General features: G+C 42.1%; 59 protein-coding genes, 1 other RNA gene and 3 pseudogenes (1 of these 63 running past the window's edge). 23 read left to right on the top strand and 40 right to left on the bottom strand.

From position 1 onward, the window contains the following. Together RYK49_RS07935 and RYK49_RS07930 are read right to left on the bottom strand one after the other, a co-directional pair. A protein-coding gene (locus RYK49_RS07935; protein ID WP_223337736.1) for an Abi family protein crosses the window boundary here: on the bottom strand, positions 1-873 show its 5' portion. Its footprint begins 24 nt before the window's first position; only the first 873 of its 897 coding nucleotides appear in the window; it begins with the start codon at positions 871-873; its stop codon lies off the left edge, out of view. Between the two features lie 283 nt (positions 874-1,156). Then, complete coding sequence (locus RYK49_RS07930; RefSeq protein WP_125330786.1) at positions 1,157-1,606, bottom strand: helix-turn-helix domain-containing protein; 450 nt, start codon at positions 1,604-1,606, stop codon at positions 1,157-1,159. Positions 1,607-1,759: 153 nt separating this feature from the next. Between RYK49_RS07930 and RYK49_RS07925 the strand changes: the two genes are divergently transcribed. From RYK49_RS07925 to RYK49_RS07855, 15 genes and pseudogenes are all read left to right on the top strand, one after another. Next, entirely contained in the window at positions 1,760-1,945 is a 186-nt protein-coding gene (locus RYK49_RS07925) for a hypothetical protein (protein WP_314830817.1), read from the top strand. Between the two features lie 255 nt (positions 1,946-2,200). After that, entirely contained in the window at positions 2,201-2,608 is a 408-nt protein-coding gene (locus RYK49_RS07920) for a DUF1492 domain-containing protein (protein ID WP_314830818.1), read from the top strand. Positions 2,609-2,847: 239 nt separating this feature from the next. After that, positions 2,848-3,108 (top strand): hypothetical protein, encoded by a 261-nt coding sequence (locus RYK49_RS07915; RefSeq protein WP_314830819.1) that lies wholly within the window; start codon positions 2,848-2,850, stop codon positions 3,106-3,108. Between the two features lie 23 nt (positions 3,109-3,131). Then, the gene (locus RYK49_RS07910) at positions 3,132-3,266 is read left to right on the top strand and encodes a hypothetical protein (protein WP_255297061.1); all 135 of its coding nucleotides are present in this window, start codon (positions 3,132-3,134) and stop codon (positions 3,264-3,266) included. 26 nt (positions 3,267-3,292) lie between these two features. Then, entirely contained in the window at positions 3,293-3,589 is a 297-nt protein-coding gene (locus tag RYK49_RS07905; protein WP_314830820.1) for a hypothetical protein, read from the top strand. Then, positions 3,579-3,821: a hypothetical protein gene (locus RYK49_RS07900; protein WP_314830821.1), complete on the top strand. Its 243-nt coding sequence runs from the start codon at positions 3,579-3,581 to the stop codon at positions 3,819-3,821. Before RYK49_RS07905 ends, RYK49_RS07900 begins: the two co-directional genes overlap by 11 nt. 10 nt (positions 3,822-3,831) lie before the next feature. Beyond that, on the top strand, positions 3,832-4,050 hold the full coding sequence (locus RYK49_RS07895) for a hypothetical protein (RefSeq protein WP_314830822.1): 219 nt from the start codon (positions 3,832-3,834) through the stop codon (positions 4,048-4,050). 1 nt (position 4,051) lies between these two features. Continuing rightward, complete coding sequence (locus RYK49_RS07890) at positions 4,052-4,342, top strand: hypothetical protein (protein ID WP_314830823.1); 291 nt, start codon at positions 4,052-4,054, stop codon at positions 4,340-4,342. Next, positions 4,339-4,854, top strand: a complete 516-nt coding sequence (locus RYK49_RS07885; protein ID WP_314830824.1) for a hypothetical protein — start codon at positions 4,339-4,341, stop codon at positions 4,852-4,854. Before RYK49_RS07890 ends, RYK49_RS07885 begins: the two co-directional genes overlap by 4 nt. After that, entirely contained in the window at positions 4,851-6,494 is a 1,644-nt protein-coding gene (locus tag RYK49_RS07880; protein WP_314830825.1) for a phage/plasmid primase, P4 family, read from the top strand. Before RYK49_RS07885 ends, RYK49_RS07880 begins: the two co-directional genes overlap by 4 nt. Positions 6,495-7,152: 658 nt before the next feature. Then, positions 7,153-7,698 carry a hypothetical protein gene (locus RYK49_RS07875; protein ID WP_314830826.1) on the top strand — a complete coding sequence of 182 codons (546 nt, stop codon included), beginning with the start codon at positions 7,153-7,155 and terminating at the stop codon, positions 7,696-7,698. A gap of 12 nt (positions 7,699-7,710) precedes the next feature. Then, a complete protein-coding gene (locus RYK49_RS07870) occupies positions 7,711-8,040 on the top strand; it encodes a hypothetical protein (protein WP_314830827.1) in 330 nt (109 codons plus the stop codon). A 125-nt stretch (positions 8,041-8,165) separates the two neighbouring features. Beyond that, positions 8,166-9,429, top strand: a pseudogene (locus tag RYK49_RS07865) (hypothetical protein). Between the two features lie 919 nt (positions 9,430-10,348). Beyond that, positions 10,349-10,540 carry a hypothetical protein gene (locus RYK49_RS07860; RefSeq protein ID WP_314830828.1) on the top strand — a complete coding sequence of 64 codons (192 nt, stop codon included), beginning with the start codon at positions 10,349-10,351 and terminating at the stop codon, positions 10,538-10,540. A 215-nt stretch (positions 10,541-10,755) separates the two neighbouring features. Continuing rightward, complete coding sequence (locus RYK49_RS07855; RefSeq protein WP_314830829.1) at positions 10,756-11,100, top strand: hypothetical protein; 345 nt, start codon at positions 10,756-10,758, stop codon at positions 11,098-11,100. A gap of 462 nt (positions 11,101-11,562) precedes the next feature. Here RYK49_RS07855 and RYK49_RS07850 read toward each other — a convergent pair whose 3' ends face one another. The 6 genes and pseudogenes from RYK49_RS07850 to RYK49_RS07835 all read right to left on the bottom strand — a co-directional run bounded on the left by RYK49_RS07850 (position 11,563) and on the right by RYK49_RS07835 (position 16,626). Continuing rightward, complete coding sequence (locus RYK49_RS07850) at positions 11,563-12,012, bottom strand: 8-oxo-dGTP diphosphatase (RefSeq protein WP_314830830.1); 450 nt, start codon at positions 12,010-12,012, stop codon at positions 11,563-11,565. A gap of 265 nt (positions 12,013-12,277) precedes the next feature. Next, positions 12,278-12,967, bottom strand: coding sequence for a gamma-glutamyl-gamma-aminobutyrate hydrolase family protein (locus tag RYK49_RS07845; protein ID WP_002893948.1), 690 nt, complete (start codon positions 12,965-12,967; stop codon positions 12,278-12,280). A 181-nt stretch (positions 12,968-13,148) separates the two neighbouring features. Beyond that, the gene (locus tag RYK49_RS11370; RefSeq protein ID WP_399555401.1) at positions 13,149-13,937 is read right to left on the bottom strand and encodes an ABC transporter ATP-binding protein; all 789 of its coding nucleotides are present in this window, start codon (positions 13,935-13,937) and stop codon (positions 13,149-13,151) included. A 135-nt stretch (positions 13,938-14,072) separates the two neighbouring features. After that, positions 14,073-14,804 (bottom strand): annotated as a pseudogene (locus tag RYK49_RS11365) (ABC transporter ATP-binding protein); the annotation flags it as partial. Further along, positions 14,780-14,918, bottom strand: a pseudogene (locus tag RYK49_RS11360) (ABC transporter ATP-binding protein); the annotation flags it as partial. The pseudogenes RYK49_RS11360 and RYK49_RS11365, both read right to left, overlap by 25 nt. A gap of 1 nt (position 14,919) precedes the next feature. Continuing rightward, positions 14,920-16,626, bottom strand: coding sequence for an ABC transporter ATP-binding protein (locus RYK49_RS07835; RefSeq protein WP_314831313.1), 1,707 nt, complete (start codon positions 16,624-16,626; stop codon positions 14,920-14,922). 160 nt (positions 16,627-16,786) lie between these two features. Here RYK49_RS07835 and RYK49_RS07830 point away from each other — a divergent pair, with 160 nt between their 5' ends. Together RYK49_RS07830 and galU are read left to right on the top strand one after the other, a co-directional pair. Beyond that, on the top strand, positions 16,787-17,809 hold the full coding sequence (locus tag RYK49_RS07830) for an NAD(P)H-dependent glycerol-3-phosphate dehydrogenase (RefSeq protein ID WP_314831314.1): 1,023 nt from the start codon (positions 16,787-16,789) through the stop codon (positions 17,807-17,809). Positions 17,810-17,824: 15 nt separating this feature from the next. Then, on the top strand, positions 17,825-18,730 hold the full coding sequence (galU, locus tag RYK49_RS07825; protein ID WP_314831315.1) for a UTP--glucose-1-phosphate uridylyltransferase GalU: 906 nt from the start codon (positions 17,825-17,827) through the stop codon (positions 18,728-18,730). Between the two features lie 96 nt (positions 18,731-18,826). On the opposite strand, the gene RYK49_RS07820 is transcribed toward galU, so the two are convergent. The 21 genes from RYK49_RS07820 to RYK49_RS07720 form a co-directional block, all read right to left on the bottom strand. Further along, positions 18,827-19,510 (bottom strand): rhomboid family intramembrane serine protease, encoded by a 684-nt coding sequence (locus RYK49_RS07820; RefSeq protein WP_314831316.1) that lies wholly within the window; start codon positions 19,508-19,510, stop codon positions 18,827-18,829. Next, positions 19,494-20,030 (bottom strand): 5-formyltetrahydrofolate cyclo-ligase, encoded by a 537-nt coding sequence (locus tag RYK49_RS07815; RefSeq protein WP_314831317.1) that lies wholly within the window; start codon positions 20,028-20,030, stop codon positions 19,494-19,496. Before RYK49_RS07815 ends, RYK49_RS07820 begins: the two co-directional genes overlap by 17 nt. A 20-nt stretch (positions 20,031-20,050) precedes the next feature. Next, a complete protein-coding gene (locus tag RYK49_RS07810; protein WP_314831318.1) occupies positions 20,051-21,184 on the bottom strand; it encodes an N-acetyldiaminopimelate deacetylase in 1,134 nt (377 codons plus the stop codon). 77 nt (positions 21,185-21,261) lie between these two features. After that, a complete protein-coding gene (gene dapD / locus RYK49_RS07805; RefSeq protein ID WP_314865391.1) occupies positions 21,262-21,960 on the bottom strand; it encodes a 2,3,4,5-tetrahydropyridine-2,6-dicarboxylate N-acetyltransferase in 699 nt (232 codons plus the stop codon). 453 nt (positions 21,961-22,413) lie between these two features. Further along, the gene (locus RYK49_RS07800; RefSeq protein ID WP_004185210.1) at positions 22,414-23,310 is read right to left on the bottom strand and encodes a hypothetical protein; all 897 of its coding nucleotides are present in this window, start codon (positions 23,308-23,310) and stop codon (positions 22,414-22,416) included. Between the two features lie 226 nt (positions 23,311-23,536). Beyond that, a complete protein-coding gene (locus RYK49_RS07795) occupies positions 23,537-24,427 on the bottom strand; it encodes a hypothetical protein (protein WP_061592449.1) in 891 nt (296 codons plus the stop codon). 72 nt (positions 24,428-24,499) lie between these two features. Continuing rightward, complete coding sequence (locus RYK49_RS07790; RefSeq protein WP_002920372.1) at positions 24,500-25,483, bottom strand: hypothetical protein; 984 nt, start codon at positions 25,481-25,483, stop codon at positions 24,500-24,502. 72 nt (positions 25,484-25,555) lie between these two features. Next, positions 25,556-26,854, bottom strand: a complete 1,299-nt coding sequence (locus RYK49_RS07785; protein WP_061592448.1) for a hypothetical protein — start codon at positions 26,852-26,854, stop codon at positions 25,556-25,558. Positions 26,855-27,363: 509 nt separating this feature from the next. Next, positions 27,364-28,377: a hypothetical protein gene (locus RYK49_RS07780; RefSeq protein WP_002902111.1), complete on the bottom strand. Its 1,014-nt coding sequence runs from the start codon at positions 28,375-28,377 to the stop codon at positions 27,364-27,366. A gap of 30 nt (positions 28,378-28,407) precedes the next feature. Next, the gene (locus tag RYK49_RS07775; RefSeq protein WP_314865381.1) at positions 28,408-29,343 is read right to left on the bottom strand and encodes a hypothetical protein; all 936 of its coding nucleotides are present in this window, start codon (positions 29,341-29,343) and stop codon (positions 28,408-28,410) included. Positions 29,344-29,422: 79 nt separating this feature from the next. Beyond that, positions 29,423-30,280, bottom strand: a complete 858-nt coding sequence (locus tag RYK49_RS07770; protein WP_314865379.1) for a hypothetical protein — start codon at positions 30,278-30,280, stop codon at positions 29,423-29,425. A 323-nt stretch (positions 30,281-30,603) separates the two neighbouring features. Then, positions 30,604-30,984: a PTS glucitol/sorbitol transporter subunit IIA gene (locus RYK49_RS07765; RefSeq protein ID WP_002902105.1), complete on the bottom strand. Its 381-nt coding sequence runs from the start codon at positions 30,982-30,984 to the stop codon at positions 30,604-30,606. A 98-nt stretch (positions 30,985-31,082) separates the two neighbouring features. Then, a complete protein-coding gene (locus RYK49_RS07760; protein ID WP_009660130.1) occupies positions 31,083-32,063 on the bottom strand; it encodes a PTS glucitol/sorbitol transporter subunit IIB in 981 nt (326 codons plus the stop codon). Positions 32,064-32,079: 16 nt separating this feature from the next. Further along, a complete protein-coding gene (locus RYK49_RS07755; protein WP_002902103.1) occupies positions 32,080-32,622 on the bottom strand; it encodes a PTS glucitol/sorbitol transporter subunit IIC in 543 nt (180 codons plus the stop codon). Beyond that, complete coding sequence (locus RYK49_RS07750; RefSeq protein WP_002902102.1) at positions 32,619-33,116, bottom strand: transcriptional regulator GutM; 498 nt, start codon at positions 33,114-33,116, stop codon at positions 32,619-32,621. The genes RYK49_RS07755 and RYK49_RS07750 overlap by 4 nt, the downstream gene beginning before the upstream one ends. Continuing rightward, complete coding sequence (locus RYK49_RS07745) at positions 33,116-34,942, bottom strand: PTS sugar transporter subunit IIA (RefSeq protein WP_002902101.1); 1,827 nt, start codon at positions 34,940-34,942, stop codon at positions 33,116-33,118. Before RYK49_RS07745 ends, RYK49_RS07750 begins: the two co-directional genes overlap by 1 nt. Positions 34,943-35,004: 62 nt before the next feature. Beyond that, positions 35,005-35,805, bottom strand: a complete 801-nt coding sequence (locus RYK49_RS07740) for an SDR family oxidoreductase (RefSeq protein ID WP_002902100.1) — start codon at positions 35,803-35,805, stop codon at positions 35,005-35,007. A 184-nt stretch (positions 35,806-35,989) separates the two neighbouring features. Then, on the bottom strand, positions 35,990-37,339 hold the full coding sequence (locus RYK49_RS07735) for a glucose-6-phosphate isomerase (protein WP_002902099.1): 1,350 nt from the start codon (positions 37,337-37,339) through the stop codon (positions 35,990-35,992). Between the two features lie 298 nt (positions 37,340-37,637). Then, positions 37,638-37,736: signal recognition particle sRNA small type (gene ffs, locus RYK49_RS07730), an RNA gene on the bottom strand. 28 nt (positions 37,737-37,764) lie between these two features. Continuing rightward, complete coding sequence (gene tadA, locus RYK49_RS07725; RefSeq protein WP_002902098.1) at positions 37,765-38,235, bottom strand: tRNA adenosine(34) deaminase TadA; 471 nt, start codon at positions 38,233-38,235, stop codon at positions 37,765-37,767. A gap of 244 nt (positions 38,236-38,479) precedes the next feature. Beyond that, the gene (locus RYK49_RS07720; protein WP_002899212.1) at positions 38,480-39,772 is read right to left on the bottom strand and encodes an adenylosuccinate synthase; all 1,293 of its coding nucleotides are present in this window, start codon (positions 39,770-39,772) and stop codon (positions 38,480-38,482) included. 297 nt (positions 39,773-40,069) lie between these two features. On the opposite strand from RYK49_RS07720, the gene gshAB reads away from it, so the two are divergent. The 3 genes from gshAB to RYK49_RS07705 all read left to right on the top strand — a co-directional run bounded on the left by gshAB (position 40,070) and on the right by RYK49_RS07705 (position 44,684). Further along, positions 40,070-42,322: a bifunctional glutamate--cysteine ligase GshA/glutathione synthetase GshB gene (gene gshAB, locus RYK49_RS07715; RefSeq protein ID WP_002902097.1), complete on the top strand. Its 2,253-nt coding sequence runs from the start codon at positions 40,070-40,072 to the stop codon at positions 42,320-42,322. Between the two features lie 235 nt (positions 42,323-42,557). Further along, positions 42,558-43,403, top strand: a complete 846-nt coding sequence (locus RYK49_RS07710; protein WP_002902095.1) for a hypothetical protein — start codon at positions 42,558-42,560, stop codon at positions 43,401-43,403. A 24-nt stretch (positions 43,404-43,427) separates the two neighbouring features. Beyond that, entirely contained in the window at positions 43,428-44,684 is a 1,257-nt protein-coding gene (locus tag RYK49_RS07705; RefSeq protein ID WP_002902094.1) for a toxic anion resistance protein, read from the top strand. Positions 44,685-44,760: 76 nt separating this feature from the next. On the opposite strand, the gene RYK49_RS07700 is transcribed toward RYK49_RS07705, so the two are convergent. Then, a complete protein-coding gene (locus RYK49_RS07700; protein ID WP_314831004.1) occupies positions 44,761-45,579 on the bottom strand; it encodes an ADP-ribosylglycohydrolase family protein in 819 nt (272 codons plus the stop codon). 111 nt (positions 45,580-45,690) lie between these two features. Between RYK49_RS07700 and hslO the strand changes: the two genes are divergently transcribed. Together hslO and dusB are read left to right on the top strand one after the other, a co-directional pair. Next, complete coding sequence (hslO, locus tag RYK49_RS07695) at positions 45,691-46,563, top strand: Hsp33 family molecular chaperone HslO (protein ID WP_314831005.1); 873 nt, start codon at positions 45,691-45,693, stop codon at positions 46,561-46,563. Continuing rightward, positions 46,550-47,527, top strand: a complete 978-nt coding sequence (dusB, locus tag RYK49_RS07690; RefSeq protein ID WP_314831006.1) for a tRNA dihydrouridine synthase DusB — start codon at positions 46,550-46,552, stop codon at positions 47,525-47,527. The genes hslO and dusB overlap by 14 nt, the downstream gene beginning before the upstream one ends. A gap of 40 nt (positions 47,528-47,567) precedes the next feature. On the opposite strand, the gene RYK49_RS07685 is transcribed toward dusB, so the two are convergent. The 9 genes from RYK49_RS07685 to RYK49_RS07645 all read right to left on the bottom strand — a co-directional run bounded on the left by RYK49_RS07685 (position 47,568) and on the right by RYK49_RS07645 (position 56,032). Then, positions 47,568-48,242 (bottom strand): DUF6287 domain-containing protein, encoded by a 675-nt coding sequence (locus tag RYK49_RS07685; protein WP_314831007.1) that lies wholly within the window; start codon positions 48,240-48,242, stop codon positions 47,568-47,570. A 234-nt stretch (positions 48,243-48,476) separates the two neighbouring features. Further along, positions 48,477-49,265 carry an NUDIX hydrolase gene (locus RYK49_RS07680; RefSeq protein ID WP_125382641.1) on the bottom strand — a complete coding sequence of 263 codons (789 nt, stop codon included), beginning with the start codon at positions 49,263-49,265 and terminating at the stop codon, positions 48,477-48,479. A 54-nt stretch (positions 49,266-49,319) separates the two neighbouring features. Then, the gene (pnuC, locus tag RYK49_RS07675; protein WP_314831008.1) at positions 49,320-50,135 is read right to left on the bottom strand and encodes a nicotinamide riboside transporter PnuC; all 816 of its coding nucleotides are present in this window, start codon (positions 50,133-50,135) and stop codon (positions 49,320-49,322) included. 21 nt (positions 50,136-50,156) lie between these two features. Continuing rightward, complete coding sequence (locus RYK49_RS07670) at positions 50,157-51,215, bottom strand: AAA family ATPase (RefSeq protein ID WP_268690447.1); 1,059 nt, start codon at positions 51,213-51,215, stop codon at positions 50,157-50,159. A gap of 185 nt (positions 51,216-51,400) precedes the next feature. After that, positions 51,401-51,802: a DUF4430 domain-containing protein gene (locus RYK49_RS07665; RefSeq protein WP_002911498.1), complete on the bottom strand. Its 402-nt coding sequence runs from the start codon at positions 51,800-51,802 to the stop codon at positions 51,401-51,403. Beyond that, a complete protein-coding gene (locus RYK49_RS07660) occupies positions 51,786-52,271 on the bottom strand; it encodes an ECF transporter S component (RefSeq protein WP_164549532.1) in 486 nt (161 codons plus the stop codon). The genes RYK49_RS07665 and RYK49_RS07660 overlap by 17 nt, the downstream gene beginning before the upstream one ends. 41 nt (positions 52,272-52,312) lie before the next feature. Beyond that, positions 52,313-53,056 carry a DUF4272 domain-containing protein gene (locus RYK49_RS07655; RefSeq protein WP_314831009.1) on the bottom strand — a complete coding sequence of 248 codons (744 nt, stop codon included), beginning with the start codon at positions 53,054-53,056 and terminating at the stop codon, positions 52,313-52,315. Positions 53,057-53,137: 81 nt separating this feature from the next. After that, positions 53,138-55,567, bottom strand: a complete 2,430-nt coding sequence (locus RYK49_RS07650) for an ATP-dependent Clp protease ATP-binding subunit (RefSeq protein WP_314831010.1) — start codon at positions 55,565-55,567, stop codon at positions 53,138-53,140. Beyond that, a complete protein-coding gene (locus RYK49_RS07645) occupies positions 55,568-56,032 on the bottom strand; it encodes a CtsR family transcriptional regulator (protein ID WP_223324112.1) in 465 nt (154 codons plus the stop codon). Positions 56,033-56,178: 146 nt separating this feature from the next. Here RYK49_RS07645 and RYK49_RS07640 point away from each other — a divergent pair, with 146 nt between their 5' ends. Next, positions 56,179-56,667, top strand: a complete 489-nt coding sequence (locus RYK49_RS07640; protein ID WP_185756130.1) for a hypothetical protein — start codon at positions 56,179-56,181, stop codon at positions 56,665-56,667. Positions 56,668-56,770: 103 nt separating this feature from the next. Here the strand turns inward: RYK49_RS07640 and tsf are convergent. After that, the coding region (gene tsf, locus RYK49_RS07635) for a translation elongation factor Ts (protein WP_314865373.1) at positions 56,771-57,671 on the bottom strand (901 nt) is incomplete at its 5' end.

Below are 57,671 nucleotides of genomic sequence, written 5' to 3'. Positions count from 1 at the left end.
AATTTTGCAAAGGATTTGATAAATTTTTTTCAGATCCTCGTTTTCTTCGTAGTATTTCATATATCTCTTTGAACGCTTAGCAAGTTCTATAGCCTCTAGTCGTCTATGTCGCTTTAATTTATCGCCGCAATACTCTCGATGAAGGATAATAAGAGAAAAAATGTCATGTAATTTTCTATATCTTAAATCTGATCTGTCCAATCCAAATGATTCACCAAGCGAGAGGATAACAGCTGATGGTTGTTTAAGCTTCTGATTAAGCATATCAACAAGTAAAACATTACTATGAGCGCAAGCGTTCCTAATATGACGAGCATATGAACTGAACTGCTTAGCCTTTTTTAATCGTTTGTTGCTAGGGTATTTCTTGCAATACATTTCGATAAAATAACATATGTTCCCAAAATCCATTACCTCAACAAGTACCCAAATAGGTATATCTTGATGATGCTTCAAATAAATGTTTTTCAGATAAGCATTTTTAGATAAGGCGTTTATAGTGTTGTTATAACCTTGAGGATTATATACAGCATAATCTTTCACAATATCATAGCCATCAATACGAGGGTTTTTTGTCACAATGTCCATAATAGCTGTTTTTATACTGTGTTCGATATCAAGGCATATTCCAAGAAGTAAATATCTCAATCTCATATCAATCACAGCAATATCAGCAAGTGTTGAAAACTCAATATTATATTTACCATCAATTTTAGGAAATAGTTTCCGATAGCTAGATACTTTATAGTAATAATTCTTTTCTTGAAGAAATTCAATTGCTTGCTCTGTATCCCATTCATTAAATCCTATCCCAATATCTGACATTTTAGATAGTAACTGGGGATAAGTTAAAAGTTCTTTTCTTTTAGTCATTTATTTCCTTTCATGAGTCTTTAAAAAATCAGAGAAGCTTTTTGAGGGCTTTTGGAGAATATTTGAGTAATATCGCTATTAACTACATTACAGTATTTACTCTCTTTTTAGACAAGATATTTAAAGAATGGTCAAACCCAAAAAAGACACCTCCTTGGAGATGCCTTCCGCAGTCAGGGCCCGTAGGTTTTCCTGATAGCTATTTCTTAAGTACCCCCATTCTATGATATTGTTTACCTTTTGTCAACGATTTTACTTGACTAAGAACTTTGATTGAGCTGAACTATTTTTCGCTATGTAGCAAGGAAACCGCATCACCTTCGGCAAATTTTTTGGCAATTTCTCTAAGTAAATCCCGCCGTTCATCATCGCAAAAAGAATAATTTATTATTAATTCAACTAAAAGTGGATCAAGTTTTTTTCTTAATTCTTCATAGGTCCAAAAATCTAGATCAGTTTTTACCAGTTGCATATAATCGAATTCTTTCCAAGAGGAAAACTCTCTAGGTGTAGGTATGCTATTCTCAAAAGGAGTTTCTGATTGTTCGCTATACCCTAACAAATAACCAACTGACACTTCAAAGAAATCTGCAAGTTGAAAGGCCTTCTCTGGTTTAATATTGCTTTCTCCATTTTCCCAGCGTTGAATAGTTCGATATGGAATTTTAGTTTCAGTTGCCAATTCTTGCTGCGTTAAATTTTTGGATTTTCGTAATTCTTTCAGTTTGTTCATCTTATTACCTCGAATAAATTATATCATCACGCACCACAATATGGCAAGTTTTTTTAAAAAAATGATATTTATCTATTGACACACGTCATAATATGGTGTATTATTGAATCATAAAACGCCAGAAGTGGCGTGTGGAAAGGAGAGTCAAATCTATTGCTTATTACCTCAACACAAGCAAAGGCTATTCGCCGAAAGCAAGCTGATAAGAAACTGACTTCGAAGCAAGCAGGCGAAGAAATTGGCGTGACGCAAGTAACCTATCGGAAAATCCGAGACGGGGGCGTTGTCAAGCCAAGCGTCTACCAAAAAGCCATGGAATGGCTAGCAGAAGATTATTAGAAAGGAGATTACATCACTAATACAATTAGGCTGAATAGGTCTAGAAGCAACAAAAAAAGGCTTAATGCAGGAACCAACTGACAAGCCTTTCACTCTAAGATATTCAAACACTTACTAGCAGGCAAGCCGTAAGGGTTTTAAGAATACTTTTTATACTTAGATTATACCAAAAAGGGATATCAAATGCAACCGCTCAGAGAGGCGACTCTATAAACTGCCGATAAAGACTAAGAGAAAGAGATAAGGATAATAAACATGACTAAAACACCATTTACACAAGGAGACCTAGCCCAGCTTTGGCAAGACGAAGGTCAGATCACTATGGACATTCTTAGAAAGCGACTGCCAGACTGGACAGATAGACAGATAAAAGTTCGCTTGAACAACTGGAAAGCTCGTAAAGCTATAGCTTTCACCATGAAGAACAAGGAAATCGTCAGCTTTGAGCTTTTGAGAAACAAGAAGCAGGAAGAAGAACAGACATCAGGCGGCCGTAAGCTAAAGTTAGAAGATTATTACAAGCAGGTGATGGCTACTCGCGAGATTATCGAAAAGAAAACCGCTAGTGACACCAACCGCCTCAAAGCTATCCAGCTACAGCAGCAAGCACTGAACGAAATTCCTGATCATATCTATAAAGAGCTCGCAGAAATTTTGGGATGAGGGCAAAGCAAATGATTCAAGAAATTGACATGACGCCAGGGCAAGCAATCATCTTTGTCTCACTACTGCTATTCCTAATCTGGAAGCTATGGCATCTAAACAGCTCTCAGAGCTCACTAGAGCGCCTTAGAGTGACAGAAAGCTCTCAGACGGAAGAAAGCACCGCCAACAAACTAACCCCCGAATATGGGGCATATATCCAACTTGCAGGACGCAAGTACAACTAAAGGAGAAAAAACATGAAACTACAAACATTTTCAGATAAAGCAACAAAACGGACTTTCACTTACTACTTTTTAGATCATGATGCTGCACAAGCAGGTGGCCATGCTCTAATGGGCTACATGATTGGAAACTATGCCCAGCCAGTGATTGAACTGACATACAAAAACAACGGACAGCTTACTGCTGTATATGTCGAGGACAATGACCTAATTGACGTATTTAATCGAATTTGCGACAGCTTCCAGGACTTCCAAATGATAAGCACTAGCGATTAGAAATATCTAGGAGAGGGAAGAATATGGAAATTTCAATCTTTGACCACAACAAACTAAATCGTAATGCTTTTTACGTTAAAGAGCTAGATGTGCTTTTTGTAGCAGATACAGTAAACGAAGAAGAAAAGCAAACCCTTATCCGACAACTCGGAAAATAAGCACTAAGGAAGCGAGGAACAAGAAAATGGCCAAAAAAACAGAACAAACTAAAACTGTACAACTTACTGTCGAAGAGCTGCAGAACTTAGGCTGCCGACTGTCTAATATCCTAAAGACAATTAAAATGGATCAAGTGGCTCAAGCTGGGGTGTCTCTTGCAAAAGACCGAGATTTATTCACCTTTACACACCTAGCAACTAACTATCTAAGCTCTTCCTATGAGGTATTTGAAACGATTATAGCCGAGCTTGATGATATAGCTAGTCAGCTTTTGGAGTGCGACGATGCTGAGGAGCTGGAGGCTTTCAAAAATGGCCGATAAATTTGAACCAAGCAATAATATTGTCAATTTCTCTGAGTATATGCAGGAGTTGGAAGACCAGGAGATAAGTCTAACAAACTTTCAGAATGATGGATCATTCAATAGCATGGTTTGTGAGTTCGCTATTGGAATAAGTAACCATATAGGCAGAATAATTGGGATTTTGGAAGAACAACAGAAAACCATTCGCAGCATGGCCAAGGAAATTGAAAATCTAAAAAGAAAAAAGTGAGGCACGAACATTGATTAAGTCTAAAGATATTAAAGCAATAAAAGAAAGCCTTAAAGCTATTGAAACTTGCCAGAACGAGCCAACAAGAGCAGACCAGCAACTCATGGCAAATATATTGTGCCAAACACTGGATCTATTGGAGCAGCAAGATAAAAAAATATTGCTTATGAACAAAACTCTAGGGAAAATTGCCGGCAAGGTCATGGCAAATCAGAGGAGGTGGCCTTGATATGGCACTATTCAGCGCAGAAACTGAAAAGGAATTAAAGACAGAGGCTCTATCTCTGGTTGCTGGCTTCTTGGAATCCTATGCACGTCCAAAGGCTAAACACCTGGGCTTAATGTCTGCTGTGGAAGTCCGAAACGAATTAGGAATTAAGGCTAACACTTTGAAACGTTGGGAATCGGAGGGGGGTCTGAGGCGCTACCAGCCGCCTCTCGAAGATACTCGTAAGGTATTTTACAAAATAAAAGATATTTTGATTTTCCTGGGAGTGGATGATAACGGAGGAAGAGCATGAATACAATTATGGAATTAACTTTTACTCCTCAGACTATGAAACTGTTTAGCTTCTTGAAAGAAAACCCTACTACTGTCTATAAAAAAGGGAATCACTATAAATTCCTCTATTTTGAGCCACTGGATGTTTATATTTCAGAATTCACTTATAAAGGCATCAAATTTAGAAAGCTAGAAAGCAATAATCTGAAACTGGCCGGATGGCAGTTAGTAAGAGATATGCCAATATCTCTAGCCAAGCCAGAACTAATAACCGTCTTAAAAGACCTTGAAAAAGTCAGAATCAAAGAAAACCGGCAGGGAACCGGGATAAAACTGACTGGCTGGATACTAGAAACTTTGACGCTAGGCCTTTACACCAAGCAAGAAACAGCCTTATTCGTCCGCTTACTATATGTCAACGGTTATAGTTGTGAAGATATAGCAGGGTTATTCTCCGCTATTGTGAAGCGCCCAGCCCTTGCCAGATATTTTATTAAAGAATTAAGCAATTTAGAAAGGGGTGTAACTTGACAGAAAAAGAAATCATACAGTCGATTATCGAGGATGACAGAGGGATAGAGCAGCGTAAATCAACGGAAATGGACAACCAGGAACGAGGGCAGCCCCAAGAATTACAAGAAGACTGTTATTTTAAGACTTTCAAGGGTGTTAGGAAGCTTTTAAAAGATGATCTCCAAAGTTTGTATGAACAGACTTATCAGAAAGCCTTGGCAACAGCCCCAGAAACTGCAGAAGAAACTGCAGAAGAAAAGGCTAGGAAAGCCGCCGCAAGGAAAATGCCTCGGAGCGCATTACAAATTGCTGAATTTCTACGCCAGCGGCTGCACTTTGTCAGATTAAAGAATGACATGGAGGGGCAACGGGAACCGTTGTATTATTACAATCCTGATAGGGGCTTCTACGAGACAAACGAGGAATTTATAAAAGATTTGATTTTCGTTGTCAATCCAGAGCTGACGGAACGCAAAGCCCTTGATGTTATCTATAAGCTATCCAGAGCAGCTATCAGCAGAAAAGCTGATAATCGTTATACTGCATTGGGAAATCTGCTTTACAATGCTAAAACCGGCGAAACAGAGCCATTTAGCCCTCAAAAGCTTGTAATTAGGAAGATTGACTGTAATTATATTGCAGATGCAAAAGAACCTAATATAAAAGGCTGGAAAGTAACTGAATGGCTGAAAAATCTGTTCGGAGGAGACGATGAACTGTATAGGATGGCACTGCAGATCATCAAAGCCAGCGTTACAGGCGAGAGCTTGAAAAATGTTTTTTGGCTACTAGGCAAAGGGGGAACTGGTAAAGGAACCTTTCAAGAGCTGATAAAAAATCTTGTAGGCGCTCAAAATGTGGCAAACCTAAAAATAAACGAGGTGAATAAAAGCCGGTTTGAGACCTCTGTACTGGTAGGCAAGACAGTTGTAATAGGTGATGATGTCCAAGTTCGAGTGAAAATCAAAGATGTATCGACATTCTTTAGTTTAACCACTGGAGATCCTATCAAAATTGAAGAAAAAGGGAAAACACCCTACTCTGTCAATTTAAAAATGACCATCATCCAGTCATCCAATGGTCTGCCTATCATAAACGGTGATTCTGATGCTATTGGTCGACGATTCCGAATTTTGCCATTTAAAGGCGGTTTTGCTGGAAAGTTAAACCCAGCCATCAAAGATGACTATATCTGCCGTAGAGAGGTACTAGAGTATTTACTTTGCCTAGCTTTAAACACTAAGACAGATTTAAAGTTAAATCCTCAAGCGTCTCAAAAAGCAGTTTACGACTTTCAAGAAGAGGTGAATGAGGTGGTATCCTTTACTCGCAATTTCTTTAAGAAAAGCTTAGTATCTTCCTTTCTCCCTAACTCCTTTGTCTGGTGGGTTTGGCTGAGCTTTAAAGAGTATTATCAGATAGAAAATGATCTGACTCCCAATGCTTTGCATAGAGAGATTAAAAACAATCTTCCAGATGGTTTTAAACCTAGCAAAGCCAACATTCCAGCTGGTCAAATGTTGCCAAGAGGATTTTCACCTAAGGAAGACCTCCCTCACTATGCAGCTAAAAACTACAGCACAGATAGAATGCAAGGCAAGGGAATAGAAAAGAGAGGGCAAGAAAAGGGTTATTTGAAAAAACAGGGAATTGGATGACGGATGATGCCGGCAAGATGTCGGATAGGTGAAAAGCAAAAATCCTTTATTATCATATATTGAGTACCCTTTTGATGATTGATGACGGATATTTTTAAGAAAAATAGAAAAAATAAAAAAGAAAGGAATAAAAAAAGAAAATAAAAAAGAAATTAAAAAAAACCGTATCACCGTCATCATCCGTCATCAACCCTTGGTAATACTGGATTTTCAAAAATGAAAACCGGCATCAAAACCGGCATCAATTTAGAGAAAAACCATCATCAATTAGAAAAAAACTTAAAACTACATCATATATTAGCAATTTTCTAGCTCAGAGGAATTAGAAATACAGTAAGCAGCTCATGGTCTAGGATTTTCATAAACTAGCATGGCACGGTTGGAAATACATTGAATTTTAGCAATAAAAATCTATTGTATTTAACATATTGAGGATTTGTAAATTCATTTTTAGAAAAACAGGTCAATGCCTTGATAAGACTAAGGTTAAGCGAGGCTAGTTGAATCTAACAGAATGTAAGATATGTTAAATTCAAGCAGGAGAAAAGGAGGTGATAATGTTAGAAAAACCTCGGATAAGAAATGAGACAAAACTATAAAATGATTGAAGAATAGAACTAATGAAGTAGATTGCTAGCAAAGCAAAGGAGATAAAGAAATGACTGAAACACTAAATCAAATCAAAGCTGAATTGACAGCGATTGTTACAAACAAAAACCAAGAATGTGATAGATTGCGCCAGCAAATAGCGTCGCTATCTAAAGACATAAAGGAAAAGGAAGCAGAGAAGAAAGAAGCAGAAAGCAAAACTGACTATAAAATCTTGTCTGAAAAAGTAGGGGAACTGTGGAACTTAGAGCAGACTCAGAAGCTTCTGAATGATAAACTCAAGAAATTGGAGTCTACTCAGGGAATCACATCCGAAGAATGCAAAGAATATCAGGATAGGATTCATGCCGCAGCGAGAGAAGAGAGTGAGAAGCTGATTGAAAAGGCTAAACCGCTGTACAATTCATTACATGAACTATCAGCAAAATCAGGAGAAATTTATAATCAGTTTGATGAACTGACAAGACTCCTGACCTATGACGTTATGAACACTCCATCTATCCCCTCCCTGCCTCTTGATAGCTATCGCGGCAGATCCATTGCAGGGATAAAAGATGTACTTGATTTCGTTCAATTTGAAGAACTGAAGAAATAAGGAGGCAGCAATATGACAGAAACAGAACAGAACAATCCTTATTCTTGGTATGAAAAGATGGTTGAGGGAGCAACCCAGGAACAAGAAGAGCGACGCAAGAAAGCAGAGGAAGGCTTAGAAGCGATAAGACGAAAGTCTCAAGCTCAATATGATTCAACACAAGAACTCTGGATGAAATCACTGAACAAGATGAAAGAGGAGCGAGAAGCTGCAGGCTATCAAGCAGCAGAACTTGAAGCAAAACAACAGCTAGAAGCTTCTAAAAAAGCTCACGGTGTAAAGACAGATGATGAAAAGGCGCTGGATGATGCAATAAGAAAAATGATAAAAGAACTAAAATAATTATTTTTAAAATTTTCTTTTTAAAATCTGGTATGGGGGGTATCCCCCTCCCCTTTGGAGTTTGAGAGCTTCACGCCGTCACTGTACAAATTTTCTCGCGCGAAATGAAAGGATATGAAAACAAAATGGATTTAAAAGGGATACCTTATCTAAGAAATAAGCTGGCAAATGTCAGGGATAGGGTTGACATGAGATATAAGCAGTATGCGATGCAATATCGTGAGAGAATGATTAGCATCACGATACCAGCTAATATTCGTGAACAGTATAGAGCAGTTCTTGGTTGGGCAGCTAAGGGTGTGGATAGCCTTGCAGATCGTCTGGTATTCCGTGAATTTGAAAACGATGATTTCCAGGTTAATGAGATTTTTCAGGCAAACAATCCTGATGTCTTTTTTGACTCAGTTATCTTATCAGCCTTAATTGGCTCTTGTGCTTTCGTCTATATCTCTAAAGGTGAAGATGATACACCTAGACTACAAGTAATCGAGGCCAGCAATGCTACTGGTGTGATAGATCCTATCACTGGCTTACTAACGGAAGGATATGCAGTATTAAAAAGGGATGAATATGGGGTGCCCGTTTTAGAGGCTTTTCACACCGACAGAAACCTGGTATTTATTGAAACAAGGAAAAGATTTTATGATTCCAAATCCTGCAGGTACTCCGTTACTAGTTCCAATTATTCATAGACCAGACGCTGTGCGTCCTTTTGGACGGTCAAGAATAACAAGGGCTTGTATGTCATATCAGAGGTATGCCAAACGGACACTTGAGCGAGCCGATGTGACAGCTGAGTTCTACTCATTTCCTCAAAAGTATGTCTTGGGATTGAGTCAAGACGCTGAGCCGATGGATACTTGGAAAGCAACTGTTTCTAGCATGCTGCAGTTCACCAAGGATGACGACGGGGAGAAGCCTACAGTTGGTCAGTTCACTACATCGAACATGTCACCGTTTACCGAACAGCTTCGCTTAGCAGCAGCCGGTTTTGCTGGTGAAATGGGGCTGACACTAGATGACCTTGGCTTTGTATCAGACAATCCATCCTCGGCAGAAGCTATCAGGGCAAGTCATGAGAATCTGCGACTTGCTGGACGCAAGGCACAACGCTCTCTTGGATCTGGTTTGCTGAATGTGGCGTATGTAGCAGCTTGCTTGCGTGATGAATGGAAATACTTGCGCAGTCAGTTTGTCAATACAATCGCAAAATGGGAACCTCTCTTTGAGGCAGACGCTAACACCTTGACCATGATTGGTGATGGAGCTATCAAGCTCAATCAAGCAATACCAGGATATCTTGATGCTGATATCATCCGAGATTTGACAGGTATCAAGGGTTCTGATAAGCCTGCGAATGCTCAAGAGTCAGGTCAGGGTAAAGGTTAAAGATACTGTCCTATATTTGCTTGATAACTCAGCGCCAGAACAGCCTCTACCTCTTCAGGAAGAATGGCGATCAGATTCTCTCTGAGGCTCTGATAGGCTCTTTAGCAGCTTCTAATTTGTCAGATGGCAAATGTATTGCAATATAGCTAAGAAGTTGTTAGAGGGCTTTTTAGGCAGTGATTATGACAAAGCAATCGTGTACTCATAGTTTATCTAAAATATTCTGAATGATGAATCTAAAAACAAGACCTCTGTTCATAGTTCGATTTTAAATCGATATAAGTTAGACGGTCTTGTAAATCAGCTAGACAGCAGAATCTTGATTTAAGGGTATAGCAGGAACTTATAATTATCCAGATTCCTAATTGAAGTATATAAGAGGCACAGTAATTCCAGGTGTCCTGTTGACTACCATTCAGGAAGTGGGCGCAGGCAGATTGTCTTTTCTAAAAAATGGAGTGCGGAGAAACAAGATGCAGCTGAAGAAAGAAAGTTAATCAACCTGACAGAAAGCAAGGAATCTTATCAGAGCATAAAAAAAGAATTGACTATAGTGCCGACCGTGAAAACGGACAAGGGGCACGAAACCAATCCTCATTATTTAGAGTATACAACATTTTTGCTTGAAAAGAAAGGGAAAAGAGAGGAAATTCTGCTTGTTTGAACTTTGGGGCAGTTAACCTAAGAAAATAATTCTATATCTGATTTAGATATCAAAAACACTCCTATATCTGTGGCGAAATTTCAAGATTTGGAGTATAATGCCATTGAGAAATATGAGCGATTGATTGACAAGGCCTATATTCTGAAAATTGCAGTCTAAGTTCTGGTTAGACAAAGTTAATATTGAAAAAGAATCGCTATAAGTAAGACCGGAGCACATATAATCCCGACATATTATGAAAAAGTGAGGAAAAAAATGAATTTATTACAATATAATAATAAAAAAGTTTTCCTGACGGATGTGGAAGGGAAGGTATGGAGCGGAATGGCTCATTATTGCGATGCCGAAAGTTACGACGAAGATGAAGATATGTTGGATATCAAAGTAGGTAACGAATATATTGAATTTTCAGAGTCTGAAATTTATTCTGTGGAAATTTTGAATTAGCATGCCGGCAGTTGCCGAAATGCTTTTTATATTATCAGAAAGGACGAGAGATGTGAACATATCTATTGTAAAACGAAGTAATCAATTAGTCGACATAGTTCAAAAAAGGAAGTAACCATCATTCCGACCACACAGTGGACAAGGGGAACAAGATTACTTCCTTCATTAACTTAAGTATACAACATTTTTACTTAAAAGGGAAAGGATTAAGATACATGGTTTTTGATGAAATAGAAACAGCACGAAGAGCCTATTATTTTCTAAAGAGTTACAAATCGCTGCATACACTAGCAGGACGAAAAAACGAGCATGGAGCATTCAAGGATAAGGCAGTGGAGTTGGTCGCAGAGATTGAAGCTTACAGAGATAATCTGGACGAGGTAAAGCGTGAGATATTCGCTAATTTGTTTACAAAAAAGCCAAAAGAGACCAAAAAGCTTTGCGATTTATACAAAGTGCTTTGCGTTGATAAAATAGAGTATAGGCGTCTTAAAACTGAAATCTTGCTAGACTTTGCTAAAAGCTATCGGATGGGCGCTTTATTGGTGTATAAGACATGATTTTTATATCCTTGTTACTCTATCTCGAACTACAAAAAGGAACTGACTTAGGCGCCGACCTCAAAGAGGCCATAGGGTGCCAAACCAGCTCCTTCTCTCATTTTAATATACAACATTTTTTGTTAAAAATCAAAGTATGGTATAATGACATCAAGCAACTAAAAAAGCACGTTTGACCGTGCTAGTTTCTTGCCTGCTGAACTCATAATTTTCACGCCCTTTTTTAGGGCTTTTTTTGTTCACCTTTTTGTGGACTAAGAGAGGGCATCAAATACCTTGTATGATATATAATTTCTTCTAAAACCTTATACAATCAAGGGTTAATAGCTTAAAAAGTGCTGTAAGAATAACTAGAAGAATATTCCGCGAATTTTCATGTATTTCTCTTTTCTATTTTTGCTGTCCCTATTATACTAAATTCGCAAAGAACAAGCAAAAAAACCGCCAATTGGGCGGTTCTCCCTAGTATAGATTTCTGATGATCTCTCCATCATCCAGATAGGTAAACTGCTCCGTCAAGTCTGATGTGAAAACTTGATACATTTCTTTAAAGCTCAAGGCCAGCGAGTGGTGATCAAGATCCTCGCGTTTAATCCAGAACACTTCTCCTTCGTCGGACGAGACCAGCTCTCCTTCAAAATGATTGGTTTTGTAAAGAAAAACGACGTAACGTTCATCCTTTTCGGTATAAAACTGCTTGACACCGCATAACCTAGGCTCATAGATGGTCAGACCTGTTTCCTCCTTGATTTCCCGTATTACTGATTTGACAAAGGATTCATGATTTTCAACATGGCCGCCTGGAAAGCAAAGGCCAGTCCAATCATCATTTACTTTATTTTGTAGTAAAATGCGGTCCTCATCATAAACCATACACATATTTGTTAAAATAACTCGCTCCGCTCTTGACATCTCTGCTCCTCCATCTACCGACCGATTCGCTCGGCCTACTTGTGACTCATTATAACATAAAAGACATCAAATTGATGAAAATCTAAATTTTTCAGCCTTTTCAACAAAAAAACCGCCAATTGGGCGGTTCTTATAGGGAGATTATTATGAAAAAGAAAAGTTTTAGGATTTCTAAACAAAGTTAGGAGGTCTTTGTTTATGGTCTTAGTATAGAACACTTATCTTAAATTTTCCTAAAAGTAACTTAAAAAAATAAAATAATTTTTTACAGCTCTTGCAAGAGGTACTGAAACAGCTCCAAATTGCCCTTTTCTTCGTTTATTAAAAACTCCGGATGCCATTGAAGGCCTATGATACGATGATTGTCAACCGATTCAATCGCTTCGATGGTATTGTCTCTTGGATCAAAAGCTGTCGCGCGGAAATTAGGTGCCAAGTCCTTGATACTTTGGCGGTGAACCGAATTAATCTGGCTAGCCTGACCAAACAAACGCTCCACAACGCTATCTTTCTCCGTGCGAATGGAGTGCGAAGTCCCAAATGGCAAGCCCTGCCAGTGATTTTCGATATGCTGATTGAGAGTTCCGCCAAAAGCAACATTTACCAACTGCAGACCGCGGCAGATGGCCATGACTGGCTTGTTTTGGCGCAGGGCTTCTTTCAAGAGTGCCAACTCAAACTCATCGCGAACAATATTGTAGTCGTCACTGTCAATGGTCTTTTCTTCCCCATAAAACTGAGGATGAACATTTTGCCCGCCTGACAAAATCAGCTTGTCAATCGTTTCTACATAATCCTGAACTAAACTTTTATCCCCAACGGGAATCACCATCGGCAGGCCACCAACCATTCGTACGCCGTCCACAAACTTGCGTGAGACAGAGGTGTGAATATTCTTTCCAGCTTCATCTACTGGACAAAGATTGGCTGAAATTCCAACAATTGTTCTACACATACCGTGATTCCCCCTTATTTTGATATAGTATATCTTACCACTCCTCTGCGAAGCCGTCCAATAGATTTTTTTAAAGCTGGTTATAAAAAATCTTTATCAAAGACTCTGCATGTCTATCAAATAAAAAACTCTCGAATGCACTATAAGCACAAACGAGAGTTTAGAAAAATATCTCGGTTTTCTACTCAAACACAAACTGGTTATGATAGAGTTCTGAATAGAAACCGCCGAGTTTGAGGAGCTGGTGATGATCGCCCTGTTCAATGACCTCTCCATCTTTGAGGACAATAATCTGGTCAGCATTGAGGATTGTCTTGAGGCGATGGGCAATGACAAAGCTAGTTCGACCAGCTACAATAGCTTCCATAGCCTGCTGAATCTTGCTCTCTGTTACCGTATCGACATTAGACGTCGCCTCGTCCAAAATCAAGACTTGCGGGTCCGTCAGCAAAGTTCTAGCAATGGAAATCAGCTGTTTCTGCCCAGTTGAGAAAATATTCTGGTCATCATCTACCAGAGTATCATATTTGTCTGGCAGACTTTCGATATAGTCATGGATATGGGTCGCACGCGCAGCCGTTTCTACCATTTCCTGACTGGCATCCGGCACACCGAAGCGGATATTGTCCCGAATCGTACCGCTAAAGAGCACCGAATCCTGCAAGACAATCCCCACATGGCTCCGTAAGCTATCCAGCTCATAGTCCCGAATGTCGCGACCGTCAAACTCAATGCTGCCATTATCCACATCATAAAAGCGATTGAGCAGGTTCATAATGGTCGTCTTACCTGATCCAGTCGGGCCAACAACAGCCGTCATCTTGCCCTTAGGGGCTAAGATAGACACGTCTTTGAGGATAGGCTTACCTTCCACATAAGAAAAGTCCACATGCTTGATCTCCACGGAGTCTGTGAGCTCTGTGAAAGCAGGCGCATTCTCTGGCCGGACTTCCTCCGGCGCATCAAACATCTCCTGAATCCGGTCAGCCCCTGTAAAGGCCAACTGCAAACTGCCCCAGCTGGCTGCAATCTGGATGATAGGCTGATAATACTGCTGGGAAAACTGAGTAAAGGTGGTAATCAGGCCAACTGCAACGGCCGTTTCGACATTGGGATCGCTAAGCAAGACAGCCGAACCAACAAAAATAACAATAGCCGTATTAATCAAATTCATCCCGTTCATGATGGGGAAGAGAAGGCCTGAAAAGGTTCGGCCTTTAAAGGTCGCTGAGCGTACTCGGTCATTCTGCTCAATAAAACCTTTGATGACCTCCTCCTGCATCCCCTGAACGATAACGGCCTTCTGACCGGAAATAGTCTCGTCCATATAAGCATTAAGGCGGCCGACTTCTTTTTGCTGAAGATTGGTGTATTTCCGAGCCAGCCTGACAATGACCACTAGGAGAAGAAAAGCAACCGGTGTGCTGGCTACCGTTATCCAGGCCAATCTAGCATTTTGGACAAACATGATAATCACTAGGCCCAGATAGAGCAAGGCATTGCTCATAACCTGGATCATGCTCTCATTTAGAGCCTGCAGGATATTGTCCAAGTCACTTGTAAAGCGCGACAGAATATCTCCATCCTGATGGCGGTCAAAGAAAGCAACGGTCATCTTGGATAGCTTGCCAAATAAGCCCTTACGCATCTCATTGGTCGAATGGGCAATAACTCGGGTCATCAAAAGCATGTAAATCAAGCTGGAAACAGACAGGCAAACAAAGGACACCAATACACTGCCCATGACGCTGCCAAAAGTCGACAGAATTTGATCAGTCTCACCCTTCTCAGCAAAAGCCCGTCCCAACTCAACCAAATGCTGAACAGCCTGACCGACATAAACCGGAAAAAGGACCTGAAAAACAGTCGCTGTTACCATCATCAAAAGGACAATGACAAAGGATAATTTATAACGCTTAAAATATTGCCAGAAAAATGCAATCGTCCGCATCTTAGTCCTCCTTTCCTTTCTGAGTTTCATAAATTTCGCGGTAGACATCGTTAGTGGCGACCAATTCCGCATGCGTGCCTTGGCCAATTAGCCGTCCTTGATCCAAGACCAGAATCTTATCTGCATGAACAACGGAGCTAATCTTTTGAGCAATGATAATCGTCGTCGTTCCTTGCAGCTCTTTATTCAAGGCTTCTTGAACCAGCTTTTCTGACTTGGCATCCAAGGCTGAGGTCGAATCATCTAAAATCAAAATATTCGGATTGTTGACAACACCTCTGGCAATGGACATCCGCTGCTTCTGACCGCCAGAGAAGTTGCTGCCACGCTCCTCCACTGCACTGTCAAAACTCTCTTCCATACGGCTGATAAATTCACTGGCTTGGGCAATGCGAGCCGCCCGCTCCATCTCAGGCAGTGAAGCGTTGAGCTTGCCCTGACGGAGATTGTCCGCAATAGTCCCGCTAAATAGAATCGCCCGCTGCAGAACGATAGAAACATTTTTTCGAAGAGTTCCCTGACTAAGCTCTCGCAGATCCCGACCGCCAATCTTGACAGAACCTTCCTGCGGGTCAAAAAGACGGGGAATCAGCTGAGCCAAGGTAGATTTACCAGCACCTGTCGCACCGACAACACCAATCATTTGCCCCGGCTCAACCTCAAAGCTGATATCCTTTAGCATTGGCTCATCATCATTGGGATAGGAAAAAGTCACATGCTCAAAGCTGAGGCTGCCTTCTAGTTCTTCATCAGGTGAGTCTGGGAAAGCCATAGCTGGCTCCGTCGCCAATACTTCCTTGATCCGACGGATAGAAATGATCCCCCTCGTCACGCCATTTCCCAAGAAGCCAACCATAATGATGGTGAAAATAATCTGGCTAAGATAACCGATAAAAGAAGCTATAGAGCTAACCAGTCCTGGCTCCGCCTGAATCATGCCAGATAAAGTCCAGATAGCCAAGTAAACAGAGCTGTAGCCGACCAACATCATCATTGGCTCAATGATTGAAAATGCATAGCCAATATAGAGATTCTCTGATAAAAGTTCATCAGACACCTGACTGAACTTATGAAACTGGTCTTCCTCCCGAACGAAGGACTTGACCACTCGCACACCACGAAGATTTTCCTTGGCAATGGCATTGATTTTATCCAAAAGAGTTTGGAATTTCTTAAAACGAGGGCCCATCATCCCCATCATGACAGCCGTTAGGCCAGCTATGAGCACAATCAGCAAGAAAATAATCCACCAGAGAGAGGGCATGGTCACAATGGCCAGGATGACTGAACCGATAAAAAGGATGGGCAGTCGAAGGAGGATCTGAAAGAGCATCATGGTTACGTTTTGAATCTGATTGATGTCATTCGTCATCCGCACGACTAGATTTCCAGCGTTGAATTCCTCGATATTGGCATAAGAAAAGGTCTGAATCTTGCGGAAAGTCTCCTCACGGAGATCTGATGAGACAGCCTGGGCAATGTAAGCCGCCAAGGTCACATTAATCCCTCCTGCCACCAGCCCGACAAAACCGATGCCAATCAGCCAACCGCCCATACTGTAGATGGTCTGGCTATTTTGCTCCTGCAGAGCATTTAAGATGTGTTTTAAAAACCAGGGCAGTAAAAGAGAGCTGGCAATCATCAGCGAGGTCATCAAAAACGAGCTCAGGGCATACCATTTATACCGTAATAGACTTTTAAAAAACATGCTTCCTCCTACTTTTTTCATATTTGACTTAGTTTCCTTACTATATCACAGATAAAAACAATGTCAAGCAAGAAATTTCTTATATTATATGGTAAAATGAGATATAGAACTCTAAAACTGATTTAAATTCAGACTCGGAATTTCATCATAAGGAGAAGATATGGATAAACAACGAGTTGCTGTGATTGGTCCTGGTTCTTGGGGAACGGCCTTATCACAAGTGCTAAATGACAACGGACACGAGGTTCGTATTTGGGGAAATATCGCTGAGCAAATCAACGAAATCAACGACGAACACACCAATAAACGCTATTTCAAAGATATTGTACTGGACGAAAAGATCAAGGCTTATCATGACCTAGAAGAGGCTTTAAAAGATGCGGATGCCGTGCTTTTTGTCGTGCCGACCAAGGTAACCCGTCTGGTAGCCAAACAAGTAGCTCAAGCTCTGAACCACAAGGTAAAAATCATGCACGCCTCCAAGGGACTGGAGCCCAATACCCACGAACGGATTTCAACTATCCTAGAAGAAGAAATCCCTGCAGAGCTACGCAGCGAGATTGTCGTCGTCTCAGGTCCCAGTCATGCTGAGGAAACCATTGTACGCGATATTACCTTAATTACCGCTGCTTCTAAGGATCTGAAAGCAGCTAAGTATGTACAGGAGCTCTTCAGCAATCACTACTTCCGCCTCTATACTAATACCGACGTTATCGGAGTGGAGACTGCCGGCGCTCTGAAAAACATCATCGCAGTCGGAGCTGGTGCTCTCCATGGACTAGGTTATGGTGACAATGCCAAGGCTGCCATCATTACACGCGGTCTGGCTGAAATCACGCGTCTAGGTGTCAAGTTAGGAGCCAATCCTCTGACCTACAGCGGCTTATCTGGTGTCGGCGACTTGATTGTCACAGGGACCTCTGTCCACTCCCGCAACTGGCGGGCCGGCAATGCTCTAGGTCGCGGCGAGAAATTAGCTGATATTGAAGCCAATATGGGCATGGTTATTGAAGGAATTTCTACCACTAAGGCCGCCTATGAACTGGCCCAAGAGCTGGATGTTTATATGCCGATCACACAGGCGATTTACAAGGTTATTTATCAAAATTGTAATATCAAAGATGCCATTTATGAAATCATGAACAATGAATTCAAGGCAGAGAACGAATGGACTTCGTTCTAATAGAAAGGAATAATTATGTCAAAAGTTAAGAAAGCCGTCATCCCTGCAGCTGGCCTAGGAACCCGCTTCCTGCCAGCTACCAAAGCACTGGCCAAAGAAATGTTGCCAATCGTTGACAAGCCAACCATCCAGTTTATCGTTGAGGAAGCTCTCAAATCTGGAATTGAAGATATTCTAGTTGTCACTGGTAAGTCAAAACGCTCAATCGAAGACCACTTTGACTCCAACTTCGAATTGGAATACAATCTCAAAGAAAAAGGCAAGAACGACTTGCTCAAATTGGTCGATGAAACCACTGGTATCGGTCTGCACTTCATCCGTCAGAGCCATCCACGCGGTCTGGGAGATGCTGTCCTTCAGGCTAAGGCTTTCGTAGGAAACGAGCCTTTCGTTGTCATGCTGGGCGATGATCTTATGGACATCACCAATGATAAGGCTGTGCCGCTGACCAAGCAATTGATTGATGACTATGAAGCTACCCATGCTTCTACCATCGCTGTCATGCAGGTCCCTCATGATGAAGTTTCCTCTTATGGTGTGATTGCCCCTCAAGGCGAAGGTGTCAAAGGTCTCTACAGCGTGGAAACCTTCGTCGAAAAGCCAAAACCGGAAGATGCACCGAGTGATTTAGCTATTATCGGCCGCTACCTGCTGACACCGGAAATTTTTGAAATCTTGGAAAAGCAAGCACCAGGTGCTGGAAATGAGATTCAGCTGACCGATGCGATTGATACTCTTAACAAGACGCAGCGCGTGTTCGCTCGCGAATTCAAGGGTGATCGCTATGATGTCGGTGACAAGTTCGGCTTTATGAAGACTTCAATCGACTACGCCCTCAAGCATCCGCAGGTCAAAGACTCCTTGAAGCAGTATATCATTGACTTAGGTCATAAACTAGAGAAAAAACAGAGTAAAAAATAATTGATTCAAATAGCTAGAGAAAAATGAAATTTTAACTAAAAAAGAGGTTGACAAACCTCTTTTTTGATATTTCATCAGTTATTTTCTAAAGACTCATTAAATCAAGGAATGATGAAAACCTAGAAAAATAAGAAGGGCAGCCAAGGCTAGATAGCCAAACAAGACCAGCCAGCGCTGAGCAGTTTTAAAGGCATTGCTTGAACCTTTGACAGGAAGAATGACCGCGCAAAGTATGCCACCAATCAAACCTCCCAAATGCCCAGCCAGGCTGATGCCAGGCATGAAGCTAAAGATGATATTGACCACAATCAAGGTCATATAAGACTGCCCCAGCTGCTGAATATAGCTGTCGCGAACGACATAGTGCAGGGTCACGATAGAGGCAAAAAGGCCAAACAAGGCTGTAGAGGCCCCTGCTGACAGAGTATCCGGACTGAAAAAGAAAACAAAGATATTTCCCATCAGGCCAGACATCATATAGAGCAGAAAGAAATTTCGCGATCCAAAAATATCTTCTGCCTGCCGTCCAATAAAATAAAGAGTAACAGCATTTACCACAAAGTGCTCCAAGCCAATATGCACAAAGATAGCAGAAAAGAGACGCCATATCTGAGCAGGATACATGATAATGGTTGGAGAAAAAACTGCTCCAAATTCAAAGACAGTTTGTGCTTCAGCATAAGAAAAACCACGTAAAATAAGCATACCCACAAAGACAAGTGTTGTCAAAATTAGCAAAATACTGGTCACAGGATATTTTTTATCATAGATGTAGTTCATAAGTCAACACTTCCTTTACTGCTATATCGTGATAATCGGGCTCAAAATCAGACTGTTGAAAACTATAGATGCTGCTGATAGACGCCCCAGCAAAATCAGCCAGATAGCGGTCATAATAGCCACCGCCGTAACCAATCCGAAAGCCTTGAGAATTGAAGACTACGCCTGGCACATGAATCAAATCAATTTCTGTCTTGTCCACAGCCTCTTCGCTCGTCGGCTCCATAAGGCCGAAAGAGCTCTTTTGCAGATGTCTTTCATCATAATCCACAAATATCATCCGACCCTGGCCATAGGTTTTGGGCACTAAAACCCTCTTGCCATCCAACTGAGCCTGCTTAATAAAGGATGCAGTAGAGACTTCATGCGGCATTGAAAGATAAGTAGCCATAACCTGAGCTTCTTGATAAGCTGCTGAACTAAGCAAGCGCTGGGTCAGCCAGCTATCTGCCTGCTCTTTTTCTTTTCCTGACAGTTTCTTCATCTGGTTCAGTACAGTTTGTCTTAGCTCTTTTTTCATGCAGCTCGTCCACCTTTTTCTTATCTTTCGTTGATTTTATAATCTAGGAATTTCCCAATCTTTTCAATAGCAAAGGGCAGTGCGGCCTCATCCGGTGTCATCTTGGGATGATGGAGGGCATAGGGACTGTCCACTCCCAGCCAGAACATGACGCCCTTGACCTTACTGAGCAGATAACCGAAATCCTCACCTGTCATAGCCGGCGCAATATCAATCAACTGCACTCCTTCTTCCTTCTGGAAAAAGTCCATCAATTCGTCTGCCAGACCAGGATGATTTTCCACAGGTAGGTAACCACCTTGTTTAAGCTCCAAGTCCAATTCCAGACCGAAACTTTGGGCTAGGCCCTCTGCTATTTCCCGTAAGCGCTTCTGAGTCAAGAGGTTCATCTCCTGAGTCAAGGTCCGAATGGTGCCATGCAAAAAGGCCCTTTCTGCGATGACATTGTTGGTCGTGCCAGCATGGAGAGAACCAAAGGTCACAACTGCTCCCTCGATGGGATCGACATTGCGACTGACAATGGTCTGCACCTGGGTGATAAAGTAGCTAGCCGCCACCAAAGCATCATTGGCTTCATGAGGAAAAGCCGCATGACCGCCCTTTCCCTTAAAAGTTAACTTGACTTCACAGGTACCAGCAAAGAGGGTTCCTCTGTTAGTGGCAATATCGCCGACCTTGAGGTCCGGTCGCACATGGAGACCGTAAAATTCATCTGGCAGCCAGTCGCCAAAAGCACCGTCTTCATACATGAGCATACCGCCAGCTTCATTTTCCTCTGCAGGCTGAAAGAGAAAGAGCAGATTGTGGGTAGGCTGAGCGCTCACAGCTTGTTCCAGCAGGCCTAGGGCAACCGTCATGTGCATATCGTGTCCGCAGGCATGCATCCGGCCTTCATGGGTACTGGCAAAGTCCAGTCCTGTATCCTCCACAATCGGAAGACCATCAATATCTGTCCGCCAGCCAATCGTCTTATCCGGTGAACTTCCCTTGATAAAGACCAAAATACCCGTCCGCCAAGTTCGGATTTCCACAAAGTCTAGACCTGCTGTCAGTCCATCAATGACCTGCATCAAGTAAGCATGGGTCTTGTATTCTTCCAGACCGATTTCTGGTATCTGGTGCAAATCACGGCGAATTTTCAGATAATCAAGCATTGTTTCTTTCCTTTAAAATCTTGTCAGACCAGTCAAAGTGTTGGGCCACACCCAATCAATTCAAATTTATGCTATTTTTAAAGAGTACGCAGAGCATCTTCCAGAGCTGTCTTCTGCTGGGTCTTCTCGTCAATGGTCTTGATAACTCGTGCCGGAACGCCAGCAACCACTACGTTTTCCGGAACATCCTGGGTCACAATCGCACCAGCTGCAACAACGGAACCACTGCCAATTTGTACACCTTCAATCACAACCGCATTGGCACCAATCAGCACATTGTCTCCAACCCGAACTGGCTCTGCGCTAGCTGGCTCAATGACTCCCGCCAGAACCGCACCGGCACCAATATGACTGTTTTTGCCAACAATTGCTCGGCCGCCCAGAATAGCACCCATATCAATCATGGTCCCGGCACCAATTTCTGCACCGATATTGATGACTGCCCCCATCATGATGACAGTATTGTCGCCAATTTCAACTTGGTCGCGAATAATAGCGCCCGGCTCAATGCGGGCATTGATGTCGCGCTTGTCCAAAAGCGGCACCGCAGAGTTGCGGGCATCCTGCTCTACGACATAGGTCTTATTTTCCTCTAAGTTCGCTAGGAGCGGCTTAATTTCTTCCCAGTCTCCAAAAAGAACATTGCCTAACTTCACAACAGACCAAGGGATGGATCCGTGCAATTCTCCATCAAAGGTCACCTTGACCGGAGTTTTTTTCTTGGCATCAGCGATAAATTTGATAATTTCTTGAGCGTTCATTTTAGTAGCAGACATAGCTTTACCTCTTTGTTCTTTCTATTTCTTCATTTAGAGAAAGATACACTCTCTCCTAGCCATCCAATATTTATCTATTATAACACAATTCAGAAGTTTAGTTTGAACTTTCTTAGAACGATATTATTCCCTATTCAGAGGATTGAATATTTTTTAAATGAAGTTTCCTATCTTTATCCTCCGCACAGTCCAAATGACAGTAGGTTCTATCTAACATAGACTCAGATTAATACTCCTTGATTCCTACTTTATAATAAGTATTTGGAAGCTCCAATGTTTTAGGGACTCCCTAGATACCCGATTGTGATAAGGCCCATTGCGATTGGTTCCATCTATTCCTTAGACTTTTACTTCCCCAATGCCTTTCTGATACTCTCATCAGGATTTTTTTAGTTCTATTTTCACCAGCCTCTTGATTTTTAAAGAAGATTCTGGCGTTTCTGGTCTATCTTCTCAGACAGTGCTAGTCAGCAAACTTTTTAGACGGTAAAGCCCATTCACTTCGTCAAAATACAAAGAAACAGTCATATTGTCTGTGGTTGAGTAACTTAGACTAATTGAATCAACTTGCCCCTTAACTGATTTAGAAGCATAAATAGTTTTAGGCATCCCCAGTTCTGCTATGGCCTGTTTTACTTCCACTCCTTCTTGCTTATCTTGAGGGATAAGAGTTCGGTAATCATCGACCGATTTCGTAACTGGCCCCCAAGCATTACGGAATAGTCTAACGTATACTAATGAGAGCTCTGTTCTACCCTCAACATCCCTAAACCTTAAGGTAATATCTCCTTTCTCTCCTATTAATTTATATGTCAGTTCAACTAATTGGCTGCCTTTCACGCTATTATCGATGCTACCGGAACTAGCTTTTCCATACTTCTCGACAACATCCTGTGGAAGCACATTAGGTTCTTTCATCGTTTTTACCATCTGTAGTATATCTTCTATTTGGAAGTCTATTTGTCGATTCTCTTCTATAAGGTCAGAATAATCTTCAGTCAGCTTCTTTATGTTATCTTCTGATTCATTCTGAACTGTACTAGTAGACTGCACTGATGACTGGTTTCGTACTTGCTTGGACCTTGGCCACATATATGATACAAGTATTGCAAAACAAGTAATTAGCACTAGACCTGTAGAAACTACTAACAAAGAGGCGTATCGAGACTGACCTAAACTTGATATAAGTTTAGGTTTTCGACTACCTGCCAACTTTTTTTGCTGTTTTTCTTTAGCTGTAGCCTCAAAAACTTCCCCCTGAGGACTGCTATCAGAGAACACACTAGTTGCTTGCTTGTTGAATCCTGGCTTCTTTGACCACTCCCGTTGAACTTTCCGCCCTCTTCCCATGCTCTTCTCCTTAAATAAACCAAATTCCTTTTTTCTAGCAATTATTTTTTCAAAACAAAGAATACCATCTGCCTACTTTTTCAAAATCTGACAAATACTATCCATTCAATTAAAATGAACCTTGGTCGCGCAATAGAGAATAGCTTCAGTTTTCCCCAATAATGAATACTCATAAGCGTCTCCGATTATTGCCTACCGATACTTTTCGCTCTCAAGGTATCTAACATCAGGTGATATGTTTTTCGTAAAGAAGATAGTCACCGGCCTGAGAAACGGTGAACCAGAGACTTACATATTTCCCATCCTCCAACTTATATAAAACATTCAGCTTTTGACCACTCTCGCCACCGGAATCAATTTCTATGTATTTTGATAAACCAAATTTTTCTAAAATTTCCTGATAGCTAGTTCCATCTTCGTTTTGAAACTCTTTACCAAGGACAAGATGTTCAAAATCTTCCTCTTTTAGATCTGTTCGGCTTTGAGCATGCTGCGAACTAGCAAGATTATAAGAATAAATACCTGACAATTGATATTCATTATTTATTTTTTCAAAGTAGAAAGACAAACGCTGCCGCGGTTCTTCTCGAGAATAGAAAAGACTCATGCGCCCAGCAGTCTGATTCAGGAAAGGAGCTAGATTACCTGACTGCGCTTTACCAAATTTCTTCACAATATCCTTGGGGCTTAGTCCAGACCCGCTTCGCTCATCAACATCACTTTTTTTCTGTAGTTGAAGCTGGCTAATATCCTCATAAGTCCAGTCAAAATGATCGTTCCCCTCATCCACATATTCATCCAATACTCTCTGAGGGGATAAGAAGTATTCAAGCTGTTTTACCAAATAAGGAACTGATAAAAGCAAGAAGATGGACAAGAAACCTACTGATGACCACAACACTTGTTTATTAACAAGCTTACGTCCAAGAATTCCTTTCCCGTCTCTCTCGACCTGAGTAGAGCTCTTGTTTTCCACCCTATTCTTCGCAAATTCTTGGTACTCTGCTTCAGTAATAGCTAGTTTCTGTTCTCCTTGAACTTTTCCTGCTCTCTTCTGACCCTGTTGAAATTTAGTTTGACGCTTCTGGCGCAGACTCTCCCAGTCTTTTCTTGGCATCCTTCTCTCCTTTATGAACCAACTATCATCCCCAAACAAATAATTCTAAACCATAGAATAAGAATCTTCTTATCAATAAACATACTTCCGAGTCAGTCGATAATCTCCTGTCTTTGATAAGGCAAAGTCTAAGTAAAGATAGCTTTTATTCGTCAGCTTATATTTGAGATAGACAATCGTTCTGTCTTTATAGTCTACAGACTTGTTGATAACTTGTGGCAAACCAAAACGCGACACCACATCTTGAATGTGGGCACCTTGTCCAAATTCGTCTGCTTTCAAGTCCTGGAAATCTGCTTCAGTCAGCGTTTCTGAGCCACTTGAGTAAAGCGAGCTGCTCAGTTGGTTACCACGAATTGTGCTCAGTCGGTACTTGCCGTCAATTTTTTTGAACAAAAGACTAGTTGTTTGTTGTCCACTCGATTCACTATAAAAAAGATAAAGTGTATCATCGCTACCGTTGTTACTCTCTCCTCCTGATGTTGCCTTCCCAAACCGTTCGATAATCTCCTCGGCAGTTGGGGCGTCTTGTCCACTTCCTTGCTGTTCAGATGAATAGACTTGAAGTGATAAGATATCATCAAATGTCCAAGCGAATCTTGCTGCTTTCTTATCAACATAAGCTGTGGCCTCTTGAGAGTCTTCGTCCTCAGGAACCTCCCATGAGCGAGACGAGGTTTCCGAAAAAGAGTAACTCTCACTTTCCTCACTAGAGGACCAACTAGATTGATAAGTATTGCGTTCCTGGCTTCTCCTATTTGAAGAAACATACCAAAAAATAGAAGCAAGCACCAATATCACTAAAAGAATTGACCCGCTTGTCCAGACCCACTTTAAATTTTTTCTCCTCTTCTCTACAAACTCCCCTTGCTTCCAATCAGTTTTTGTTTCGAGTTTCTTCTCTCCTGTTGGTAACTGTTGTGATTCTTCTTTCGTTTTATCAATATCAGGACTTATTTGAGGTTGTCGCTGCTCTTTTTTAGCTGACGCCGATTTACCTCCTGTAAATTTAGCCTTGTGCTGTTGTCTCAATGACTCTAAATCTCTTTTTTTCATCCATCCTCCTATTGTATTTTTTTAACTCTATGCTTTTAGCACCTTGAACAAAATTAGCTTCTACATCAAGCACTAAGTGTTTGTTTCTCCTGCTCCATCCTCTAAACCAGGATTTTTTTCTAATATATAACCTTGAGAATCAGAGACTCCAAAAGAAAGATGAACTATTTGGCCATCAGATAACTGATAACTAATAGACACTTTGCTAGAAGATATGTAATTTGTATAGATAGAAAGACTATCTGGCAATCCCAATTGACCGACAACTTCTTGGTAGGATTTCCCTTTCTCTATACCAGAAAAATCTTGACGAGTTAATTGAGAATTTCGATTTGGCAAACTATTGCTGCTAAGATGATGACTGAATAGAGAATCTAATTTAGGCGTTCCCACACTACCGTAACTAGAAAAAGAAATTGAAACCGAAGCATTTGATCCTGCATCAGGATAATCTAAATTCAGTGTTATTATTTGATTATCATAATTATGTTCTCTCCCTGATTTCGCTTTTCCTAACTTAGCAACCACTTCATCTGCTGTTAAACGAGAGGCAGTTCCTTTAAAATCCGCAAACAAAAGTGCGACATCATCATAAGTGATATGAAACTGATATTCTTCTCCAGCAATCAATTCTGAACGATTAGTAGAAGTTAAATCCCTTTCGCTGTTAGATGACGTTCCCCCCTGATAAATATCAAAAGAATCATTATAAATATTATTTGTTTTAGAGCTCGGATTGGAAACTAGCCCTACAGCTCCTAGTCCTATGAGTAACATGAAAAACGCCCACATAAGTTTCCAACCCATAGAACTATCAGATGAAGACTCCGAATTTTCCTTCCAAAAAGCCTCATTCTCTTCTTTTTTAGCGAGCTCCTCAGCACTAAATCTCGGACGAAGCTCATACTCTTCTGCTTCAGATACAAGTTCTGAGTCTGGACGACTAGTTTCATCCTTAAAATAGAGTGATTCTTTTTTCTTAGATTTCAAGGATTCTAAAGCAAAAATAAGGCGAGATAACTCTCTCCCCCTCAGGTGTAAGAAGTCATCTGACTCAGCCGTTGAAACTCGTTTAATCTCTGTTTCAGTTCTCAAACCGTCTGGAGTCTCTGAAACATCCTGATAGCTGAACTGAGCTCCACTATCTTTGTCGCTTACATTAATTACTGAGTTAGAGGAGGATTCATTGGACTCAATGTTTTCGACTGATTTTTTCTCAGTCATTTGTGATTGAGCTAAAGCCTGAGATTCCTCTTCTTCAGATTTTCTGGATGGGAATACAGAATGATTGACGTCCCTTCTTTTAGGCTGAACCTTGTTAAATTTTGATTCATGTTCCCGTCTTAAGGCTTCCAGATTTCTTTTTTCCATATATTCTCCCAATCATATTTTTTAAACTAATCAGCATTAGTAAGATAGCATTTTTCATTCATTTCGATAGAACTACTCGGAAAGACAGACACTAGCTTCTCTTTCTTCAATAAGCTAGAAATACCATATCTGTATCAATAACTTTTTTAAAACATCATTTACTCTTTAAAATATTTTACAACAAAAATAACTAATGTGAGACTTTGATGAATAGTCCTTTTAACTTCTCAGTTCACCCTTCCTCTAAACACTTTGAAAAGGCAATGTTTCGCTAAGACAGTCTTGTTCCAGTATATCATATTTTGAACAGGTTTAGCTCTAAATCTACAAGGAAAAAGGCACGAACTCTCGTCCGTGCCCAACAAAGCAATTCCAAACTTATATACCAACGATATTATTTAATTCTTTCGTTCAAAATGTTCCCGCTGTTAGCATCAATGGTCATTTTGATCTTTTGCGTACCGTTCAGAGTTTCCAGCTTATGAGACAAGAACTCCTATTCATTTATTCTATTTAGAAAGATTACTCAATAGGTACTGTCCATTTTCCTGACGGATAAAAGTCAAAGTTATCTCCTTATTTGAAGATGTTTCATAGTTTACAAGCATCTTCGGCTCTGATTCACCATCCCCATAAACTGAGATATGTTGATATTCTGGGTATTCCTTGATCACTTCTTTAAAGGAAGAACCGCCCTCGCCTGTTTCCGCATCACCCGTCTTTAAGTTCTCTGTAATCTGGCCAGATACCTTTTTATCATAGTCGTCACTACCGGGCATAATACTCATACCCTGAAGATGGTAGCTGCCATCCTCGTGTTTCATAAAGGTCAGAGTGGTATAACTAGAGTCAGGTAACCAAGACAATGAGAGCCCTTCTTCTTGAAACGTCACACTGCTGGCCAAGCCAAAATCTTTGACTACTTGTTCAGGGGTCAATCCTTCATCATCCGCACTAACAATGCTCAGCTTTTCAAGGTCTTTCACTTCCCATTCATACACATCCTCTTTTGACGGAGCCACAAAAGAAGCAACATCGCTTTGATGTCCCTTTCGAGACAGACTTGGCACACTTCCACCACCCATAAAATCATTTAGGAAATAGCTGCCAAGACCTCCTAACAATAGTCCCGCTGCCAGACCTATTCCTAAAAATCCTATCAGCTTGCCCGTACTATTTTTCTTTGGCTCTGGACTTGGCTGGCCAGCGAAGTTTGCAGCTTGCTGTGGTCCGGCAAAGTTCTGACCAGCTGGATTAAATCCCTGAGGAATTGCTCCTTGAAAAGCGGGATTTCCCCAATTATCCTGCTGAGGCATCTGTTGTTGAGGAGCATCAAAAATGGGTTGCTGAACACCAAAATCTTGATTAGGATTCGGCATCTCAGGACTGCCTCCTTCTGCTGGAAGAGGCTGCCCCTCTACTGAGTTAGCTACAAATTGTCCTGGATCTGATGACGGGACTTGCTGTGGATACGGAGCTAATCCTTCTAAAGATTGTTCCTGCGGTTTATTTTGTTCTGACATCGTTTCTCCTTTTATTATTTGAGTTCTGTTTTATTTGTTGGCAGTAATGGACAAAAGATAGTTTCCGTCCTCCTGCTGAACGAAGAACAACCTATAAGTACCATCATTAGGAGCGTCATAAGCCGCCTCCATAATGGTTTGACTAGTATCCTCACTGAAATCTTCATCTACACGAATAGAGATACTTCGCGGACTGCCATATTCCTTAAAAACTTCCTTATAGGAAATGCCGTCCTTACCAGTCTTTGCATCGCCTTTTTTCAGTTTTTCAAAGTAATCAGCGGCCATGGCTTCGTCCTTAGCATTATGATTGCTTCCTTCAAAGCGAATATTATAGATATGAAGGCTATTCAGATAGAAACCATCTTTTTTCTTCTCAAAATCCAGAGAAGCAGTTTGATCTGTATAATAAACTGGCCAGTCCTCCTCATCATCAGAATCTTGAAGCGTTCCCCACTCTAAATCAAGGCTGTCATGAGAGATTTCTTCTTTTAAAGCCTTGCCATATTTATCAAGAATATCTTCCACAGAAGTACCATTCGTATCTGTCTGAATAGTATTGAACCGTAACTCTGACAAACTATCAATATCCCACTTGAACTCAGTAGTATCAGGGTCAATGTACTGATCTGATTGATCTCTCTTTGATTCCCCAGCATCTGCCAAAGGATGGAGCACAGGATATTCCCCTTTGATGACATCCGCTACTCCCATTCTAAATCCCCAGATTCCCCCTCCGATTAGTCCAAGACCAAGAGAAAGCAAGGCTCCGCCTATCAGGATTCCTTTCCAGGATTTATTCTTGGTCAAATGCGGAGTTGGTCCCTGCGGACTTGAAACATGGCCTTGCTGAGGTTGAAAATGATGCGGGAATTCCTCTTGCGACTGAGCATTCCTTGAAGGCTCAAAAGAATGCTGTGTTTGCTGTTCTGTCAATCTTCTTTCCTCTTTCTTGTTTATTTCCAATAGTCTTATCAGTTCTCTTTTAATAACGAAATGCTTTGAAAGCAGTCAGTTACAAAAGATAAACTAAATAACTAAAAACTTACATTTCCTCTGACTTTATATATAAGAAATTTCCATCTGGCTGGCCTACAAACAATAGGTATTCATAACCATCTTCTGTTTTATAAGTCACCTCAGCAATCAGACGGTTGGAGATAATCTTATTATCCACATCACGTTCGGTTGTGATGACAATTTCTGACGGAACAGGATGCTTCTTCAGGACCTCTGATAAAGCTGTTCCTCCTTCACCCGTTTCCTTGTCTCCTTCTTTCAAACGTTCAAGGTCTTTGGGAGATAATACGCTCCAATCTGTCGTTTCCTTCCCTTTTCTATATTCTTTAAAAGAATCTCCAACTACCACTTGTCTCAGATAGTAGTTCTGGTCAACTTTATCAAATTGAAAAGAAATATTTTGCTCCTTATCCCTGACAGAAGGGCCCCATCGGAGTAACAGACGATTACGATCATATTCTGCTGAACTAGCCAAGCCATAAGTTTCAACGATTTGATCAGCCGTCAGGCCTAATCCCTCATCATTTGTATAGCTCAACCGTCCCAAGTCTTTCAAAGTCCAATTAAACTGAACCGACTGCCCGTCTGTAGTAAAGCTGTAACTCTTGTCTTTAGCTTCTTCCTGAGCCTTACTCAGACGCTTAATCCTTTGTATATCCTTATTTGTCTGCGCCTGCTTGCCGATAAAATAAGCTGAACCGCTACCAATCAAAAGACCAATTATAAGAGCAAAAACTGAAAGTCCTATGACTTTTCCGATATTGCCTTTCTTATCAGGTAATTCTTGCGACTGAAGCTGCTGGAAATTCCCTTGCATTGGCTGGCTAGTTTGATTTTCTTGCCAAGCCCCTTGCACTTGACCTTGTCCATCTTTATCTGACATGGTTTTCTCCTTATAAATTTTGTTGATTTGTCATATTGCGAAAATATTGAAAAATAATGACAAATTTTACAATATTATAACATAAATTATTCTTCCAATCAAAAAGGGAGTGGGAAAGAACTTCAAACAAGTTAAAAAGTTCGTCTTCCCACCCCCGCACAGTTGATCAGGCAATCTTTGGGGCTTAAAAAGCGAAGGAAGATGCCAATCAACCACTGCGTCATCTATTTTTTCTAATTTAGACCCAAAAGCCTGGACTTTTTGCCCAGGCTCTGAATCAAGTTTTTAGACTCTTATTTTTCTAGTATTCTTATTTAGATATTTTATCCTACTTGAGCTACTTCAAAAATCTGAATGGTAGAGCCTTTTTCAATTACTACTGCTTGGTCTGCTGCGACATGGAGTGTACCAGGAAGACTCCCCTCTTTTGAACCATCAAAAGAAATCGTGATATGGCCCAGTCCAGTTAAATTTTTTTCTACTACATTTCCCACAGAACTAATTGAATATTCCTGATTATCTACCACCAGCTTGCCGCCTTCTAGTATTGAACCTAGCAGATTTTTGTTATCAATCTTAAAACAATACTCTGCTAAATCTTCCGGTGCTTCTTCTCCAAATAAAATGAGCATATTGGCATCTTGAATCATATTCTGAGCTTCAGGTCCCACTTGAATTACTTTAGCTTCAAAAATTTTCTTCATCTAATTCCTATTTATCCTTTCTCTAATTTGTCTTAAACTTATGCTTATAGATAAGTTTAACATAATAGTTGCTTTGTTTACGTGCATCTATCAAAGGTCTATTGATAAAGACCAATACTAGCTATCCAAGCTACTAGCACCCGCGGAACACCATTGAGAAAGCGTGAATAAAGCACAGAAGGGACACCAACCTCAACTGTTTCAGACTTGGCTTCAGATAGACCGAGTGCTACAGGAATGAAATCACAACCGTTTTGAGTGTTGATAGCAAATATAGCTGGCAGAGCCATTTGGGGCGGAATATTCCCTTTTCCGATTTCGACTCCAATTAAGGTTCCGATAATCTGACTGATAACAGCTCCGGGGCCTAACAAAGGAGATAGGAATGGCAAGGAACAGATAAAGCCAATCAAAATGAGTCCCCAGATGTTCCCCGCTAGGGGAACCATTAATTTTGCCAGCCAATTTCCAACACCTGAACCTTGAATAACCCCAATCAGCAAGGAAACAAAGGCCATGAAAGGAATGATTGTGTTGAGCATTGTTTGGATGGCTTCACGAGCTGCCTGGTTGAAAGTCGCAACGACCTTCCCAGCGCCCATCCCAATTCTTGCTACAATACTTGTTTCAGCTTTTTGCTCTGTAATTTTTTTACTAGTATCGTAAGTTGGCTTTTCTGTTACCACAGTTGTCGCTTTTTCGTCTTCATTAGCAGCAGAAATTTGATTAAGGCCAACTGCTGACACATAGATTTCCTCGGTGATATATTGTGCTAGAGGGCCACTTTTCCCTGTAGCGACAATATTGATTGTAGGGATCCCCTTTTTAGGATAAATACCGCAGCGAAGAGTACCGCCGCAATCCACGATTGCTAAAGCAATTTCCTCATCAGGGATAGAAGTTTTAAACCCATTAACAGCTTCCATACCGGTCAAATCAGCAATTTTATCTACAATATCTGGCTTTTCTCCGCCGCCAGTGATATAGATAAATTTATGCTTAGCCTCACTAGGGGTAATGACCAAAGGTCCTCCGAAACCGCCATTTCCTTTAACAACTTTTATACTCTTATATGACATAATTTCACTCTTTCTATCAATCAAATGTTTTACTCAAGGTAACACCTTGCTGTTTTGCTACATAAGCAGTTGTAAAATCGGTTACCCAACCGCCTACAAAGTTCATGACAAGCCCAACAAGCATGTAACGAATGGCTAAGTCCATTTGACTTAAACCTAAAGTTTGAATTCCTGTTGCAATTCCCATCCATACAAACAATTCCCCAGGATTGATATGCGGGAATACCCCGTTTGAAGTATGGCAGAACTGCATCTGAGCTGCTACAAAACTAGGTTTATAATATTCTGGCAAGAAGCGTCCCATACTGATCGCCATCGGATTCCCCAGCATAAAGGCTGAAATGAAAGGTAAAATCATATAACGGCTAACAGGATTTTTGGCAGAAATCTTAGCCAAGGAATTGACCTTTTCTTCTCCCAAGAAAGCGATAAGGGTATTCATTGCAATCAATAGCATTAAGACAAGCGGTACAATATTTGTCATCCAGCTAATAAAGGTTTCTCCACCTAATTGGAAGAGTTTCATAAAACTCTCTGCAAATTTTGTAATGTGATTCATAAGGAACTCCTTTTCTTATTTTTTTTAAATAACTGTTTAATAGATAATTGTAAGTAATTCGTATAAAAGCCGAATCCCAGAAAAGAATCAGAAGAACTTGTCTCTTTCTCAATACCTGCCTCATGCCAAAGATAGACTTTTCTAGCATCTTCTATGACTGATTGCATCAACTTATTTTCTTTTCTCACAAGAGGATTATACTTGTCAAAATAATGGATGTCTTCTCCGACATAATCATCCATATTTTGAAAACGCGCTAAGATTGTTACTCCTTGCATTTTGCTAGCTTTAAGAACCCGACCGTTTTCATCAACCGCGAACATGACAATCGTACCGGATTTTATTCTTCCGGACTTCCTGCCAATCGCTACGCGCCCCAGTTTTCGGAGCATCGTATAGGTCTTATTGAAGTCTTTGAGTTGCTGCCAGCCGAGGAACATTTGAAATATATAAGCTGCCATGACAAACACAGCGAAAATTATTAGCGAATTCATTAAAATACTCCTTTGCTCTTAGAAAATGATAGAAACTCTGTCTCTGTTTCTACAGCCCTCAATGCTTCTTTTAGAGAAGGCTCTCCTGCAATTCGAAAAATATCGTCATACAATTCCAGCAATTCACTTTCCATTTTTCTTTCAATTTCTGAGGGTATGGCGACTAGAAAGATAAATTCAATCCATTCATCTCCTTTTTGATAAGGCTCTTCTAGTTTTCCGAACATTAAAATAGTCTTTGCATAACCCTGGTTAATTGTATGGGGGAAGGCAATTCCTCCACCAAAAATGGTTGATTGCTTTTTCTCCCTATCAATTATCCGATTTCTAAAACCTTCATCAATCATCTGAAGTTTCTCTAACTCTGCAACCATATTTAGCAAGTATTGCTGATAGGTTTTTTGGGGGCTCAACCGAAGAAAACGTAAGCTGACTGTTTCTAGATTTTTTTGATGAAAAGCATTGGCCCTCTGCCATTCTTCCTGCAGCCATTGATCATCAAAAAGATGATTAACTTGAATGACTGGAGATTTAGAATCTTTATATTTTAGAGGAACTGTCGTAAAAATCGCGAAATAGTCCTGATTCAAATCCACATTAAAATCCTCTTCAGAATACTGAGTAATGTCTACATCATTTCCAAGGACTCGTCTGAGTTGCTGAATAATCATCGTAGCAGTTCCTCTTCCTGTTGTGCAAACTACAGCTATCTGCTTGCGAGAACCCTTTACAGCAGAATTTTGCTTTCTTAAAATCATTTCAAAATACAAAGCCAGATATCCGATTTCAGATAATTCCAATTCAGAACCAAAAATTGCAGATAGTTCTTCTCCAGCTATTTTTGCCATTTCAAAAGCAAAAGGATATTGAGTTTGAACCTCGCCATGAAATATATCATTAGCTTGCACATGGAAAATCAGTCGATTGATTAAGGGGCCTAGATGAGATTTGATTTCTTCAAATAATTCTTCATCATCAAAGTGAACCAACATTGTTTCTTTGACTTTCTTGACAATCCCTTGAAAAATCTTTGCAAGCTGTTCAGATTGATAAGATGTCTTGCTTAAAGTGTCAATAAAACGGACATTAAACGGAAAACACAAAAAGTCTATCTCAAACTGACTGAGGGAAATCTTATAAGTCATTTCAATATGATAGATTAATTTCTCAGCTAAAGGTGTCTCTGTTAAATCATTCCTATAGTAAGGAATAGGACAATTCAACACTCTAGATGTATGAATACGCTCCACCATAATTGAAATGGTCTTTCGAAGGAGTTCCTGTGTTTCTTTAGGGATTTTATAGTCCTGGACTAGCGTCTCCAGAAAAGAAGATGTTGCCTCAGTGAGTGTCCTTCCTTCAAAGTAAGGAGCCACTTGGTGAATATAGAGCAAGCGCAAATTCAGCTCGCTCCCCAAGACCTCCAGCCCACGGTTGGGCTTTCCTGAAATAGTGATAGAGTAACTCTCTGCCAAAGATTTTACTTGTTTTAAATCCTTATTAAGGGTACTTCTACTAACACCTACTTCCTCAGCCAAGTCGTCAATAAGAAGAGGGGAGGTTGACTCAATTAAACGTTTTAGCAAATAGGCAATTCTTTTACTGGAAGAATTGAAGTCACTCTCCTGTTTTAAACTACCAGATAAAATCCTTTCCAACTCTGTATAGTCATACACTTCTAACATTAACTGATCATCTTGTGCGATAATCTGGATATTAGGAGCCAAAACATCATTTAATTGTTGGATACTCTTTTGCAAGGTTTGCAAGCTAATATCCAGTTCTGAGCGCATATCTACCAAGGAATAAGTTGGCTGCGAGACCATTTTATCTAAAATATTATACCACCGATTTACTAAGGTCAACTCTCTTCCCTACCTTCATTGTTTTAACCGCGAGTTTTACCTCCGGCAATATTTGTAGTGACACCTGTTATATAGCTAGAACGGTCTGAAATATAGAACGCTACAAGATCAGCTACTTCCCGTAGTTTCCCACTCCGTCCCAATGGAGTCGTTGAAGTTGAAGCATAACCAGCTCGAATATCTTCTACCGTCTTTCCACGGGTATAAGCAAGAGCTTCCTCGTAAGAAAGAGTTCGAAGACCCGTAGCTTCCATAATTCCTGGAGCAATTCCAACCACACGTACACCATGTTTCCCAAGCTCTTTCGCCCATGAACGAGTATAACTATAGACTGCCGCTTTCGTTGCAGCATAGGCACTTTGTCCTTCAGAACCTTCCAAGCCTGCTTCTGAAGCCATGTTCACAATTACACCTTTCCCATTTTTCACTAAAATACGTCCTACTGCCTGACTAACCAGATACAAACCTTTTTGATTAATCATTGTTACTTTTTCGAACGTCTCATCGTCCAACTCGTAAGGACCTTTAGGATTTTCTGCATCGATTAATAATCTAGGGACATTAATCCCCGCATTGTTGACTACCGCATCAATATTGCCAAATCTTTCAACTATTTTGGCAACACCCTCTTCTACTTCAGAGCGAGAAGTTACATCAACTTTTACAAATAATAGATTCGGGTGACGCAAATCGTTGTCGCTAAGATCAAAATTCGCTACATTGACTCCTAATTCCAACAATTCTTCGACGATTGCCTTACCGATCCCAGATGACGCACCCGTCACAAGAACTGTTTTGCCTTTAATGTCTAACCAATCATTCATTTTGATACCTCTCAAATTTTATTTACAAGGCAATTATACAGCGCTTTCATAAAAGAATTAAGACACTCTTTTTTTCACTGTTCAAAAAAATAATAAACTAATTAAGAGGCTTGTACTAAAAAATCCACAAGAAATGAACTTGTGGATCTTTTTATATTCTAAATGAACTCAAAGCATATGAGAATCAAAGGCGTGCATTCAACTCAGCACCCAGCTCTTCAAAGCCTGGTTTCCCAAGAAGAGCAAACATGTTTTTCTTATAAGCCTCAACTCCTGGCTGGTCAAATGGATTGATACCATTCAGGTAGCCAGAAAGAGCAATAGCTAACTCAAAGAAGTAAATAGTATAGCCCAAAGTGAACTCATCTTGCTCAGGCAGGGTCACAAACATATTTGGCACTCCGCCGTCTGTGTGAGCTAACAGCACTCCATCTGTTGCTTTCTTATTGACAAAGTCAACATCTTTTCCTTGCAGATAGCCAAGGCCATCCAAGTCTTCTGCTAATTCAGGAATCAACACATTTTTGCGAGGCTTATCTACACGAATAACTGTTTCAAAGAGGATACGAGTTCCTTCTTGAATAAATTGCCCCAAAGAGTGCAGGTCTGTTGAGAAGTTGGCTGAAGTTGGGTAGATACCTTTTTGGTCTTTACCTTCTGACTCACCAGCCAATTGCTTCCACCATTCTGAGAAGTATTGCAAAGATGGTTCGTAGTTAGCTAGAACTTCTGTCAGATAACCTTTACGGTACAAGATATTGCGTACAACTGCATATTGATATGCTTCATTTTCAGCCAACTTATCAGAAGCATAAGCCTTGCGAGCAGCATTTGCTCCTTCCATCAACTTGCTGATATCAGCCCCTGCAGCTGCGATTGGCAAGAGTCCCACTGCTGTCAATACTGTAAAACGACCACCTACACTATCAGGCACTACAAAAGTATCCCAGCCATTAGCATCTGCTTCAACCTTAACTGCACCTTTAGCGCGGTCTGTAGTTGCATAAATCCGTTTATTTGCTTCTTCCTGACCATACTTCTTAACCAAGAGTTCTTTGAAGACACGGAAAGCAATAGCAGGCTCTGTTGTTGTTCCTGACTTAGAAATAACATTGACAGAGAAATCTTTGTCTGATACATAGTCTACCAAATCAGCCAAATAGCTTGAAGAGATAGAGTTTCCAGCATAGAGGATCTGAGGTGCCTCGCGTTCTTCTTTGCTTTGCAAGTTTACAAATGAATTATTCAAGAAATCAATAGCTGCACGAGCTCCTAAATAGGAACCACCAATACCGATTACGATCAATACCTCACTATCAGATTGGATTTTAGCAGCAGCCTTTTGAATACGAGCAAATTCATCTTTGTCATATTCTTCAGGCAAGTTCAACCAGCCAGTCATTTCTGCCCCAGGACCTGTACCATTTCGCAGAGCAGAATCTGCTGCAGTCACTTGAGGCTGCATATAATCTAGTTCATGTGGTGCTACAAATTTATCTAATACCTTTGAGTAGTCAAATTTAATATGTGTCATGTTTATCCTCCAATTGTTCTTTTCTTTTATGATAACGCTTTAAGAAAAAATAAGCAAGTGCTTTTACTATTTTAAAACGTTTACATTTTTTATTATATACTATTTTTCTAAATAAGCTAATCCTAGGACATGACTGAGAGCAATCGTTTGCATTTATCTTATGAAAACAGGGTTAGCTATTGCCATTTCTTCCGAATAAATTCTTTATAACGTTTTACTAAAAATAAAAAAGACCAGCATGTAAATTCAACTGCGTCAATGTCTCTAAACTCATCTTCCTCCTTCGGAGTTGATTCGTTAAGAGCAATAGAAAAGAGCACACAGCTTACTTCGCTTAGGGCTGCTGGATTCCTCCCCTGACCCGCTTCACGCAAAACTGTTGCTCCACTAATTAGTATAACACAAACTTTTGATTTTGGCTAATTTTATTTTTTCCTTCTCTGTCTGAAAAATTCCTGCATAATTTGAGCGCACTCTTCTTGGAGAACACCTGTCTCCACTTCTACTCGATGATTCAGACGCTCATCTGTCAAAATATCATAAAGGCTGCCAGCTGCTCCAAATTTCTGATTTGCTGCTCCATAGACAACGTGAGGAATGCGCGCTAGACCGATCGCTCCGCTGCACATGACACACGGCTCAATGGTCACAAAAAGCGTTGTATCAAGCAAGCGCCAGCTATTTTCGTGCCGATTCGCCTCTTCGATAGCCATTATTTCCGCATGCATAACAGCCCGCTGCAGCTCCTCACGTGCATTGTGACCGCGGCCGATAATCTTTCCCTCTTTAACCAAGACACAGCCGATGGGAATTTCATCATAAGCTAGGGCAATCTCCGCCTCCTTCAAAGCTTCCCGCATAAATGCTTCTTTTTCTTCAATCGTATAATTCATCATTGTCTTTCTAAATCTGTAGTCGTCTATCCCATTATACCACAAGCCTGCCGCACTTCTCAGAAAAAGTAAAAGCCACCACTAGGGTGACTTTCAGGAGATTATTATGAAAAAAGTTTAGGATTTTTAAACAAAGTTAGGAGGTCTTTGTTTATGCTGTTAGTATAAAATATATATCTTAAATGAGTCTTAATATGAAATTTTCTTACAAAAAAGCACAAGAAGCAATTTCCTTGTGCTGACTTTTTTATAAATTTGACCAGACGCTTTCCAAGATGTTTGTCTGCTCGCGGCCAGGACCGACTGAGAAGGTAGAAATACGAACACCAACCAACTCACTCACTCGGCGAACATAGTTGCGGGCATTTTCTGGCAAGTCTTCCAGACTGCGAACACCTGTGATGTCCTCTGACCAGCCTGGCAGCTCTTCGTAAATCGGCTTGCAACGCTTGAGCTGTTCCAGACTAGCTGGGTAATGGTCAATGCGCTGACCATCCAAGTCATAGGCTACACAGATTTTCACTGTATCCAGACCGCTCAAAACATCGATGGAGTTAAGCGAAAGATTGGTAATCCCTGAGACACGGCGGCTATGGCGCATAACAACCGAGTCAAACCAGCCTACCCGACGCGGACGGCCAGTGGTAGTGCCATATTCATGGCCGATATCACGAATGCGGTCACCTACTTCATCGAAAAGCTCTGTTGGGAATGGTCCATCTCCGACCCGACTGGTGTAGGCCTTGCAGACACCAACTACCTTGTCAATCTTGCTCGGACCAACACCGGAACCGATGGTGACTCCCCCTGCAACTGGATTAGAAGAAGTTACAAATGGATAAGTCCCTTGGTCAATATCCAGCATAACCCCTTGAGCCCCTTCAAAGAGCACTCGCTTGCCTTGATCCAGGGCATCGTTGAGGATAACAGAGGTATCGGTCACATACTGCTTGATTTGCTGTCCATATTCATAGTATTCTTCAAAAATATCATCAAAGCTGATTGCTGTACTATCGTACAATTTCTCAAAGAGGCGGTTTTTCTCAGCTAGATTCCGCTCCAAGCGCTCTCTGAAAATATCTTTATCCAAAAGGTCAGCAATGCGGATACCGACACGAGCAGCCTTGTCCATATAGGCAGGACCGATTCCCTTGATTGTCGTCCCGATTTTATTGTCACCTTTTGCTTCTTCCTGCAGGCGATCCAGCTCGATATGGTAAGGCAAGATGACATGCGCTCGATCAGAGATACGAAGGTTATCCGTCGTCACACCCTCTTCATGCAGGTAGTTCAATTCTTTGACCAGAGATTTGGGATTGACCACCATTCCATTTCCAATGACAGAGATTTTTTCTGGAAAGAAAATCCCTGACGGAATCAGGTGCAGCTTGTACTTCTTGCCGTCAATCACGATAGTGTGTCCGGCATTGTCACCACCCTGATAGCGGGCAATCACTTCGGCATTGGCTGAAAGGAAGTCTGTAATCTTCCCTTTTCCTTCATCTCCCCACTGGGTTCCTACAACAACTACTGATGTCATAATTTTGTCTGAGCTGAAGCAGCTCTTCCTTTCTTGAAAAGCAGGCAGGAATCTCACCTGCGATTATGTTTTATACCTCATTATATGAAAAATTTAACAATTTTTCAAGGTGGGATCCATTCTTAATTTGCTTTTTCCCTTTTGAAAACGAATTAAATTTTCACAAAATCTGTATTTTCTGAAATTTATTAGTTTATTAAAAATAAAAGTTCGGAATTTTTGTAAAATCGTAGCGAAAATTTGTTTTCTTTTTCTGTTTGTAATAGACTAAAATTACTATCATAGGACGGTGAAACGATGACGATTAATCAATTACTGCAGAAACTGGATACAGCAAGCCCCATTCTCCAAGCGACCTTTGGTCTGGAGAGGGAAAATCTACGGGTGACAACTGATGGACACTTAGCTCAAACTGCTCATCCGAGTCAGCTGGGTTCCCGCAATTTCCACCCAACCATCCAAACAGACTTCAGCGAGCAACAACTGGAACTAATTACACCTATCGCTCACTCGACTAAGGAAGCACGACGCTTACTGGGAGCTATCAGCGATGTGGCTGGCCGCTCGATTGACCAGAATGAACGCCTCTGGCCTCTGTCCATGCCACCACAGCTGACGGAAGAAGAGATTGCCATCGCCCATCTGGAAAACGACTATGAGCGCCACTACCGAGAGGGCTTAGCGAAAAAATATGGCAAAAAACTACAGGCTATCTCTGGCATCCACTACAATATGGAGCTAGGAAAAGATCTGGTCACTTCTCTCTTTCAAGTCAGCTCCTACCATTCACTCAAGGACTTTAAAAATGACCTCTATCTCAAGCTGGCTCGAAACTTTCTGCGCTTCCGCTGGATTTTAACCTATCTCTACGGGGCAGCCCCTTTGGCAGAAGCTGGCTTCTACATTCAGGACATTCCCCAGCCTATCCGCTCTTTTCGTAACAGCGACTATGGTTATGTCAATGACGAGAATATTCAGGTGTCCTACGCTTCTTTGGAGCAATATGTAACTGATATTGAAAACTACGTTCAGTCAGGCGAGCTCAGCGCTGAAAAGGAATTTTACTCAGCCGTTCGCTTCCGTGGACAGAAGCACAATCGTGCCTATCTGGAGCAAGGCATCACTTATCTGGAATTCCGCTGCTTTGACCTCAATCCTTTTGACCATTTAGGCATTAGCCAGGAAACCTTAGACACCGTCCATCTCTTTTTACTGAGCCTGCTCTGGCTAGATGATGTAGAAAATGTTGATGCAGTATTAAAAGCTGCCCACGACTTGAACCAAAAGATTGCTTGTAGCCACCCGCTAACTGCCCTGCCAGATGAGGCAGACAGCTCAGCACCGCTCCAAGCCATGGAAGAGCTCATCCAGCATTTTGAACTGCCGACATACTACCAAAACTTGCTTGATCAGCTTAAAGAGGTACTACTAAATCCTCAGCTAACCCTATCTGGCCAGCTCCTACCTCATATCCAGCAGGATTCCTTAATGGCCTTTGGACTAGACAAAGCAGAGGAATATCACCGCTATGCTTGGACTGCTCCTTATGCCCTCAAAGGCTACGAAAATATGGAACTGTCCACCCAGATGCTGCTCTTTGATGCTATTCAAAAGGGGCTGAATGTCGACATCTTAGATGAAAATGACCAATTTCTCAAGCTTTGGCACGGTCACCATGTGGAGTATGTCAAGAACGGAAACATGACCTCCAAGGATAACTATGTCATCCCTCTGGCCATGGCCAATAAAACAGTCACCAAAAAGATTTTGGCTGCAGCTGACTTTCCCGTTCCGGCTGGAGCAGAATTTTCTTCCCTAGAGGATGGACTAGCCTATTACCCTTTGATTAAGGAGCGACAAATTGTTATCAAACCTAAGTCAACCAACTTCGGACTGGGCATCTCTATCTTCCAAGAACCAGCTAGTCTGGAAGCTTATCGCAAGGCTTTGGAGATCGCTTTTTCAGAAGACGCAGCTGTCTTAGTCGAAGAATTTATCGCTGGAACAGAGTACCGCTTCTTTGTCTTAGACGGTCAGTGTGAGGCAGTCCTCTTGCGAGTAGCAGCCAATGTCGTCGGAGATGGTCAGCATACCGTGAGAGAATTGGTTGCCATCAAAAATGACAATCCGCTGCGCGGGCGAGACCATCGTTCACCGCTCGAAATCATTGAACTGGGGGACATTGAACTCCTCATGCTGGACCAGCAAGGTTATGGACCAGATGATATCCTACCTGCTGGAGTCAAGGTTGACTTGCGGCGCAATTCCAACATTTCTACTGGCGGAGACTCGATTGATGTGACTGAAAGTATGCACCCGTCTTATAAGGAACTCGCTGCGGACATGGCAAAGGCTATGGGAGCCTGGGCTTGTGGCGTTGATCTCATCATCCCTGACAGCTCTGCTATTTCTACCAAGGAAAATCCCAACTGCACCTGCATCGAGCTCAACTTCAACCCCTCTATGTATATGCATACCTATTGTGCTGAGGGACCGGGACAAAGCATCACACCTAAAATACTGGCCAAACTTTTCCCAGAAATGGATTGATAAAACACGAATCGCAGGGTATGCCCTGCGATTTTTGTTTGAATACTTGAGAGAAACGAAGAAACTTTCGTTTTAGAAATGACGCTTGCTTTATTGATAGGAATCAAATGTCTTTTTGAATTAAGCAAATATAAAAAATGGTCTCAATATATAAAATCATTTCAATCTTTATCCTTCAAAAACCAGCTTTTATGTTAAAATAGAGATATCACATTGAGAAGAAAGAGCAAAGTCCATGTCGAGAAAAAAGGATGATTCTAACCAGCAACCAGAATGGTTTAGCTGGATTTGGATACTTGTATTTGTATTTGGTTCTGGAGCTGTAGCCAGCTATCTAATTCCCATAGCTATTCTGGGGGCTATTGGTTACGGAATCTATCGCCACCAAAGCCAGAAAAAAGTTCGGATTGAAGCAAAGCAAGCCAGCATTGGCCGTATTGAAGATTTGAAATCAGAAATTGGTCAGGCTGACCGCCGCATAAAAAAATTGGAAGCCTACCAAGAAGATGGGGACCAAGAAAGCTATCAGAATTTAGCTCTAGAAATTCTTCCCCAGCTAACCTATATCAAAAATGCTGCTAACGACCTACGGGGAGAAATTCCTGCTTCAGTCTACCAGCGAATCCAGACCAAAATTCGTACTGTAACCGATGAAATTGATGAACAACTGAGAAAGATTGAACGAGAGAGAAAACGAAAAGAAGCGCAGCCTAAGAAAACTAGTCTAGAAGAGCTAGCCCCAGAATTGGTCGCTACGGTTCGCAATATTCAGATTGACCATGAGGCCATTCTTCAAAAAATCTCTCAATCCGAAAGCAATAATAAGGAAGAACTGACTGCCATTCATCAGTCCCAGATGGAGCACTACGAAGATATTTTAGAAGGCTACCACAAAATCAAAGCTTCTCCCAAAGATTTTTACAATGCAGAAGAGCGGCTAGCCAAGGCCAAAGCAGCTATCGAGCAGTTTGACTTGGACCTAGACGAAGCACTGCGCCAGTTAAATGAAGCTGATTTGAGGGACTTTGACATTAGTCTGCGCATCTTAGACAAGGAAAAACAAACAGAAACTGGTCTTTAAGCTATATAAACCAAAGGAGAAACTATGAGCCAAGAATTTAATTTTGATATTGATAAAATTGCTAACAATGCCATCAGCAAAAGCGACAAAACAACAGAAATCATCGAAGCCAATACGACTCAAGAAAATGGCCAGCTAACTTTTCTGGAAAAGCTGACCCCTGAGCAACAGAATGCGATTACAGCTAAAGCTCCGCAGCTGGTGGATAATTTCGTATCGGACCAAAATGCCTTGCTGGACTTTGGCCAATCTGCTGTAGAAGAGGTCAACGGCACTGTCAATCGTATCTTAGCCGAGCAGAAAAAATTACAAATTCCCCAGGTAGATGAGCTTTTAAAAAATACCAACAAAGAACTCAATGGCTTTGTCGCAAAATACAAGGATGCTCAAGTAGCGGAACTGGACAAAAAGCCTAATTTCTTGGAAAAACTCTTCAAACAGAGCAAAAACACTCTTCAAGAATTCTATTTTGACTCACAAAATATTGAGCAGAAAATGGACGGCATGGCTGCAACCGTCGTCAAGCAAGAGGATGTTCTGGCTCGCAATATTGTTTCTGCTGAAATGCTGATTGAGGACAATACCAAATCGATTGAAAACCTAGTTGGAGTTATTTCCTTCATCGAAGCTGCTCAGCAAGAATCTGGCAATCGAGCGCTCAAACTGCAGGCTGAAGTCGCTCAGTTAGATATGACAACTGTTGACTACCAAGTCAAATCGCAAGAATTAGCCCGAATGACAGAGGTGGTCAATACCTTAGAGCAGCAACACACTGAATATGTCAGCCGTCTCTATGTAGCTTGGGCGACGACTCCTCAAATGCGTAATCTGGTCAAGGTCTCCTCTGATATGCGCCAAAAACTTGGAATGCTCCGTCGAAATACCATTCCAACTATGAAACTGTCTATCGCCCAGTTAGGCATCCTCCAGCAATCGATGAAGTCCGGTCAGGTAGCTGACGCCATCTCTAATGCGAATAATGCTGCCCTGCAAATGCTCGCCGAAACGAGCAAGGAAGTCATTCCTCAACTGGAGCGGATTTCCCAAAGTCCTACTATCGCTGTTGAGTCTGTCACTAAGCTGGCAGAAAGCCTCGTCGCACAAAACCAAGGCATTATCGAAGCCATTGATAAAGGACGGGAAAAACGCGCTCTGCTAGAAGCCACTGTTATCCAATCTGCAGAGACCATCAACAACTCTGTCAAACTGCGTGATCAAAAGATTATCCAAGCCCTGTTGGACCAAGGCAAGGAAGCCCAGAAAGAATTAACTACAGAATAAGCAAAAGAGCCTAGATGGCTCTTTTACTGTTTTACTTTTTAAATGATCAATACAGTCCTGTCTTCCGATTATCCCTTTAAAACAAGCAGCTTTCCAGCAGTTCTTTATTACGCAGCTGGGCTAACCAGTTGTCAGGAATCCCTTCCAAACCATAGATGATACCAGCCAGGCCGCCAGCTACTGCAGCTACTGTATCAGTGTCATCGCCTAGATTAACAGCTTTCAGGACAGTTTCCGGATAAGAAGTGCTAGTCAGTAAGCACCAAAGTGCTGCTTCCAAGGTATCCACCACATAGCCACTAGAACGAATGTCATCTTCGGTCAGCTCTGCTAAAGTTTGCAAACGAGCATAGGTCTTGCTAGTCTCTATGTCTGATAGTATTTCCGGTAGTTGCTGGCCTTTTAAGAGCCTACGAGCAATATCTACATAAAGCAGGCAGGCCTCTACGGAAGTCGCATGGGCATGTGTAATACTGGAAACAGCTTCAATATCAGACGGACCAGTTCCCGTAAAAGCTAGGGGCAGAATCCGCATCAAAGAACCATTTCCATTGAAACATTCATCAGATAGACCGTGTCCTCTTGTCAAAGCTTCGCGAGTCGCATTTCCTACATCGAAAGTCAAACCATCTGGTGTATAAGCACCCTCAAAGAGCCAATGTTTAAACCGTTGCTGCATATCGACAGGGTCAATCTCACCTTTTTCCCTAATAGAATCACAGGTCGCCAAAACAAGGCTGGTATCATCTGACCAAGTACCAGCCGGCTGCTGATGGCTGCCATAGCCCACCATCTCAAGCGCTTTAAAACTGCCTCGGGTTAAAAATTCATACGGAACGCCTAATGCATCAGCTACTGCCAGACCATAGACTGCCGCTTTCAAAGATTGGTTCATGCTAGCCTCCTTTGTTTTATTATACTATTTTTGCTCTTAAAATTCTTCCTAACCCCAAAAAACAAGCGCAGGCCCAAGCTTGTTTTTCTATTTTGTGTTAAAATAAAAGGTATGGACAAAATTATCAAAACTATCTCAAAAAATGGTTCTTTCCGAGCTTATGTGCTCGATAGCACAGAGACGGTTCGGGCTGCTCAGGAAAAACATCAAACTCAAGCAAGCTCTACCGTTGCACTTGGCCGCACACTGATTGCCAGTCAAATTTTAGCTGCAAATGAAAAAGGCCAGACTAAGATTACCGTCAAGATTCTCGGGACCAGCTCACTAGGCGCGATTATCACAGTGGCAGATACCGAGGGCAATGTCAAAGGCTATGTGCAAAATCCCGGTGTAGATATCAAAAAGACTGCCACCGGTGAGGTTCTAGTTGGTCCTTTTGTCGGCCAAGGAGAATTTCTCGTCATCACGGACTATGGTACTGGCAACCCTTACAACTCCATGACCCCCCTCATCTCTGGAGAAATCGGCGAAGACCTAGCCTTCTACCTGACCGAAAGCCAGCAAACACCTTCCGCAGTTGGCCTCAACGTCCTCTTGGATGAGAATGATAAAGTCAAGGTTGCTGGCGGTTTCTTGGTACAAGTTCTGCCTGGTGCCAAGGAAGCTGAAATCGCCCGCTTTGAGAAGCGGATCCAAGAAATGCCTGCTATTTCCAAGCTGTTAGAATCTGATGACCATATCGAAGCTCTGCTGGCTGCCATCTATGGTAATGAGCCGTACAAACGCCTGTCTGAAGAGGAAATCCGCTTCCAGTGCGACTGTAGCAAAGAGCGCTTCATGAATGCCTTGGCTACCCTGCCAAAGGCTGACTTAGAAGAGATGCGTGACCAAGACCAAGGAGCTGAAATCGTCTGCCAATTTTGCCAGACAGCCTATCACTTTGACCAAAACGACCTGGAGGAACTGATTCGTGACAAATCTTAATACCCCTTTTATGATTGGAAATGTTGAAATTCCCAATCGCACAGTTCTGGCGCCTATGGCCGGCGTAACCAACTCTGCTTTCCGAACCATTGCCAAAGAGTTAGGAGCAGGCTTGGTCGTCATGGAAATGGTCTCTGACAAGGGCATCCAGTATAACAACGAAAAAACCCTCCACATGCTCCATATTGATGAGGGAGAAAATCCCGTTTCTATCCAGCTTTTCGGTAGCGACGAGGACAGTTTAGCCCGCGCAGCAGAATTTATCCAAGAAAACACTAAAACCGATATTGTCGATATCAATATGGGCTGCCCGGTCAATAAAATCGTTAAAAACGAAGCTGGAGCCAAATGGCTCAAGGACCCTGAAAAAATCTATAAAATCATCAACAAGGTCCAATCCGTTCTGGATATTCCCCTGACAGTCAAGATGCGGACTGGCTGGTCCGATAGCTCACTGGCTGTTGAAAATGCTCTGGCAGCTGAAGCGGCTGGCGTTTCAGCCCTGGCTATGCACGGCCGCACCCGTGAGCAAATGTATACTGGTCATGCTGACCTTGAGACCTTGCACGATGTAGCCCAAGCTCTGACCAAGATTCCTTTCATCGCTAACGGTGATATCCGCAGCGTCCAAGATGCTAAACAGCGTATCGAGGAAGTTGGCGCCGATGCTGTTATGGTAGGCCGAGCTGCTATGGGAAATCCTTATCTCTTTAACCAAATCAACCACTACTTTGAAACTGGCGAAGTCCTACCAGACCTCAGCTTCGAGGACAAGATGAAAATCGCTCACGATCACCTTTCTCGCTTGGTGAATCTCAAAGGAGAATATGTGGCCATCCGCGAATTCCGTGGTCTAGCTCCGCATTATTTGCGTGGTACTGCCGGAGCAGCCAAGCTCCGCGGTGCTATTTCACAAGCTGAAAGTCTGGCTGAAATCGAAGAACTCTTACAAATTCAAAAATAAAACCAAAAGGAAGCCAATTGGACTTCCTTTTTTGTTCTGTTTAGGGCTGAGTCACCACAACGCTTGTTACTGAGCCGTCTGCTCCTGTTGTAATCTGCAGATTGGCATTGCCTTGCCCGCTTAACTGCGCATTGTATTTGCCATCATCCAGTGTATAAGAGTAGGAAGCAATGGAATAATTATCAGTCTTTCCATCTGCAGACTGGACTGTGAATTGACCATTACCTGATACAGTCACAGTATTTCCATTGGCATCCTTCCAAGTACCAGCAGCCGCTGAGAAATCCCCATCCACCATAGTCAAGACACCTTTATAGCGAGCATTGCTGGCTGCCTGTTTATTCTGAAGCTGGCGATTGCTTTCGGGAGCTTGGGCTGGTTGAGTTGCTTGACTCTGAGTGTTTTGTCGACCTGAGGCTTGCTGTGGCTGCGTTTGTTGGACTTGAGGAGCTTCGACAGTAGACTGTTGCTGACTGGCAGGAGCTTGGGCTTGTCCAGGCTGGCTAACTGCTCCTTCTGAAGAAGCTCTATTGCTGGCCTTAGGAGAAGCGCTGGCCTTGCTGGATGACGCAACTTTTGAGCTAGAAGAAGCTTGAACAGTTTTGCTAGAACTAGCACTTGTTGCACTTTCTTCTTTCTTACCACATGCCCCTAAAAACAGACTAGAAGCCAGAACTGTAGCTGCCATCATTTTTGTATAAGTACGTGTTTTCATCTTTTATCTCCTTGTAATATTAAGAAATCTTTTTGTAACATTATTGTAACACTGTGATTTTACTATGTCAATCATTTATGCAAAATTCTTAAAAAATTTTTTACTCAAGCGAAGTTCTGTTTCTCAATCTGTTTCTTTTGTCATGAGAAACTTGCTCCTACTTATCTATTCGTAATTAGAAACGAAAAAACAGGACAAATTTGTCCTGCAGAGAAATATATGATCAGCTTTCTTTTAATCTGATTTTTCTGCCTTCAACCGATAGACTTTTCTCGGCTTCTTCTTTGGCACGCGCTTAACGCCAGCCTCCTCCAAGTATTCTCCAAATTTCACTAGAAAATTATTGCTGACAATAGGTCGTCTAGGCGTGATGAGATTGACCAACTCAGTCCCTTCATAAACAGTAAACGGTGATTCCAGCAGATGGAGAAAAGTTGGATTCCAGTCCAGTCGCCCCTGAATCCGCTTGATAGATTCCAGCAGGATTTGGTAGTGGTCAAAGGCAAAGTCCTCTGCTGTCAGGAGCCGCTCACCATCTCTAAAACTCCTTGTCTTAAAGTCTACATCAAGAAAGGTAACTTCCTTAGCATCATCGCCAGCTTGTACTTGATTTACTGCTATGGCCGGCAGATAGACCAGATGAGCAATAGTGATGACCCATCCGCGTGGATCACGCCCTGGAGTAGAAACTGTCATCAGCTGCTCCACCTTTTTCAGCGGTATCTCCAGCCCCACCTCTTCCTTGACTTCCCGAATGCAGGCCTGATAGGCATCCTCATGCTTGTCTACAAAACCTCCGACTAAAGCATATTTATTTTGATAAGGGTGAGCCTTGCGCTTGATGACCAAGAGTTTTATCTGACCTTCCACGAAACAGTAGGCTACCATATCCGCTGTTACGCTAGGTGTCTCATACTTGGGCAAATCCTGTGTCTTGTACCATGCCAAAAAGGCGGACTCATCCGCCATGGTTTCATAGTACTCTTTTTCCGACATTCCCGCTGGGATATCCTGTTTGGTCATAAGTTTCTTCCTTTCCTAAGCTATTTTTTCTATCAAAAAATCTCAAATCTTAGTCTAAGCTTTCTTCACCGCCTTGGTCCACTGATACCATCCGACGATACTATTGAGAGTATAGACCCAGTACATAGCCTGTATGTGAAGGTTGCTGCCCCACCAGAGATAGATACTGAAGAGATTGGTCGCAATCCAGAAGATCCACTGTTCGCGGTAGAGACCAGTCATGAGAAGCTGACCGATACCATTGGTCGCATCTGTCACGCTATCACGGAAAGGTCGGTGACTGTGAATGCTCTTATAAGCAAAGCCCATGCCAATCCAAATCAAAGCCGTCAAGGCCAAATATTTAAGCCAGCCACGCCAGTCTAACTTCTTAGCTTCAAAATGAGATGGCCCTTCCTTATCTTGTTCATTGACCCGGTTGGACAGCCAAGTATAAAGGCCAATCGGCTGCATGATAAAGAAGTAGACCGTAGTCAACACTTCTCCGTAAAAGCTAGCCTGAAAAGACAATAGGAGATAAATTGCCGAATTAACCGCTCCAAAGAGGTAATTGCTGGCCCGCCCCTCGGCCACTAGAATAACGCAAACGATGCCTGTCCAAGAAGCAAAGAGTCCCAACCAGTCATGCTGCTCCTGACCACTGGTAAACTCCAAAATGAAAGGCAAGCTAGAAAGAGCAATCAAGTAGAGCCATTGAGCCAAGCTACGCCCACCAAATAAATCCTGCCAGAGCAATTTCGCGACCCCTTTTATCCCCTGCTTTTTAGCTGCGGCACAGACATTGCGGAAATTCCGAGCAAAAGTTTGAGATTTTTGTTTCAGTCCTGCGTAAAGAGCTCCAGGAGAGAGTTTTTGATTTTTTACTACCATTCTATTTTACCACTTTCTTTTTTAATCTGCTTGATAAATCATGTCGATCGCTTCTTTGGCCGCCTGATAATTGTCCAAATAGCTGCCAGCCAGATAGACCGTCGGAATATGAGCCAAACACTGCTCTTTCAGCCTTTTTAGATGGCTTGAAAAATCACTGCGGATAGCCTCGTCGGCCATGCTCATATCACGAAAGCCATCGTTAACATAGGTGCCGACCGGCTCAGCAAAGAGGATCAAATCCCATTTTTCCTTAGACAAAATGCTGGCAAAAAGATTGTCAAAGGTATCTGTCTCTTCGTCCTGAACCGGACTTTCTTTCAGATAGTAATCATAGTAAGCCTTGGTTACCAGTGAATTTGTATCAGCCACGACCAGACCACGGTTGGAGCTGCTGTCAATCAGGCGGGAAGTCTGAGCATATTGTCCCAAGAGCAGATAATAGTAGTCTTTAGGGGTCAGCTCATCGTCTCTCACATTATTTTGAATCTGGTATTCTCGAGCATATTCCAGGCTGACTGGAGCATCATAGTAGCGAGCTAAGTCCTTGGCCAAGGTCGTTTTACCATTGCTGGCGCTACCCATAATCAGCACTTTCTTAGTAAAGTGACGGCGGAAAGGTTGGGCGATATATTTCCAATAACGACTAGGATTTTCCCGAATCATCGTAGCTGAAATCCCAAACTGTCGCTCCTGCAAGGAAGTTTTGAAGTCGCGCTTTTCTAACTCTTCCTGATAGTCAGCCTCACCAACAAAGAAAATCAGTTCCTCCCGTTCTGCATCATAGCTCACCAACTCTAATAGAGCTGACAGCCACTTGTCCCAACCCAGAGGATAGCGTGGAAAAGAAGTTTCATCCAGTTTGTAAACCTGGGTCAATTCATCATCTGCGAAAGTCTCCCGCGTATAGCGGAATCGTTTCTGCAGAGATAGACCCACTTCTTGCCCACGGTCTCCCTCATAACCTGAAACCACCACGCGCACCTTGTCGTAAGAACGCTTAGCCTTCTGAATCAAGTCGATATGCCCCTGATGCAAGGGAGCAAATGTTCCAAAGACGATTGCAATTTTTTCTTTCATACGTCTAACCTTTTTATTATTTTTTATATTTTATTCTTTCTATGATTTTATTATAAACTATATTTTTCTTTTGTCAATAGTTTTTTATAAAATTTTATAAAAATATTTTTCAGACACTTTAAAACTGTATTAAGCACGAAAAAAAGAACCTAATGTCTTAAGCATCAGATTCTTTTTTACAAGATTTATTGCTGATAGACTTCTTGGTAGAATTCCAGCTTGTCTCCATCCTTGACAGTGATTTGATTGGCAGCCTTAGGAGCCATTTCTCCGTTGACCTTAAACATCCAGTAGAGGCCCTTTGCTTCATCCTGAGCATGACCGTCAATAGAAGTGATAAAACCATCTTTTTCTTCGACCTTATAGGCCTTCTTCAAAGCATCCATCGCTGTCTTTCCTTCTTCGACAGCCACCGTTTTCTCGCTCTTTTCCTGACCTTCTGGCGCAATACTGATACTGATTTTCAGTTCCTTTTTGACAGAAGAATCAGCTGAGCTAGAGCTTTTGTCAGTATTGGTCTGGCTGCTACCGCAACCAACAAGGAGAAGGGCAAAAGCAAGTGTGAGCAAACTAAAGATTTTTTTCATTATAGAGCCTCCTTAAAATAGGGTACAAGAGTGGGTAAAAAAACAAGGTCGACAGTCCGTGCGCTATATTGAAGGTCAAAGCGTTGATAATCGCATAAGACCACCAGTGATAGTTGTACAGCAAGGCTGTCAGTGTATCTATGGCAATGCCATAGCCAAAAGATAGGAGAGCTGCTGCTATTCCCTGTCCCACTAGATTTAACCGAGGATAGAGCAGCCGCCAAAGGCAAAGAATCAGTCCAAAGGACAGCAACTGAAAGAGGACGATCGGACTCATTCCCAAAAGAAAGGCTGATGTAAACATCGTCACAGCCATCACTAGGAGTGAAGTCTGCAAATCCTCAAAGATAACTATTAAGAAAAAGATAGCAGAGATAGGCTGCACATTGGGCAAAAAGGAAAATGCATAGCGAAAGGCCACACATAAAGCCGATAGGATGGCAATTTTAGCCATTTTACGAGCGGACAAAGGTACCTCCTTTCTAATTGAGTGAATCAAGAGAAGTTGGACTAGGTATGCAGCTCAACAGCATCCCAGTCTTGGGCCGTATTCAGCCCCAGCAGCCAGTCAAGGCCAGACCGCCTCTCCAGAACAACACTTTCATCAAGGCCTGCCGGTGCTGGCTGGTCATGAATCCGAGCTTCAACACAGGCCCAGTGATAACGATAAATCAAATCATCTTCATCCAGTAACTCTTCTAGGCTGCGCGGTTGACATTTACCTAGAAATTCCTGAAAGTCAACCGCACTAGCGACTGCGTCAATAGCAGCATCACAATCACAAATTTTATCTGGAAACGGCAAAGTATCTACTAGACCTAAGTACCAAATCAGGGACCAATAGGCCTCGTATTTCCAAACCATATTGATGATAGCTGCCGGGGCGGCACGATCTTCCAAGACTGCCCTTTCTTTGGGCGTCAGCTCTTCCTGCACCCCGTATTGCTGCAGTTTATCCTGCAGCCACTGGCGGCTCTCCTCATTATAATTATCATTTTCGATATCCAAGGCCGCCTGAATAATCAAGAGGCTGGTAATAGCCCGACGCGCAATTTCTTCTAGCGAGCGCGGCCGTACCTGCTCAGCACTTTCGATGACCGGCAAATGCTCAAGGTAAGGAATCCCCTCCTTTTTCAAGCGCTGGATACTAGCCGCTTTGCGCTCTTCTGGTTTTTTCACTCTGGCTCGCTTACCTGCAAATAAATCTTTAAAAAACGACATATCAGCCTCCAATCCTTCAATTCCCAGTTTCATTGAATGATGAAATAACTGTTGAGTATCTATCTAATCAAGGGCTAATCGCAGGCGAAAATTTTCGTTACAAGACTCAGCTTTCTAAGCCACTTCGAACTTGAGCTGGCCAGCCTTGACCCCGATCTTAAGTGTTTGGCCAGTAGCTAAATCACCTGTCAAGAGGAGTTCAGACAGCTTGTCCTCTACCTGGGTCTGTAGAGTTCGGCGCAATGGCCGTGCACCCATTTCCACATCGTAGCCTTCCTGAGCCAGCAGCTTAAGAGCACTAGCCTGAAACTTCAGCTCAATTCCCTTCTCAGCAAGACTGGCAATGAGCGGTTTGACCATAACCTTGACCACCTCCTGCATATCTTCTGCAGATAAGCTGTGGAAGACTACCTTCTCATCGATACGGTTGATAAACTCTGGTCTATATGCTTTCTTGAGTTCTTCCAGCATCCGTTTTTCCATATTGGCGTGGTCCAAGCGAATGTCACGCGCACCAAAGCCCACCGTCTTATCATCCCGCAAACTAGTTGCTCCTAGATTGCTGGTCATGATAATAATCGTATTGGAAAAGTCCACCTTGCGACCCTTGCTGTCCGTCAGCTGACCATCATCCAAGACCTGGAGGAGAACATTGAAAATATCTGGATGCGCCTTTTCTACCTCGTCAAAGAGCAGGACAGAATAAGGTCTGTTGCGCACCTTCTCCGTCAGCTCCCCTCCCTCTTCATAGCCTACATAGCCTGGAGGCGCTCCGTTGAGGCGGCTAGCCGCGAATTTCTCCATGTACTCACTCATATCAAAGCGGATGAGTGCAGACTCATCATCAAAGAGACTTTCGGCCAAGGCCTTGGCTAGCTCTGTCTTCCCGACCCCTGTCGGACCTAGGAACATAAAGGAGCCAATCGGCCGCTTACTGCTGCGGATACCAGACTGGTTTCGTCGGATAGCTCGGCTGATAGCTGAAATCGCCTCGTCCTGCCCAATCACACGTTTATGCAGTTCTGTTTCCAAATTGAGGTATTTCTTAGCATCTGTCTGAGTCAGCTTCTGCACTGGAATACCAGACAAACCGCTAAGAGTAGCCAAGACATCGTATTCTTCCACTTTCAGTTTATAAAGCTTGGGTTGCTGCTCTTGCTCAAGCAGTTGTGAAACCTTTTTAAAGTCTGCTGCCATCAAGGCCTGATCCACTGGCGTCAAATCTGACTGCTCGTAATTCTGCGGTCCTCTATTCTGGACTGTCGCACTAGCCTCATCCAAAAGATCAATGGCAGAGTCCGGCAGATGCTTGCTAGTCAGATAGCGATGGGCGTATTTCACCGCCGTCTCAATCGCCTGATCACTAATCTGTACCTTGTGATGGTCCTCATAGCTCTTTCTCAGACCTTGTAAAATAGCAATGCTATCAGCTACATTAGGCTCTTCTATGCTGACCTTGGCAAAACGCCTAGAAAGAGCAGCATCTTTTTCAATATGTTTCTGATACTCTTCCTGCGTCGTGGCACCAACTGTCCGCAGAGTTCCGCGAGCCAGAGCCGGTTTCAGGATATTGGCCGCATCCAAGGTCGAGTCAATACCGCTGCCAGAGCCCATGATAGTATGCAGCTCATCGATGAAGAGAATGACATGACCATCTTCTTCGATGTCATTGATGATGTTATTCATCCGCTCCTCAAAGTCCCCGCGAAAGCGAGTGCCAGCGACCACATTCATCAATTCCAGCTCCAAGACCCGCATCTTGGCCAGTTCAGCTGGAACCTGACCAGCTGCCACACGCTGGGCCAGACCTAAAGCCAGAGCTGTCTTACCAACCCCAGCATCTCCAACCAGCACTGGATTATTTTTGGTCTTGCGACTAAGAATCTGAACTATCCGTGAAATTTCCTGATCACGGCCAATGACGGGCTCCAATCGGCCATCTCTAGCCAGCTCCGTCAGATCACGGGTGTAGTCTTCTAGGCCTCCGCTAGTAGAAGCCGGCATCCCCATCATATTAGCCATGGTCTGCTTGGCAGCCATTACCCCCTTATTCAGACTGCGAATAGCCTTGATATCTTCCTTGCCCCAGCCAGCTCGCTGCTCCAAGACCTTTCGCAAATCACTGATTTTCGGTCCCTGCTCCTTGTCCTCGTAGCTAAAACCGGTAAATTCCAGGATACGAGAGGCCAAGGTTCCCCGGTCAAATAACATAGCCAGCAGCACATGTTCAGTACCTACATGCTTAGCACGAACAGCTTCTGCAATTTGCCCCGCTTCCTCAAACAGCTCCTCTAAGCGATAAGAAAAAGGCAGCAGCTCGAAGTGACCGTCTTTCTGATAAGCCTGACCAGTAATCTGAAAAGCCGCTTCTTCAAATCCATCAACTTCCACAGGAAACTCATTGAGGACTGAGCCAGCAACGCTGTAGGGATTATTAGCCAGAGTAATCAGCAGATGCCATGATTCCAGATAATCTGTCGTAAAATGGCCGGCCAAGAGCTGGGCTGCTTCCAAGCTTTCTATTAAGGCTTTTGAGTATTTCATTTATGATTCCATTCCTTTTCTGTCTAGTTGTTGTAAAATCTTTTTTAATATTCGGGCACGAATCACCGCAGCTCCATCACCCAAAATCGAGTCCGATGCTGTTGACAAGATTAGATTGCCCTCACGTTCAGTCATAATCTTCTCATCAAAAAGAAGCTGAATAACATCTGTGAAAACCTGCTGGCTGACTCGCTCTCCCACACTGTCGCACAGGCCGCAAAGCATTTGATGCCGGTCGGAAAATTCAATCTTTCCAATCCGAATATAGCCGCCGCCACCACGCTTACTCTCGACGATATAACCCCGACTTTCCGTAAAACGAGTCTTAATCACATAGTTAATCTGACTGGGAACCACCTGAAAAACATCAGCCAGTTCACTGCGTTTCAGTTCAACCATACCTGCCTGAGCCAGAATAGACTTGATATATGCTTCAATACTGTCCGATGTGTTTTTTGCACCCATGATTTCCCTTTCCAGTTGAAAATTTCAGAATAAATCTCTTCTTTCCTTGCTTCTCTAACATTGACTATCTTTGACTAATATTATACCGGAAAAGTCTCTATTTTGAAAGAAAAAGGGATGACTGAAAGGTCTGACAATTCAAACTAGTGAAAAAGCTTTGTCAGGTTTGTGTAACCGCTTGCTTTTTGCTTTTAAAGCGTTATAATATAGGTGGAAATCCACAAGGAAAAGACAGACAGAAACTCCTGCCTGCCAACTATCATCTAAACAAGGAGGATAATCCAATGAAAATGGATTGGCTCAACTATTCTCGTCATGTGCTCAAATGGCTCTTTGCAGCCCTGAGTATTTTCACCATCTTTTCTGCTGACTATGTTGATATTCCTATCGGAGCTCTCATCGCCTGTCTTTATGCTCCCCTGCTCTTCGAACAGGAGCTGGTCAGCAACCGAGTCAAATGGTATAGCTTTCTAATCATGATGGTGGTTACTCTGCCCCTTTTGTTTATTACCAAAGTCTATCAGTTTAGCCTGACTTACCCCCAAACGACAGTGCTTCTCTTCATATTGGTAGTCTTGATTTTTACCAATGGCTTGATTGCTCATAAGGAAGAAAGAGAAAAAGCAGCTAAGTGATGCTGCTCACCATTCTAAACTTGATGTTTCAAAATGCTACAAATGAAAAGGTCTGAGAAAAATCTCAGACCTTTTTATCGTTCAATTTCTAAGCTAAAAACGATTAGTTTTGACCAAGAGCGGCAGCCATTGTTGCAGCTACTTCATTTTCAAAGTCGTTAGCAGCTTTTTCGATACCTTCACCAACTTCAAAGCGAGCGAACTCAACTACTGAAGCATTTACTGATTCAAGGTAAGCTTCAACTGTCTTGCTGTCGTCCATGATGTATACTTGTGCAAGAAGTGTGTATGCTTGGTCAACTTTAGTGTTGTCAAGCATGAAGCGATCCATTTTACCTGGGATGATTTTGTCCCAGATTTTTTCTGGTTTGCCTTCTGCAGCCAACTCAGCTTTGATATCAGCTTCAGCTTGCGCAATCACTTCATCAGTCAATTGAGCTTTTGATCCATACTTCAAGTGTGGAAGAGCTGGTTTGTTAACCATTGCACGGCTTTCATTATCTTGGTCGATTACGTGGTTCAATTGTGCCAACTCATCTTTAACGAATTGCTCATCCAATTCTTTGTAAGAAAGAACTGTTGGTTTCATCGCTGCGATGTGCATTGAAATTTGTTTAGCAAGTGCTTCGTCTCCACCTTCGATTACAGAGATAACACCGATACGTCCACCGTTGTGTTGGTAAGCACCGAAGTGTTGTGCATCTGTTTTTTCAATCAAAGCAAAGCGACGGAATGAGATTTTTTCTCCGATAGTTGCTGTTGCAGACACATATGCTGCTTCAAGAGTTTCACCTGAAGGCATTGTCAAAGCAAGAGCTTCTTCGTTGTTAGCTGGTTTTCCTTCAGCGATTACTTTAGCAGTTGCATTTACCAATTCAACGAATTGAGCGTTTTTCGCAACGAAGTCAGTTTCAGCATTTACTTCAACAACTGCTGCAACGTTACCGTCAACATAAACACCAGTCAAACCTTCTGCAGCAACACGGTCAGCTTTCTTAGCTGCC

Source organism: uncultured Streptococcus sp. (assembly GCF_963525625.1).
Lineage (GTDB): Bacteria > Bacillota > Bacilli > Lactobacillales > Streptococcaceae > Streptococcus.
Note: the sequence above shows the minus strand (reverse complement) of the source record. Positions and strands in the feature narration are given on the sequence as shown.

What these genes read in the sequence shown, in the direction of transcription:
- RYK49_RS07930 (WP_125330786.1), bottom strand. Translation starts at nt 1,606, where the DNA reads ATGAACAAACTGAAAGAATTACGAAAATCCAAAAATTTAACGCAGCAA.
- RYK49_RS07920 (WP_314830818.1), top strand. Translation starts at nt 2,201, where the DNA reads ATGACTAAAACACCATTTACACAAGGAGACCTAGCCCAGCTTTGGCAA.
- RYK49_RS07915 (WP_314830819.1), top strand. Translation starts at nt 2,848, where the DNA reads ATGAAACTACAAACATTTTCAGATAAAGCAACAAAACGGACTTTCACT.
- RYK49_RS07910 (WP_255297061.1), top strand. Translation starts at nt 3,132, where the DNA reads ATGGAAATTTCAATCTTTGACCACAACAAACTAAATCGTAATGCTTTT.
- RYK49_RS07905 (WP_314830820.1), top strand. Translation starts at nt 3,293, where the DNA reads ATGGCCAAAAAAACAGAACAAACTAAAACTGTACAACTTACTGTCGAA.
- RYK49_RS07900 (WP_314830821.1), top strand. Translation starts at nt 3,579, where the DNA reads ATGGCCGATAAATTTGAACCAAGCAATAATATTGTCAATTTCTCTGAG.
- RYK49_RS07890 (WP_314830823.1), top strand. Translation starts at nt 4,052, where the DNA reads ATGGCACTATTCAGCGCAGAAACTGAAAAGGAATTAAAGACAGAGGCT.
- RYK49_RS07885 (WP_314830824.1), top strand. Translation starts at nt 4,339, where the DNA reads ATGAATACAATTATGGAATTAACTTTTACTCCTCAGACTATGAAACTG.
- RYK49_RS07875 (WP_314830826.1), top strand. Translation starts at nt 7,153, where the DNA reads ATGACTGAAACACTAAATCAAATCAAAGCTGAATTGACAGCGATTGTT.
- RYK49_RS07870 (WP_314830827.1), top strand. Translation starts at nt 7,711, where the DNA reads ATGACAGAAACAGAACAGAACAATCCTTATTCTTGGTATGAAAAGATG.
- RYK49_RS07860 (WP_314830828.1), top strand. Translation starts at nt 10,349, where the DNA reads ATGAATTTATTACAATATAATAATAAAAAAGTTTTCCTGACGGATGTG.
- RYK49_RS07855 (WP_314830829.1), top strand. Translation starts at nt 10,756, where the DNA reads ATGGTTTTTGATGAAATAGAAACAGCACGAAGAGCCTATTATTTTCTA.
- RYK49_RS07850 (WP_314830830.1), bottom strand. Translation starts at nt 12,012, where the DNA reads ATGTCAAGAGCGGAGCGAGTTATTTTAACAAATATGTGTATGGTTTAT.
- RYK49_RS07845 (WP_002893948.1), bottom strand. Translation starts at nt 12,967, where the DNA reads ATGTGTAGAACAATTGTTGGAATTTCAGCCAATCTTTGTCCAGTAGAT.
- RYK49_RS11370 (WP_399555401.1), bottom strand. Translation starts at nt 13,937, where the DNA reads ATGTTTGATGCGCCGGAGGAAGTCCGGCCAGAGAATGCGCCTGCTTTC.
- RYK49_RS07835 (WP_314831313.1), bottom strand. Translation starts at nt 16,626, where the DNA reads ATGTTTTTTAAAAGTCTATTACGGTATAAATGGTATGCCCTGAGCTCG.
- RYK49_RS07830 (WP_314831314.1), top strand. Translation starts at nt 16,787, where the DNA reads ATGGATAAACAACGAGTTGCTGTGATTGGTCCTGGTTCTTGGGGAACG.
- galU (WP_314831315.1), top strand. Translation starts at nt 17,825, where the DNA reads ATGTCAAAAGTTAAGAAAGCCGTCATCCCTGCAGCTGGCCTAGGAACC.
- RYK49_RS07820 (WP_314831316.1), bottom strand. Translation starts at nt 19,510, where the DNA reads ATGAACTACATCTATGATAAAAAATATCCTGTGACCAGTATTTTGCTA.
- RYK49_RS07815 (WP_314831317.1), bottom strand. Translation starts at nt 20,030, where the DNA reads ATGAAAAAAGAGCTAAGACAAACTGTACTGAACCAGATGAAGAAACTG.
- RYK49_RS07810 (WP_314831318.1), bottom strand. Translation starts at nt 21,184, where the DNA reads ATGCTTGATTATCTGAAAATTCGCCGTGATTTGCACCAGATACCAGAA.
- dapD (WP_314865391.1), bottom strand. Translation starts at nt 21,960, where the DNA reads ATGTCTGCTACTAAAATGAACGCTCAAGAAATTATCAAATTTATCGCT.
- RYK49_RS07800 (WP_004185210.1), bottom strand. Translation starts at nt 23,310, where the DNA reads ATGGGAAGAGGGCGGAAAGTTCAACGGGAGTGGTCAAAGAAGCCAGGA.
- RYK49_RS07795 (WP_061592449.1), bottom strand. Translation starts at nt 24,427, where the DNA reads ATGCCAAGAAAAGACTGGGAGAGTCTGCGCCAGAAGCGTCAAACTAAA.
- RYK49_RS07790 (WP_002920372.1), bottom strand. Translation starts at nt 25,483, where the DNA reads ATGAAAAAAAGAGATTTAGAGTCATTGAGACAACAGCACAAGGCTAAA.
- RYK49_RS07785 (WP_061592448.1), bottom strand. Translation starts at nt 26,854, where the DNA reads ATGGAAAAAAGAAATCTGGAAGCCTTAAGACGGGAACATGAATCAAAA.
- RYK49_RS07780 (WP_002902111.1), bottom strand. Translation starts at nt 28,377, where the DNA reads ATGTCAGAACAAAATAAACCGCAGGAACAATCTTTAGAAGGATTAGCT.
- RYK49_RS07770 (WP_314865379.1), bottom strand. Translation starts at nt 30,280, where the DNA reads ATGTCAGATAAAGATGGACAAGGTCAAGTGCAAGGGGCTTGGCAAGAA.
- RYK49_RS07765 (WP_002902105.1), bottom strand. Translation starts at nt 30,984, where the DNA reads ATGAAGAAAATTTTTGAAGCTAAAGTAATTCAAGTGGGACCTGAAGCT.
- RYK49_RS07760 (WP_009660130.1), bottom strand. Translation starts at nt 32,063, where the DNA reads ATGTCATATAAGAGTATAAAAGTTGTTAAAGGAAATGGCGGTTTCGGA.
- RYK49_RS07755 (WP_002902103.1), bottom strand. Translation starts at nt 32,622, where the DNA reads ATGAATCACATTACAAAATTTGCAGAGAGTTTTATGAAACTCTTCCAA.
- RYK49_RS07750 (WP_002902102.1), bottom strand. Translation starts at nt 33,116, where the DNA reads ATGAATTCGCTAATAATTTTCGCTGTGTTTGTCATGGCAGCTTATATA.
- RYK49_RS07745 (WP_002902101.1), bottom strand. Translation starts at nt 34,942, where the DNA reads ATGGTCTCGCAGCCAACTTATTCCTTGGTAGATATGCGCTCAGAACTG.
- RYK49_RS07740 (WP_002902100.1), bottom strand. Translation starts at nt 35,805, where the DNA reads ATGAATGATTGGTTAGACATTAAAGGCAAAACAGTTCTTGTGACGGGT.
- RYK49_RS07735 (WP_002902099.1), bottom strand. Translation starts at nt 37,339, where the DNA reads ATGACACATATTAAATTTGACTACTCAAAGGTATTAGATAAATTTGTA.
- tadA (WP_002902098.1), bottom strand. Translation starts at nt 38,235, where the DNA reads ATGATGAATTATACGATTGAAGAAAAAGAAGCATTTATGCGGGAAGCT.
- RYK49_RS07720 (WP_002899212.1), bottom strand. Translation starts at nt 39,772, where the DNA reads ATGACATCAGTAGTTGTTGTAGGAACCCAGTGGGGAGATGAAGGAAAA.
- gshAB (WP_002902097.1), top strand. Translation starts at nt 40,070, where the DNA reads ATGACGATTAATCAATTACTGCAGAAACTGGATACAGCAAGCCCCATT.
- RYK49_RS07710 (WP_002902095.1), top strand. Translation starts at nt 42,558, where the DNA reads ATGTCGAGAAAAAAGGATGATTCTAACCAGCAACCAGAATGGTTTAGC.
- RYK49_RS07705 (WP_002902094.1), top strand. Translation starts at nt 43,428, where the DNA reads ATGAGCCAAGAATTTAATTTTGATATTGATAAAATTGCTAACAATGCC.
- RYK49_RS07700 (WP_314831004.1), bottom strand. Translation starts at nt 45,579, where the DNA reads ATGAACCAATCTTTGAAAGCGGCAGTCTATGGTCTGGCAGTAGCTGAT.
- hslO (WP_314831005.1), top strand. Translation starts at nt 45,691, where the DNA reads ATGGACAAAATTATCAAAACTATCTCAAAAAATGGTTCTTTCCGAGCT.
- RYK49_RS07685 (WP_314831007.1), bottom strand. Translation starts at nt 48,242, where the DNA reads ATGAAAACACGTACTTATACAAAAATGATGGCAGCTACAGTTCTGGCT.
- RYK49_RS07680 (WP_125382641.1), bottom strand. Translation starts at nt 49,265, where the DNA reads ATGACCAAACAGGATATCCCAGCGGGAATGTCGGAAAAAGAGTACTAT.
- pnuC (WP_314831008.1), bottom strand. Translation starts at nt 50,135, where the DNA reads ATGGTAGTAAAAAATCAAAAACTCTCTCCTGGAGCTCTTTACGCAGGA.
- RYK49_RS07670 (WP_268690447.1), bottom strand. Translation starts at nt 51,215, where the DNA reads ATGAAAGAAAAAATTGCAATCGTCTTTGGAACATTTGCTCCCTTGCAT.
- RYK49_RS07665 (WP_002911498.1), bottom strand. Translation starts at nt 51,802, where the DNA reads ATGAAAAAAATCTTTAGTTTGCTCACACTTGCTTTTGCCCTTCTCCTT.
- RYK49_RS07655 (WP_314831009.1), bottom strand. Translation starts at nt 53,056, where the DNA reads ATGAAACTGGGAATTGAAGGATTGGAGGCTGATATGTCGTTTTTTAAA.
- RYK49_RS07650 (WP_314831010.1), bottom strand. Translation starts at nt 55,567, where the DNA reads ATGAAATACTCAAAAGCCTTAATAGAAAGCTTGGAAGCAGCCCAGCTC.
- RYK49_RS07645 (WP_223324112.1), bottom strand. Translation starts at nt 56,032, where the DNA reads ATGGGTGCAAAAAACACATCGGACAGTATTGAAGCATATATCAAGTCT.